The sequence below is a fragment of the Lachnoclostridium sp. An138 genome, from assembly GCF_002160765.1.
GTDB classification, from domain to species: Bacteria; Bacillota; Clostridia; order Lachnospirales; family Lachnospiraceae; genus Laedolimicola; species Laedolimicola faecalis.
In genome coordinates this window covers 1-57671 of sequence record NZ_NFLF01000019.1, presented here as the reverse complement: position 1 = coordinate 57671, position 57671 = coordinate 1, and the positions used below count along the sequence as shown (strand labels likewise).

52 protein-coding genes and 3 tRNA genes (1 of these 55 running past the window's edge) are annotated in these 57671 nt (G+C 51.6%); 7 read left to right on the top strand and 48 right to left on the bottom strand.

The window, feature by feature from the left end; all coding sequences use genetic code 11:
• The 5 genes from B5E82_RS14155 to B5E82_RS14130 form a co-directional block, all read right to left on the bottom strand.
• A protein-coding gene (locus B5E82_RS14155) for an insulinase family protein (RefSeq protein ID WP_087308196.1) crosses the window boundary here: on the bottom strand, positions 1-1819 show its 5' portion. The gene continues 1106 nt to the left of window position 1, outside the view; only the first 1819 of its 2925 coding nucleotides appear in the window; its start codon is at positions 1817-1819; the stop codon falls past the left edge of the window.
• 308 nt (positions 1820-2127) lie between these two features.
• Positions 2128-3162, bottom strand: a complete 1035-nt coding sequence (locus tag B5E82_RS14145) for an Rpn family recombination-promoting nuclease/putative transposase (RefSeq protein ID WP_087308194.1) — start codon at positions 3160-3162, stop codon at positions 2128-2130.
• A 356-nt stretch (positions 3163-3518) separates the two neighbouring features.
• Positions 3519-4901 (bottom strand): vWA domain-containing protein, encoded by a 1383-nt coding sequence (locus B5E82_RS14140; protein WP_087308193.1) that lies wholly within the window; start codon positions 4899-4901, stop codon positions 3519-3521.
• Positions 4902-5028: 127 nt separating this feature from the next.
• On the bottom strand, positions 5029-6516 hold the full coding sequence (xylB, locus tag B5E82_RS14135) for a xylulokinase (RefSeq protein ID WP_087308192.1): 1488 nt from the start codon (positions 6514-6516) through the stop codon (positions 5029-5031).
• Between the two features lie 204 nt (positions 6517-6720).
• A tRNA-Leu gene (locus tag B5E82_RS14130) sits at positions 6721-6804 on the bottom strand.
• A gap of 151 nt (positions 6805-6955) precedes the next feature.
• Here B5E82_RS14130 and B5E82_RS14125 point away from each other — a divergent pair.
• Together B5E82_RS14125 and B5E82_RS14120 are read left to right on the top strand one after the other, a co-directional pair.
• Positions 6956-7038, top strand: a tRNA-Leu gene (locus B5E82_RS14125).
• A 123-nt stretch (positions 7039-7161) separates the two neighbouring features.
• Positions 7162-7244: transfer RNA gene (locus B5E82_RS14120), tRNA-Leu, on the top strand.
• Between the two features lie 46 nt (positions 7245-7290).
• Here the strand turns inward: B5E82_RS14120 and B5E82_RS14115 are convergent.
• The 29 genes from B5E82_RS14115 to ymfI form a co-directional block, all read right to left on the bottom strand.
• A complete protein-coding gene (locus tag B5E82_RS14115; RefSeq protein ID WP_087308191.1) occupies positions 7291-7632 on the bottom strand; it encodes a helix-turn-helix domain-containing protein in 342 nt (113 codons plus the stop codon).
• Positions 7633-7834: 202 nt separating this feature from the next.
• Complete coding sequence (locus B5E82_RS14110; RefSeq protein ID WP_087308190.1) at positions 7835-11668, bottom strand: vWA domain-containing protein; 3834 nt, start codon at positions 11666-11668, stop codon at positions 7835-7837.
• An 80-nt stretch (positions 11669-11748) separates the two neighbouring features.
• Complete coding sequence (locus tag B5E82_RS14105) at positions 11749-12705, bottom strand: site-specific integrase (protein ID WP_162610788.1); 957 nt, start codon at positions 12703-12705, stop codon at positions 11749-11751.
• Positions 12706-13003: 298 nt separating this feature from the next.
• Positions 13004-14053 carry an L-threonylcarbamoyladenylate synthase gene (locus tag B5E82_RS14100; RefSeq protein WP_087308188.1) on the bottom strand — a complete coding sequence of 350 codons (1050 nt, stop codon included), beginning with the start codon at positions 14051-14053 and terminating at the stop codon, positions 13004-13006.
• 154 nt (positions 14054-14207) lie between these two features.
• The gene (gene nrdG, locus B5E82_RS14095) at positions 14208-14840 is read right to left on the bottom strand and encodes an anaerobic ribonucleoside-triphosphate reductase activating protein (protein WP_087308187.1); all 633 of its coding nucleotides are present in this window, start codon (positions 14838-14840) and stop codon (positions 14208-14210) included.
• A complete protein-coding gene (gene nrdD, locus B5E82_RS14090; RefSeq protein ID WP_087308210.1) occupies positions 14830-14985 on the bottom strand; it encodes an anaerobic ribonucleoside-triphosphate reductase in 156 nt (51 codons plus the stop codon). The genes nrdG and nrdD overlap by 11 nt, the downstream gene beginning before the upstream one ends.
• A 171-nt stretch (positions 14986-15156) precedes the next feature.
• A complete protein-coding gene (locus tag B5E82_RS14085; RefSeq protein ID WP_087308186.1) occupies positions 15157-17475 on the bottom strand; it encodes an anaerobic ribonucleoside triphosphate reductase in 2319 nt (772 codons plus the stop codon).
• Between the two features lie 102 nt (positions 17476-17577).
• Positions 17578-18756 (bottom strand): iron-containing alcohol dehydrogenase, encoded by a 1179-nt coding sequence (locus B5E82_RS14080; protein WP_087308185.1) that lies wholly within the window; start codon positions 18754-18756, stop codon positions 17578-17580.
• A 104-nt stretch (positions 18757-18860) separates the two neighbouring features.
• On the bottom strand, positions 18861-20147 hold the full coding sequence (locus B5E82_RS14075; RefSeq protein ID WP_087308184.1) for an ABC transporter permease: 1287 nt from the start codon (positions 20145-20147) through the stop codon (positions 18861-18863).
• A complete protein-coding gene (locus tag B5E82_RS14070) occupies positions 20141-20869 on the bottom strand; it encodes an ABC transporter ATP-binding protein (protein ID WP_087308183.1) in 729 nt (242 codons plus the stop codon). The genes B5E82_RS14075 and B5E82_RS14070 overlap by 7 nt, the downstream gene beginning before the upstream one ends.
• Positions 20781-22718: an efflux RND transporter periplasmic adaptor subunit gene (locus tag B5E82_RS14065; RefSeq protein WP_087308182.1), complete on the bottom strand. Its 1938-nt coding sequence runs from the start codon at positions 22716-22718 to the stop codon at positions 20781-20783. The genes B5E82_RS14070 and B5E82_RS14065 overlap by 89 nt, the downstream gene beginning before the upstream one ends.
• A 178-nt stretch (positions 22719-22896) precedes the next feature.
• The gene (gene aguA / locus B5E82_RS14060; RefSeq protein WP_087308209.1) at positions 22897-24042 is read right to left on the bottom strand and encodes an agmatine deiminase; all 1146 of its coding nucleotides are present in this window, start codon (positions 24040-24042) and stop codon (positions 22897-22899) included.
• 84 nt (positions 24043-24126) lie between these two features.
• The gene (gene aguB / locus B5E82_RS14055) at positions 24127-24990 is read right to left on the bottom strand and encodes an N-carbamoylputrescine amidase (protein WP_087308181.1); all 864 of its coding nucleotides are present in this window, start codon (positions 24988-24990) and stop codon (positions 24127-24129) included.
• A gap of 76 nt (positions 24991-25066) precedes the next feature.
• Positions 25067-26230, bottom strand: coding sequence for an iron-containing alcohol dehydrogenase (locus B5E82_RS14050; RefSeq protein ID WP_087308180.1), 1164 nt, complete (start codon positions 26228-26230; stop codon positions 25067-25069).
• Between the two features lie 50 nt (positions 26231-26280).
• Complete coding sequence (locus B5E82_RS14045) at positions 26281-27417, bottom strand: NAD(P)/FAD-dependent oxidoreductase (protein ID WP_330398381.1); 1137 nt, start codon at positions 27415-27417, stop codon at positions 26281-26283.
• Positions 27401-27739: a (2Fe-2S)-binding protein gene (locus tag B5E82_RS14040; protein ID WP_087308179.1), complete on the bottom strand. Its 339-nt coding sequence runs from the start codon at positions 27737-27739 to the stop codon at positions 27401-27403. Before B5E82_RS14040 ends, B5E82_RS14045 begins: the two co-directional genes overlap by 17 nt.
• The gene (locus tag B5E82_RS14035; RefSeq protein WP_087308178.1) at positions 27736-29331 is read right to left on the bottom strand and encodes an FAD-dependent oxidoreductase; all 1596 of its coding nucleotides are present in this window, start codon (positions 29329-29331) and stop codon (positions 27736-27738) included. The genes B5E82_RS14040 and B5E82_RS14035 overlap by 4 nt, the downstream gene beginning before the upstream one ends.
• Positions 29328-29681 (bottom strand): (2Fe-2S)-binding protein, encoded by a 354-nt coding sequence (locus B5E82_RS14030; RefSeq protein ID WP_087308177.1) that lies wholly within the window; start codon positions 29679-29681, stop codon positions 29328-29330. Before B5E82_RS14030 ends, B5E82_RS14035 begins: the two co-directional genes overlap by 4 nt.
• 42 nt (positions 29682-29723) lie before the next feature.
• Complete coding sequence (locus tag B5E82_RS14025) at positions 29724-30860, bottom strand: tyramine oxidase subunit B (RefSeq protein ID WP_087308176.1); 1137 nt, start codon at positions 30858-30860, stop codon at positions 29724-29726.
• A gap of 35 nt (positions 30861-30895) precedes the next feature.
• Complete coding sequence (locus B5E82_RS14020) at positions 30896-32044, bottom strand: tyramine oxidase subunit B (RefSeq protein ID WP_087308175.1); 1149 nt, start codon at positions 32042-32044, stop codon at positions 30896-30898.
• Between the two features lie 35 nt (positions 32045-32079).
• Positions 32080-33141, bottom strand: coding sequence for an ABC transporter substrate-binding protein (locus B5E82_RS14015; protein WP_087308174.1), 1062 nt, complete (start codon positions 33139-33141; stop codon positions 32080-32082).
• A complete protein-coding gene (locus tag B5E82_RS14010; protein ID WP_087308173.1) occupies positions 33138-33968 on the bottom strand; it encodes an ABC transporter permease in 831 nt (276 codons plus the stop codon). Before B5E82_RS14010 ends, B5E82_RS14015 begins: the two co-directional genes overlap by 4 nt.
• Positions 33969-33987: 19 nt before the next feature.
• Complete coding sequence (locus tag B5E82_RS14005) at positions 33988-34872, bottom strand: ABC transporter permease (protein WP_330398380.1); 885 nt, start codon at positions 34870-34872, stop codon at positions 33988-33990.
• A gap of 15 nt (positions 34873-34887) precedes the next feature.
• Positions 34888-35994: an ABC transporter ATP-binding protein gene (locus B5E82_RS14000; protein ID WP_087165535.1), complete on the bottom strand. Its 1107-nt coding sequence runs from the start codon at positions 35992-35994 to the stop codon at positions 34888-34890.
• Positions 35995-36053: 59 nt separating this feature from the next.
• Entirely contained in the window at positions 36054-36407 is a 354-nt protein-coding gene (locus tag B5E82_RS13995) for a P-II family nitrogen regulator (RefSeq protein ID WP_087308172.1), read from the bottom strand.
• Between the two features lie 220 nt (positions 36408-36627).
• Positions 36628-37374 carry a helix-turn-helix transcriptional regulator gene (locus B5E82_RS13990; RefSeq protein WP_087165533.1) on the bottom strand — a complete coding sequence of 249 codons (747 nt, stop codon included), beginning with the start codon at positions 37372-37374 and terminating at the stop codon, positions 36628-36630.
• A 190-nt stretch (positions 37375-37564) separates the two neighbouring features.
• Complete coding sequence (locus B5E82_RS13985; protein WP_087308171.1) at positions 37565-38245, bottom strand: LrgB family protein; 681 nt, start codon at positions 38243-38245, stop codon at positions 37565-37567.
• A complete protein-coding gene (locus B5E82_RS13980; RefSeq protein ID WP_087308170.1) occupies positions 38242-38610 on the bottom strand; it encodes a CidA/LrgA family protein in 369 nt (122 codons plus the stop codon). Before B5E82_RS13980 ends, B5E82_RS13985 begins: the two co-directional genes overlap by 4 nt.
• Positions 38611-38662: 52 nt before the next feature.
• Positions 38663-39397, bottom strand: coding sequence for an elongation factor P 5-aminopentanone reductase (gene ymfI, locus B5E82_RS13975; RefSeq protein ID WP_087165528.1), 735 nt, complete (start codon positions 39395-39397; stop codon positions 38663-38665).
• A gap of 196 nt (positions 39398-39593) precedes the next feature.
• On the opposite strand from ymfI, the gene B5E82_RS13970 reads away from it, so the two are divergent.
• On the top strand, positions 39594-40466 hold the full coding sequence (locus B5E82_RS13970) for an N-acetylmuramoyl-L-alanine amidase (RefSeq protein WP_087308169.1): 873 nt from the start codon (positions 39594-39596) through the stop codon (positions 40464-40466).
• Between the two features lie 88 nt (positions 40467-40554).
• On the opposite strand, the gene B5E82_RS13965 is transcribed toward B5E82_RS13970, so the two are convergent.
• From B5E82_RS13965 to B5E82_RS13940, 6 genes are all read right to left on the bottom strand, one after another.
• On the bottom strand, positions 40555-40863 hold the full coding sequence (locus tag B5E82_RS13965) for an MGMT family protein (RefSeq protein ID WP_087308168.1): 309 nt from the start codon (positions 40861-40863) through the stop codon (positions 40555-40557).
• The gene (locus B5E82_RS13960) at positions 40860-41720 is read right to left on the bottom strand and encodes a DNA adenine methylase (protein ID WP_330398379.1); all 861 of its coding nucleotides are present in this window, start codon (positions 41718-41720) and stop codon (positions 40860-40862) included. The genes B5E82_RS13965 and B5E82_RS13960 overlap by 4 nt, the downstream gene beginning before the upstream one ends.
• A 169-nt stretch (positions 41721-41889) precedes the next feature.
• Entirely contained in the window at positions 41890-42387 is a 498-nt protein-coding gene (gene greA / locus B5E82_RS13955) for a transcription elongation factor GreA (RefSeq protein ID WP_087165524.1), read from the bottom strand.
• Complete coding sequence (locus B5E82_RS13950; protein WP_087165523.1) at positions 42387-43541, bottom strand: DUF4317 domain-containing protein; 1155 nt, start codon at positions 43539-43541, stop codon at positions 42387-42389. The genes greA and B5E82_RS13950 overlap by 1 nt, the downstream gene beginning before the upstream one ends.
• An 83-nt stretch (positions 43542-43624) precedes the next feature.
• Positions 43625-46396, bottom strand: a complete 2772-nt coding sequence (locus B5E82_RS13945; protein WP_087308166.1) for a translation factor GTPase family protein — start codon at positions 46394-46396, stop codon at positions 43625-43627.
• A gap of 211 nt (positions 46397-46607) precedes the next feature.
• The gene (locus tag B5E82_RS13940) at positions 46608-47213 is read right to left on the bottom strand and encodes a GTP pyrophosphokinase (RefSeq protein WP_242966329.1); all 606 of its coding nucleotides are present in this window, start codon (positions 47211-47213) and stop codon (positions 46608-46610) included.
• A 291-nt stretch (positions 47214-47504) separates the two neighbouring features.
• Here B5E82_RS13940 and B5E82_RS13935 point away from each other — a divergent pair, with 291 nt between their 5' ends.
• Genes B5E82_RS13935 through B5E82_RS13925 form a run of 3 tightly spaced genes read left to right on the top strand, consistent with a single transcriptional unit; the run spans position 47505 to position 49274 of the window.
• Positions 47505-48200 (top strand): TlpA disulfide reductase family protein, encoded by a 696-nt coding sequence (locus tag B5E82_RS13935; protein ID WP_087308165.1) that lies wholly within the window; start codon positions 47505-47507, stop codon positions 48198-48200.
• Complete coding sequence (locus tag B5E82_RS13930) at positions 48197-48349, top strand: CD1871A family CXXC motif-containing protein (protein ID WP_087165504.1); 153 nt, start codon at positions 48197-48199, stop codon at positions 48347-48349. The genes B5E82_RS13935 and B5E82_RS13930 overlap by 4 nt, the downstream gene beginning before the upstream one ends.
• A complete protein-coding gene (locus tag B5E82_RS13925) occupies positions 48342-49274 on the top strand; it encodes a 4Fe-4S binding protein (RefSeq protein WP_206415716.1) in 933 nt (310 codons plus the stop codon). Before B5E82_RS13930 ends, B5E82_RS13925 begins: the two co-directional genes overlap by 8 nt.
• Before the next feature lie 18 nt (positions 49275-49292).
• Here the strand turns inward: B5E82_RS13925 and B5E82_RS13920 are convergent, their stop codons facing one another.
• From B5E82_RS13920 to B5E82_RS13905, 4 genes are all read right to left on the bottom strand, one after another.
• Entirely contained in the window at positions 49293-50312 is a 1020-nt protein-coding gene (locus B5E82_RS13920; protein ID WP_087308164.1) for a DUF7309 domain-containing protein, read from the bottom strand.
• Between the two features lie 22 nt (positions 50313-50334).
• Complete coding sequence (locus B5E82_RS13915; protein ID WP_087308163.1) at positions 50335-50595, bottom strand: hypothetical protein; 261 nt, start codon at positions 50593-50595, stop codon at positions 50335-50337.
• A 170-nt stretch (positions 50596-50765) separates the two neighbouring features.
• Positions 50766-51557, bottom strand: a complete 792-nt coding sequence (locus tag B5E82_RS13910; RefSeq protein WP_087308162.1) for a DUF3169 family protein — start codon at positions 51555-51557, stop codon at positions 50766-50768.
• Positions 51554-51766 (bottom strand): helix-turn-helix transcriptional regulator, encoded by a 213-nt coding sequence (locus tag B5E82_RS13905; RefSeq protein WP_087165499.1) that lies wholly within the window; start codon positions 51764-51766, stop codon positions 51554-51556. The genes B5E82_RS13910 and B5E82_RS13905 overlap by 4 nt, the downstream gene beginning before the upstream one ends.
• A 471-nt stretch (positions 51767-52237) precedes the next feature.
• On the opposite strand from B5E82_RS13905, the gene mscL reads away from it, so the two are divergent.
• Positions 52238-52654, top strand: a complete 417-nt coding sequence (gene mscL, locus B5E82_RS13900; protein WP_087308161.1) for a large conductance mechanosensitive channel protein MscL — start codon at positions 52238-52240, stop codon at positions 52652-52654.
• Positions 52655-52898: 244 nt separating this feature from the next.
• Here the strand turns inward: mscL and B5E82_RS13895 are convergent, their stop codons facing one another.
• The 4 genes from B5E82_RS13895 to B5E82_RS13880 form a co-directional block, all read right to left on the bottom strand.
• Positions 52899-53777: a methylenetetrahydrofolate reductase gene (locus tag B5E82_RS13895; protein WP_087308160.1), complete on the bottom strand. Its 879-nt coding sequence runs from the start codon at positions 53775-53777 to the stop codon at positions 52899-52901.
• 43 nt (positions 53778-53820) lie between these two features.
• Positions 53821-54444, bottom strand: coding sequence for a methylenetetrahydrofolate reductase C-terminal domain-containing protein (locus B5E82_RS13890; protein ID WP_087308159.1), 624 nt, complete (start codon positions 54442-54444; stop codon positions 53821-53823).
• Between the two features lies 1 nt (position 54445).
• Positions 54446-56407: an electron transport complex subunit RsxC gene (gene rsxC, locus B5E82_RS13885; RefSeq protein WP_087308158.1), complete on the bottom strand. Its 1962-nt coding sequence runs from the start codon at positions 56405-56407 to the stop codon at positions 54446-54448.
• A 354-nt stretch (positions 56408-56761) separates the two neighbouring features.
• Positions 56762-57373, bottom strand: a complete 612-nt coding sequence (locus B5E82_RS13880; RefSeq protein WP_087308157.1) for a hypothetical protein — start codon at positions 57371-57373, stop codon at positions 56762-56764.
• Positions 57374-57671 lie beyond the last annotated feature (298 nt).

Sequence of the window (57671 nt, the reverse complement as noted above, 5' to 3'; positions counted from 1 at the left end):
AGATTCCGCCTGTATGCAGATTCAGCTCTTTGGCAAACTCTCCGTAAGTGTAGTTTTCCGTATCTACTTTTCCAAGCACAGCCTTCAGAAGGCCCAGATAGGGAATCATCTCCTGTGGGATGCTGTCTGCCCGGAAAATCAGATTCACATAACCGATTCCGTTTGTAAACAGATCGTGGTACACGACCTTCACGCCGCCTGCCTCATGTTCCTCATTCTGGAACGGCAGGGCCTTCTTATCAATATCCTCCCGCTCAAGAAGCGGAATTTTTTCCAGATCCTCCTGGGGAGAGAGCTCGCTCTGGTATTCTTTCAGATGCTTTGTAAAATCCACGATCCGCTTCCGCTCTTCCGCCGTAAGCCCCTCTTTATAAGCCGCCAGTTTCTTTTTCAGCTTTTCATCCTGAAGCGCGGTCAGACCTCTCTTCGGACGGATAATCACCAGAGAGCCATGGGGATTCTCCAGCAGATATTTCACAATCAGTCCCTCAAAATATCCCTCCGCCACCTGCTCCTTCAGGAACGCAAAGGTATCCAGGGCCTCCAGATGGAGAAACGCAGAATCATCCTTATAAAGCCAGCTGTCAAAGGCCTGCAGCCCATACATCAGGCCGGCAGGATAATTTCCGAAATCAGCCTCCCGGTAACGGAATTCAAAATAGTTGATGCCTGCCCGCAGAGCTTTCTCATCCAGCCCTTCGGCCGCCAGGCGGGCCAGCGTGGTCTCGATGGTTTCCACAAAAGCTTCTTTCTGGTCCTCATTTGCATTTTTTGCAATGATGGAAAAAATCGGCTGCTTTACTCCATTGTCATAAGAGCTCATGATATCGTGGCCGATTCCGGCGTCCAGAAGCGCCTGCTTCAGCGGCGCTCCCGGCATGGAAAGAAGCACATACTCCAGTACCTGCATTCCCAGATACAGCTTCTCATCCAGAGTATCTCCCACCGATTTATTGTAGGACAGATAGGTATTGTCTTCCTCGCTCTCCTCCGCGGAAATGGAGTAATCCTTCACCACCTCTGCCATCTTCTCAAAAGGCGCCTGGGTGCGCACTTCCGAATCAATGGGCAGATAATCGTATTTGGAAAGATAGTTCTCATCCAGCCAGGTCAGCTTCTCCGCCATGTCGCAGTCTCCGTACAGGTAGATGTAGCTGTTGGACGGATGATAATAACGGCTGTGGAAATCCAGAAACTCGCTGTAAGAAAGCTCCGGGATAGCCTCCGGATCTCCTCCGGACTCATTTGCGTAAGTGGTATCCGGGTAAAGAGAGCTTAAAATCTCCCGCTCCAGCACTCCCTCCGGGGAGGAGAATGCTCCCTTCATCTCATTGTAAACCACGCCGTTCAGCGTCAGCTCGTCGTCCTCGGACTCCATCTCATAATGCCAGCCCTCCTGACGGAAGATCTCTTCCTTTTCATAAATATTCGGATAGAATACCGCGTCCATATACACATGAATCAGATTCTGAAAATCTTTGTCATTGCAGCTGGCTACCGGATATACCGTCTTATCCGGGTAGGTCATGGCGTTCAGGAAGGTATTCAGGGAACCCTTCGCCAGTTCCACAAAGGGGTCCTTCACCGGGAACTCCCTGGAACCGCAGAGCACCGAATGCTCCATAATATGCGGCACGCCTGTATCATCAGGCGCAGGCGTCCGGAAACCGATATAGAACACCTTATTATTGTCTTCATTGGAAAGCAGGCAGATCTTTGCGCCTGTTTTCTTATGCTTCAGGTAATAACCTGTGGAATTCAATTCCGCGATTTCACGCTTTTCTATCAGTTCATATGCCTGTAATTCTTCTACTGTCATAGCTCTCTCCTGTCTTTTTTATTTGCCTCCATAGGTTCTGTTCCGGAAACGCAGAACTTCCGGCTCCGGGAAGCCTTCTGTTCCGAAACCGCAGAACTTCTGACTCCGGAAATAATTCTGCTTTAAAAACCCGGAGATACAGCCAGGGGCAAAAAAACGCCGCTGCGCCCTGCCCCTGGAAGTCTGTGGCATCTGCCACATAGTATATCACTTTTTTCCTCTGTTTAAAAGCAGAAAACAGAAGTTACTGCCTGCTTGAAAATCAGAAAGTTTATGGTTCCCTGCGTTTACCGTTATCCGAAATGTACTTATGTCTGCAGATTCGCCTGAACGCAGAACTGCTCCAGACTTTCTGCCTTCGCCGCCAGCTTCGCCCATGTTTTCAGTACCTCCAAGTCCTGCTCGGCTATAATTCTGGACTTCAGCTTATCTGATACCGTTCCCAGCTCCCCGAGAAACTCCAGTATGAGTTCCCTGGCTCCTTCTGCTTTTCCTTCCGCTTTTCCTTCTGCCCTGCTTATCCGCCGGGTTTCCTGCACGTCATATGCCTCAAAACTATCAAACAGCATCTGAAATTCGCCTCCTTTGATCTGATCCGTGAACTGCTCCACTTCTTTGCGGGGCACATTCAGGCGGTACAGAAAGACAGCTATGATTTTGCTGATCAGCTCCAGCAGATACTCCGGCGTCTTGTCGGACAGCTCATCAAAATATTCTGCCGGGATTCCCTGAAGACTCTTAAAATCTTCTGATTTTCTCAGCTTGTTAATCAGCATAATCAATGACAGCTCGTCTTTCTTTTCTATCAGTTCCTCATTCGTATAAGAAGCCACCGGCACCACAAGATATTCGAAATCCGGTATGTACTGCCCCAGTATCTCATTCAGATAGACCCGTTCTTTAAAATTCCGCGCCGCAGTCCAGCGGTTCGTTCCTTCATAATATACAATCGGCAGAATCGGCGGATACCGGAACTCCTTCGTCCGGGTGATACCCGGCCTCTTCTTTTCCTCTTCTCTTTCGTAATCCGTCAGCACCATGACCATGTAGCGCAGCAGCTTAAACGCCATGTCATAATGCACTTTTGACTGATGTTCCACAATAGCAATCAGAAATAAATCACAGTCTTTGAGGCGTACTCTCTTGACCGAATCGGAATCCCGCCCTTCCTGCCACATAGGCAGAAACCGTTCTGAGATATCTTCGATGTCCTCCGGCTGCACGTCTTTCAGAAGCTCAATATTTGTGTAGCCGCGCAGAAACTGTGCACACAGAATAGGATCATCAAAAATGAGCTTCGCACCATTGTCATGAATTTTCGTGTTGTTCCGTCCTGTTTTCATAGCCTTTCCTCCTTTTTGAGGAAATATGAAAAGCGGACCTCTGCTGCTGATTTTATTATAGCAAGCATGCCAGAGAATGACAACGAAAATCCCTTTTCATATCTCCGCATTATTTTGTTTTGTTTCTGGGGAATTTTGATTTCAGATCGAAATCAGGAAATTTTATCCTGTGTGAAAATACCACCAGCGGAAAGCGAATTTTCTCCGCTGATGGTATGATCTTATACATCATTTTGCTTTTCGTCAAGCATTTTCTGTTGCCGGTACTATTTATAAGGCACACGACAGGACTCGATAGAGTCTGAGGGCAGACATGGCCTGCCCTCAACTCTCTTCTTTTCTGCTTTTTGATATTTTTATACGACAATCACCGAATCACAGCACCGAAAATCTGTGTCAATCGTATGCGCGATCACCCGGGCCTTTAAGTTTCTGTCCGAACACATCATGCCGGGAATTCCGCATGATACATTCAGATCTTCCGGCAGTACAAATTTGATACATTTCACCTGCACATCCCGGCAGCCGGGATACTGATGGGCCGGAATCGTGATTGTCTTGAGACCTCTCTGGTGCTCTGTCCCATTGCAGTCTACCTCGGTCAGGATGACCGCCAGCGCCACCCGCCTGTTCGGACAGACATTTTTCACTGTCACATCCAGCTGGACGATCCGTCCCTGAGATTCCAGACAGGCGTCTCCCAGATCAATCACAAGAGAATCCTGACATCCTCTCACTGTCAGTTCCACCGGCACAGGGCACGGTTCAGGTGTGACTGTAATCCCACAGTCTACTCTCACAGACGGCTCCGGGAAGGTAACCGCGTTTCCTTCCGTATCCGAATAGGCGATCGACTGGTTGACCAGTTTCGTTCCCCCATTCTGGCCAATATGCCTAATGAAAAATTCCAGCGACGCTCCCTCGTTTCCGGAAACACCCAGCTCGGAGATTTTCCACTGCAGCGTATTGGAATCAAGCATCATGGCCGTTCCTCTGTTAGGCGGAATCACACTGATAATGTTGAAATCCGGATTTACGATTTCATCAATCACAATATTGGTTGCGCCCGGTTTCGAGATATTTGCCGCAAGATCCGCAAACAAATCCTCCAGTTCCGCGTCGTCCGGCGTGACCGCCACATGAAAAGCGTCCGGATCTGTCGCCCAGTCATTGAGCACATTTACGTCGATACCGTCCGCCCCAATCAGCCCGATACAGTAAATAATGATTCCCGAAGCTCTCGCTGCTGCCGCCACCGGAGCCGGAGGAATCCCCGCTGTGGTTTTTCCGTCCGTAAACATCACGATTACCTTTGCATTCGAAGAAGCCGGGTCGAAAAGCTGTACAGCCTTTGCGAAAGCATCCGCATGGTTCGTGGAACCGCCCGCTGCAAGAGCGTCCACAGCAGTTTTCAGAACCGCCACGGATGTAATGAGCTGAGTATCTGCCACAGCTGTATCGGCAAAACTCACAATGCCGATACGGCTGCCTGAGCCGATTGTCCCATCCTGGGAGCTGTCCGTCGCCTCGTCAATAATGTCGATAAAGGTTTTCGCTCCTGTCTTCATATTGGCCAGCGGACTTCCCGCCATACTGCCCGAGCGGTCCAGCACAAGCACGATATCCGTCGGATTTGACGAAATGTCCGGCGCAGCCGCGAGAGCCAGCGTCACCTTTAAGGTTCCCTCACAGTCTATCTGTGTCACATCTATCTGTTTGTTTGAGTTTGTAATACTCATAACGATACCTCCATATAAATAGAATGAGGATTCTCTCCTCATTCTATCATATGTCCAATATCAGAAAATGGTACTTGCCGGATTGTCTTTTTAAAGCTATGAATCCTCTGTCCTGTGTCCGCCGGATTTAAAGCTTTGACAGCTGCTCATAAAGCGGCAGCATACAGGTATAAGCCTCATCAAATACGGGTTTCAGTTTCTCATAAACCTGCTGATTTTCCTTATTGGGTTCCACCTGCTTTTCAAACTTCAGGAAACGTCTGATCTCCTCAAAACCGTCGAACACGCCGACTCCGACTCCCGCGATCACAGCGGCTCCGATGGCAGTGGCTGCTTCCACGCAGTCCGGCATCTGGAAACGGACTCCCAGTACGTCCGCAAGAATCTGCGCTACAATCTGGCCCTTTGCTCCTCCTCCGGTCAGATTCATCGTCTCTATTTTGGCCTGTTTCCTGTATGCCTTCAGAATCAGCTCCATGTTCATGGCGATGCCTTCTATCACCGCCCGCACATAATCCTTTTTTTCATGCTCAGGCTTGATCCCCAGAAAGGCCGCGCTCGTATTCGGATTCCACCTGGGGCTTCTCTCCCCCAGCAGGTACGGCAGGAAAATCAGATTCTCAGCCCCCGCCGGCGATTTTTCAATCAGTGCGTTCAGCTTTTCATAAGGCATATCATCGCAGAGGGCATGACGAATATATGAGTAAGAGCTGCCCGCCGCCTGCATAGTTCCGCAGGGCATATATTTTCCCGGAATCACATGAGCAAAGCAGAAAACAGTCTTATCTTCATCGATAAACGGTTCTGTGGTCGTACCGCCGATCCAGGCTGACGTCCCGAAGGTCAGATAGAATTCTCCATCACGGATACATGCAGCTCCCACCGCGGAAACCGGACCGTCGCCGCCGCCGCAGACTACCGGCGTTCCGGCCGGAAGTCCGATCTCTCCCGCCACACGTTCCTGAATATATCCCGCAACGTCTGTGGATTTCTTAAGCTCTGGCAGCTTATCTTTATCAATATCCGCCGCCTTCAGGATCTCGTCAGACCATTCCAGTTTTCTCAGGTTCAGGGCCTGAGTCCCGGAAGCGTCCGAATAGTCCGTCACAAAATTTCCGGTTGCTCTCTGAATAATATAATCCTTGGCCTGAAGCATCTTATAGGTCTTCTTATACACCTCCGGCTCATGCTTCTTCAGCCACATCAGCTTCTCGATGCTGTAGCTTGCGCTGACTCTGTGTCCCGTAATCCGGTAAATGCGATCCGCCCCCAGCTCTTTTTCCAGATGCTTCGCTTCCTTAACCGCCCTCTGGTCGGCCCAGATCATGGAATTGCGCAGCGGTCTTCCGTGCTTATCCACCGGCAGACAGCCCTGCATCTGCGCGCTGAAGGACATGGCCGCCACCTTGTTTTCGTCCTCTCCTTCCAGAACAGCTCTGGTAGCCTCACAGACAGCATCCCACCAGTTCTCCGGGTCCTGCTCCGCATAATTTCCGTTAAAAAAATGCACATCATATGACGCTGTATAACTCCTTATCAGTCTGCCGTCCGTCGTAAACAATGTGGCCTTATCCCCCGATGTACCCAAATCATGTGATATCAGAAACTGCTCCATTTGCTCTCCTCCTTGTCACTCTTCTCCTGCGCCGCCGCAGCGTTTCTTTTTCTGTTTTTAATTATACTGCGCGTTTTTTAAGCGCGCAAGATTAGATGGAAAATCCCTCTGAGTTCCGTGGGAAAGCTCCCGGGATTCAAAGCACAAAAAAATCGCTGTACTTATTCAGAAATCTGATAAATACAACGATTCTCGAATGTTCAATGCGGAAGATGGGACTTGAACCCACACGGCACGAATGCCACAAGATCCTTAGTCTTGCTCGTCTGCCAGTTCCGACACTTCCGCATCTGTTTTATCTGCGCCGTTCTCAGCGCGCTCATATATAGTATCATCTTCACTCTGAAAAGTCAAGCTGTTTTTTCAAAAAAAAAGTTTTCGCAAATGTTAAAAAAAGTGTTGACATTTTACCTGAAGTTCGATAGAATACTATTTGTTCGCAGGAGTGGCGGAATGGCAGACGCGCAGGCTTCAGGTGCCTGTAGTCGCAAGGCTGTGTGGGTTCAAGTCCCATCTCCTGCACTGGAAAAACTCTTCCGGAAATGCCGAAGAGTTTTTCTATGTCACGAGTATCTCGAAGAATCGGATAAACCGTTTTTCAGGTATTTCTGACAGAACATTTTAATATTTATATCTACTGTTTACGCAGGAGTGGCGGAATGGCAGACGCGCAGGCTTCAGGTGCCTGTAGTCGCAAGGCTGTGTGGGTTCAAGTCCCATCTCCTGCATGACAAAACAAAAGGAGTTGTGCTTACAGCTCCTTTTTGTTTTTCATTATTCTGACAGATAAATCCGCAGAAGCTCTATGGCTTTCTTTCGTTTCTTTTCTCCGCAGTTCCCCAGATAAAACAGAATGCTGCTCGAATCCTCAGTCAGTTCCTCTCTGTCATTTCTCCCAAAAACAAGATAATCCAGCGTGATCCCAAGGCAGCCGGCTATATCAATCATGGTATCCAGTGACATTCCGCAGTAACCGCGCTCTATATCTGCATAATATTTTTCTGTTTTTCCTATCTGAGAAGCCAGCTCCTGCCTGGAGATACCCAGTTCTTTTCTGCGGCCCCGGATTCTCCTGCCGACCGCCAGTTTGTCATAAATCTGTTTTGCCTGATACATTGCTTTCGTTCCTTTATCTCCTGTTTCCTGTTATCTGTGCCATATATCCGTAAATTGAACGCAAAGAAGGAACCGCCGCGGGGAAAGATATCTTTTCCCCCGCAGCAGCTCCGTTTTCAGACTACTGTCTGACAAACATCTTCCTATTTAATATGCTCTTTTAATATGCTCTTTTAATATGCTCTGTTTCACTTCATCAGCTTCAGCTTCTTTTTCTTCTGTAAACAACAAGGCATACTGTCAGTGCTGCTGCCGCAATGACAACCACTGCTATCGGAAGCAGAAGATTGGTGTTATCTCCGGTCTGCGCGCTTGTCACAGTCTGGCTGCTGGATGAGCCGCTTCCAGAAGAGCTTCCTCCGCCGGTGCTGCCGCCTCCATTACTGCCGTCTCCCTGATTTCCAGAAGCAACCTGCTTATTTGTAATCGTAACGCTGCCGGTCGGCGCGCTTTCAGATACCGTTACCATGCTTCCCTCGATACCGATCTGATAGCCGAAGCTCTCGCCTCCGGTGATGACATTTCCATTCTTATCGGTCTCGGTCACATAGTAGCTGCGGCTGCTTCCGTCTGCAGGAGCCTCTACTGTCACAGATACGGTTACCTGGCTGGTACCATTCAGCTTCAGTTCTACCACGTCGCCGAATCTGTTCGTGAACTGCGGATCTGTGAAGACTGCCGCATAGAAGGTTGCGTTTACATTTGTGGCTGCTCCGCTACTGTTCTGCACCTTCTTGGTGATGTTGATGGTAGCGGGATGATCCACTACGGTGTAGCTGACGGTAGGTTTGTTAAATTCTTCTGACGCACCTTCATTTCCTTTACTGTCAACCGGAAACAGCGTTGCGCTGTTATTGGTATACAGTCCTTCATATCCTTGCGAGCCATCTTTATCATATTTTCCATATGAACCAGTCTCTGTCTTTGGATTATTCAGACGTACAGTATAAGTTAATTGTACCGCGCTATCAATCGTCACCGGCACATTAATATTCCATACGAAATGCTCTTCTTCTGCGCCATTTCCTTTCACATATGTAACAACAAACGGATATGTTTTTCCATCTGAGCTTCCGTTTGACGCACCAAATCCATAAGTATTGGAATCAATCTGCACTGCAGGCAGTTCTGCTCCTCCGACTGTCAGTTTTATCTTATCCAACTCATTTACAAAATCAAAGTTGTAGTCGTTCTCTACATAACCCATGTAGTCTTCTACACGACTGCCAGCATCCAAAAGATGAATAACCTCATTCGCTATGGATTCAAATACATTGGACAGTTCTCCTTCTTCACCGCCAAAACCGGGTTTGGAAATCTTATAGTAAGAAACTCCTTCCTGCTCTCCTACCCAGTCGCAGAAGTTTTCGCCATATTGATATACTATATTGCCTTCATACTTGTCTGTACCAAAAGCAACCATTTTGACATTATACTGTCCAAGAATATTATCCTGCAAATATTTTGCCGTCATATACGACGCTTTTTGGATATTAGTATAACGGCATTCATCTTGGTTAATATTTTCACCTGTATCGCTGATCTGTTTCCACTCATTAGAATCAGTTGCCCAATCTGTTGCTGATAAAATCTCCTCCATAGACATTACAGTCATTGCATTATTAGAGCCTTCCGGTTCTGTTCCAGCTGGCATTCGTCCCAGTTCTGTTACACCATCTTTGGCATAACTAATTAATGTTTTGCTGGTAGCTTCTCCATTTTCCATCCAGTAAATCGGAATACCGTCACTCATTACTACCAGATGTTTCTCCGTAGCTGTTCCTGCATCCAGCATTTCCTTACCAGCCATCAATCCAGCCACCATATTCGTATCTTCTGACGCTGTAATACTATTAATAGCTTCTCTTGCAGCATCAACAGAGACCAGTCCATCAGTCAACTTATGAGCTGTCTTATCAAAGGTTACAATTCCAATGTTTGTTTCTACATTTGTCTTTTCAGCAAGCTGATCACAAAGTACATTCGCAGCATTCTTTACTTCTTGAATATCAACGTCCTTCATACTGCTGGAAACATCGATAACCATAACAATATCTACTGCAGGCTTTACATCTGCGGCAGGAAGCGACAACGTTACCTGTGATTCATAATTGCTGTCCAGATTTGTGGCTGTTTTGGATTTGGAAGTATCCCATTCTATGGGATCTGTATCTGGTTCGTCTCCCGAATTCTCAACTCCATGTGCAGCCTTTAATGCCGCCTGCCCAGTGATTGTATAATTCTGTTCCTGCAATTTTTCAGCATGATACGGCTCTATATGAGCCTCCCAACGTTGTCCCTCACTGTCATCATACCAGCCATCGATAGCATCTGTGCAGTCAGGATCTCCATCCAACATCCACCCAGTACCAATGCTACTCATCATAATAGTTCCAGTACTGTCATTATATACATCATCGCCTGCAATCGATGCGTGATTATTATATAATACAGTATTATTCGGGATATTGATTTGTCCTAAATTCCAGATTCCTCCACCAGTTGTTGTCAATCTTGCCCCACTGGATGCTGAATCTGTTGGATATCCATGATCTCCATCTGTAAGTTTTCCGTTTCCTGTAATCGTCAAAGCGGCTCCTTCTTTGACATTTAAACTAGCATTCGTTGAATTTAAGTAAATACCAATACAATAATTATCAGTGATATTCACTGAAGCTGAAGCTTCTATTTCTGTTTTTCCGCTCAGGCGAAGTGCTCCCTGACCAGAAAGATTGTTCCATCCATTTCCAGTTATCTCTGCTTCTGATGTACCATCCATTTTCATGTCACCAGAAACAGCAATTCCACAATATCCATTATTACGAATATATAATTTGGAATTTTGTACATCTAAAGTAGTACTGGACAAACCGTGCCCTGCATTGTTTTCATATATAATAGTCGAATTGATAAATGTATCTTTTCCACCATTTGAAGCATTAGCTGTACAGTTTTTTACTGATAATGTCGAGTCTTGAACCAAGATTTCCGGGCTATTAGCATATCCTCTATTAGCGCCATCAATACTTAACATGGAACCTTCTGTCACACTAATATGAACATTTCCGCTTTTGCCACACTGAATTCCATCACCTGTTACTCCTTTAGTATTTTTCCCCGCAATATTAAGCTGAGAGTTGTTGCTTATATTAATTTCGCATTCTCCACTTTCATTGCCGTAAAATGCACAATGTACTTTCTGGCTACTGTCAAAGGAAATATTAAAAACTGTATTATTAATCAAGTTTAAACTAGAACCACTTCCCAAGCAAAAAATCAGCCATCCCCAAGTGTTTCCACTATTCATTGTGTCTGCGCTAATATCTACTATACAATTATCAAAGGTAAGTTCACTATCACTTATTAAATTAAAATCATAATTATTTGAAGATAAAGTATGTCCATTGCCCTTGATTGTAAAACTTTTTGCTATGTATTTGTGAGATCCAACTTCTACATCCGCCAATAATTCAATAGTTTCACCATCTTTGACTGCACTAAATGCTTTATCAAAAGAGTCATATTCGATTTCGCCAATTCTACAGATTGCTTCTGTTTCTGTTACCGGCAAGATATCTGCCTCGGCCTTCTCTTCCTCAGTCGGTTCTCCAACCTCAGTTCCTTCACCATCTCCTGCTGCGTTAGACGGCTGCTGCTGATCCTGGTTCTGGCCCTGATCTTGGTTCTGATCCTGATTCTGGTCCTGATCAACCGGCGGTGCCTGTCCGTCTTCCTCTGTTCCTGTTCCCTCTGACGGGTTTCCCGGCTGCTCGCCATCTACTTCACCCACAGCGGCGTCTTCTCCATCCTGTCCCGTCTCTGTTGTCTCCCCTGTTGTCTCGTCCTTGGAATCTTCCGGCTGCTGTTCTTCCTGCTTTTCTGCATTCGTCTCATCCTGCAGTTCAGTTCCTGTCGGTGTTTCAGACTGAACCGAAGGAGCTGACAACGCGCTCTCCTGCGCAGAGGCAGCAAAGCCTGTCTGCGCAATGAGAACGACTGCCAAAAACAGCGCCATGAACTTTTTCATCCTGTTCATTTTTTCCTCCTTATATACACCTTTTTTCTGGAGGAATTCATAGAATTTTGGTATACTTTTAAAACAATTTCATAGAATACCTAATTCTGTGATAACGGGACGATCTTATTCATCTGCAGCTGCTTATATTCAAACGAAGAATGGAAATAATATTCCATAGTGATTTTGATATCAAAATGTCCCAGAATTTCGCTCAGCGTCTTCATATCCCACCCGAGGGTCACGCATCTGGTGGCGAAGGTATGGCGCAGGCAGTGAAAATTCAGGTAGGGCACGCCAATCTGTTCCAGCATCTTTTTGTAATGATACTGAAGAGTTCTGGGCTCCATCGGGCGCTCCGTATCGTTGGTCAGCAGATAGGCTCCTTTTTCTCCTCGCGGAAAATGCTTCAGATATTCCAGAAGGAAGGCCGGGATCGGGAGCAGACGCTGCGACGCGGCGCTTTTGGGATGCGACACCAGAAGCTGCGTGTGCCTTTCTCCGTTTTCTCCGGAGATTTTCAGCCGCTGGACTGTCTTATTCACATACAGAGAGGCTGTCTCAAAGCTGATATCGCTCCACTGCAGCGCGCAGATTTCTCCGATTCTCAGACCGAGGAACAGGGCCAGCATAACAGCCAGGGAATAGGCGTCCGGATGCTTCAGAATGTAATCTTCTATCTTCTTCTGGTGCTCCTGGGAAAAGACCTTAACCACGCGCCGGGACCTGGTGAGACCGGGCTTGATATAATACTTCTGATCCAGGGCGCGGGAAGTGTAGGCGTAATCCAGCGTATTATTTAAAATCATAAAAATCGTTCTCCGGTTTCCATCTGACAGAAGTCTTCTGGCGGTATTTTCTTTCTGGCTGATAGTCGTGTAAAAGCGTTCCAGACTGCTGTGATCCAGTTCCCGACATGCCATGGATTGAAAGAATGGCAGAATATAATTTCTGGCCAGCTGCTCATACTTTACATAAGTGGATCGGGCAACCCGGTATTCTACTGTGCCAAGCCATTCGTCTACAAGTCCATATACCTCTTTTTCCATGTTCATCATTTTTTCCTCCTGTCTGGTTTTCAACAGTTCCGCCATACCGCCTTTCTACGGATCGGCAGTATACGTTCTGACAGAATATGAACAGTATAGCTGAACTGTTATGATTTTCTAAATTTTTTCTTAATTTCTCATTGATTTTTCCTACCGTGTATTGTAGAATTTAAGAGGGTTTTCATAGTATTAGGTATTCTTCGAACAAATCCAAATACTGTAATTTTTCATATTTTAAGCACAAAAAAAAGCTGCTGCTTCCGCAGATTGTCAAAATCCGCATAAGCAACAGCTGTTTTTTTATACTTTATACGTGAATCATTTTATGCCCTGCCGCCTTCAGAAGCCGGTTCATAATCGCCGGTCCGATGGACGCTTCCTCAAAAGATTCCGAATAAATGCAGTCAACATCCGTTTCATCAAACTGGCGGAGCGCGTCAAACAGATGCATGGCGATCTCTTCCTCGTGTTTTCTCTGGCCCAGACTCAGCACCAGCCCTTCCGGATAACGTCCGGCAGTCTCGTCGGTGGCGAGAATCCCTGCCTTCTTTCCCTCTTTCCGGTCTGCTTCCACCCGGCGGCTGATCTCGGCGATCACTGCCTCTGTAGGTCCTTCCACGATCATCAGATCCGCCCGGGGCGCGTAATGACGGTATTTCATGCCGGGAGCCTTAGGCTTCACTCCCGAATCGGGAGCAATGATGGCTTTGTCTACCTCCAGCGGTCCGATCTGCTCTTCCATCTTCTCTTTTGTAACGTAACCCGGACGCAGAATCACCGGAGGCTCCACAGTCATATCTACAATCGTGGATTCCAGGCCTATGACGGCCTGTCCGCCGTCCAGGATCATCTCGATGCGTCCGGACAGATCCTCCTCTACATGGGCTGCCGTGGTCGTGCTGGGCCTGCCGGACACGTTGGCGCTGGGCGCCGCCACAAAGCCGCCTGCCGCCCGGATAAAGGCTGCCGCAATACTGTCGCTTGGCATCCTTACAGCCACTGTATCCAGGCCGCCTGTGGTGGCCTCCGGAACCAGTTCCTTCTTATAAAAAATCATGGTGAGCGGTCCCGGCCAGAAAGCTTCCATCAGTTTTTCTGCTTTTTCCGGTACTTCTCTGGCTATCCGGTACAAGTCCTGCTTTTCTGCGATATGAACGATCAGCGGATTGTCCGAAGGTCTTCCCTTGGCCGCATATATCTTTTTTGAGGACTCCGGATTCAGAGCGTCGCCGCCCAGCCCGTAAACTGTCTCCGTGGGGAAAGCCACAAGACCTCCTTTTTGAATGATAGTCCCTGCTTCTTCTATGATTTGCTCGTCTATCTGGTCATAATCCAGCCTTCTGATCTGTGTCTCCATCTTTTTCACTCCGTCTTTTCTATGTCCCGTTTTTTCACGTCCCGCTTTTTCATGTCCTGTTTCGTGTCATGTCCTGTCTCTCATCATGCTCTGTCTCTTGTCATGCTCTGTCTCTTGCCATGCTCTTCCGGGTAAATCACGCAAAATCAGGGACTCACCAGAGTCCCTGACAGTAGTCGTCCTGATACAGTACCACTGTACCATGTTCTCTTGTCTTTTTCAAGTCTATCACCCGCTGATTTGCGCTCCCCCGGTAAAGAAGCGTCAGATCCCGCTGTTCTTCCACAAAAGGCCCATCCACCAGAAGGTCTGAAAGCTCCAGCAGTTCCAGCACCGCCGGACGCCTTTTCCCCATTTCCAGAAGCTGTTCATAGGTATAACCGGAATAAACCATCAGCTCTTTCCCCATGGCCCGTATCCTCCGGCCAAGCTCACACAGAGCTTCCGGCTGGCAGAAGGGCTCTCCTCCTGAAAAGGTCACTCCGGACAGCAGCGGATTGGAACGGATCTCTTCCAGAATCTTTTCTGTATCCGCCCTGCTGCCGCCGGCAAAATCATGAGTCTGAGGATTGTGGCAACCGGGGCAGTGATGGGGGCATCCCTGCACAAATACCGTATAGCGGATACCCGGACCGTCTACGATAGAATCCTCCACAGTTCCGGCAAGCCAGAGTACGGCTTTCGAGGCTGCCGCTTCTGCCCTGCCGGTTTCCGACCCGCCGGCTTCCGCCCTGTCCGTTTCCGCCCCATATACTTCCGCCGTGTCTTCTTTTAAATCAAAGTCCATGCTTTACCCGGTCACGCTCCTCTGCCCTCTTCGCGTCGTTGAAACGGTCGGTGGTTCCCACCAGATATCCGGTGATTCTGCGGATACGGTCAAATTTCACATTTTCTCCTACCATTCCGTTGTTCGGCAATACTCTTCCAATCATGTCATATCCTCCTTCATTCCTGCTGCTTTTCTGCTTTTTGTTTATCTGTATGCGCGCCGCCGGAAACCGGCCGGAGCCGCGCCTGCATTCTGTCATTTCATGCCGGAAATCCTGCTCCTCTGCCGCTTTTGAACGGCAGCTTCCAGACCTTCGGCAGTTCATCCCCGGCCCTCAGTGAGTCGGGTCCGCATATACCGGCGTATCCGGGTATTTTCTGCGGAGCTCCCGCAGTTTTTCCACCGGGACCGCCTCTCCTTCTCTTCGTCCGCACCGTGGGCATACCTCATCGATCACCCCTGTGTAACCGCAGACCGGGTCGCGGTCAACCGGGTGGTTGACAGAACCGTAGCCCACGCCCGCTTCCTTCATGCAGCGGATCACCGCCTCAAAGGCCGCCGGATTCTTTGAAGTGTCGCCGTCCAGCTCCACATAGCTGATATGTCCTGCGTTGGTCAGCGCGTGATAGGGCGCTTCCAGCCGGATCTTGTCAAAGGCCCGGATGGGATAATACACCGGAATATGGAAGGAATTCGTATAATATTCCCTGTCGGTGATTCCGGGAAGCTCGCCGAACCGCTTCTTATCGATGCGCACGAACCTGCCGGAAAGTCCCTCCGCCGGGGTGGCCAGCAGGGTGAAATTAAGACCTGTCTCCTCAGATTTTTCATCCATCCGCTTCCGCATATGGCCGATGATCTCCAGACCCAGCTTCTGGCTCTCCGGGCTTTCTCCGTGATGCTTCCCAGTCAACGCCACCAGCGTCTCCGCAAGCCCGATAAAGCCTACGCTCAAAGTCCCGTGCTTCAGCACCTCCGCCACCGAATCGTCCACGTCCAGCTTATCCGAATCCAGCCAGATGCCCTGTCCCATCAGGAAGGGATAATTGCGCACCTTCTTTCTGCACTGAATGGAGAACCGGTGCAGAAGCTGGCGGCAGGCCAGATCTATCATCTTATCCAGACTCTCATAAAACGCCTGGATATCTCCATGGGCTTTGATGCCAAGGCGGGGCAGATTGATGGACACGAAACTTAAATTTCCCCGGCCGCAGGTCACTTCTCTGGAAGGATCGTAGTGATTGCCCATGACGCGGGTCCGGCAGCCCATGTAAGCCACCTCCGTGTTGTAATCTCCTTCCTTATAATACTGAAGATTAAAAGGCGCGTCCAGGAAGCTGAAATTGGGGAACAGCCTCTTTGCCGAGGTCCGCACTGCCAGCCGGAACAGGTCGTAGTTCGGATCTCCGGGATTGTAGTTGACACCTTCCTTCACCTTGAATATCTGCACCGGGAAAATGGGCGTCTCGCCATTTCCAAGGCCGGCGTCCGTGGCCAGCAGCAGATTTTTGATGACCATGCGGCCCTCCGGCGAGCAGTCTGTACCGTAGTTTACAGAACTGAAGGGCACCTGGGCTCCCGCCCTGGAATTCATGGTGTTCAGGTTGTGGATCAGGGCCTCCATGGACTGATAGGTCTCCCCTTCCGTCTCTTTCAGGGCCATATCCACCACCGTCCCATGAGCTTTCCGCATATCCTCCGCCAAAAGGACTCTCTCGCCGCAGAGAATATCTCCTCCATTTACCCAGTCTTCCAGTTTCTTTCCGTACTCGTCGGCCGTTCCCATGCGTACGCCGGTTCCCAGGGCATTTTTCATCGTATGTATGAATTCGGAAGCGGTCTCCGCGTCCACATCGAACTTGACCCGTGCATATTTTTCCATGGCCTTAAAATATTCCTTGCGGAACGTCCGGACCACACCTTCTGCCATAGCGTAATCAAAATTGGGGACCGACTGGCCTCCGTGCATTTCATTCTGGTTGGCCTGGATGGCAATGCAGGCCAGAGCCGCATAGCTTTTGATGGAATTGGGCTCCCGGATATAGCCGTGGCCGGTGCAGAACCCGTCCTTGAAAAGCTTGATCAGATCAATCTGACAGCAGGTCTCCGTCAGCATGTAGAAATCTTTATCATGAATATGGATGTCGCCGTTGATATGCGCCGCCGCAATGTCTTTCGGAAGAATGTAGTTGTCCACGAAATAATTGGCGCCTTCAGAACCGTATTTCAGCATGGTTCCCATGGCAGTGTCCGCGTCAATATTGGCGTTCTCCCGCTTCATGTCGGCGTCCGCCGCGCTGCTGAAGGTAAGTTCCTGGTAAATCTTTACCAGATCTGCTTCCGACTTGCGCACCTTCGTATGCTCTGCCCGGTACAGGATGTATGCCTTCGCCGTCTTCGCAAAGCCTCCTGCGATCAGCTTCTCCTCCACAATATCCTGAACCTGCTCCACTTCCGGTATGCTGTCCCTGGGAATCGCTGCGATGATCTCCTCGATCAGATCATGAAACTGCATGGGGGAGATTGCCTCCACCTGCGCCGCCTCGTTCGCCTTGCGGACCGCGTCCCGGATCTTCTGCGCGTCAAAGGGCACCTGCGTGCCGTTGCGTTTTTTGATAGTTTCCGGGTAATCTGTACCTTCTTTGCCGCCCATAAAAATATCCTCCCCTGTATACCAGATATAGTATCGTTCTTTTATCGCTATACTATATAAAGTATCACAGAGGAGGGTAAAATGCAATACTCTCTTTTGTTTTTATCTCGCCATCCGGTAGATTTCAGCCATATCCTTTCTGTCCAGCTTCTGTACGCCGCCGATGGTGCGCTTGTCCATATGGCTGCACTTGTAGGCCAGTTCTTCAATCTGCCCGTCGGTCAGTTCCACGCCCAGCTCGGAAATGCTCACCGGCATATGAATGGAACGGAAGAAATCCTCCATGGCTTCGATGCCTTCCAGAACCGTCCGCTCCGGATCTGCGTAGTCATAGGGAATACCCAGCACATCCACCGCCAGTTTGGCGAAACGGTCCACGTCGGATTTGTATACATAGCGGGCCCAGCTTCCCCACACAGCCGCAAGGCCTGCTCCGTGAGTCACGTCAAACATGCCTCCCAGCTCATGCTCCAGCTGATGGCAGGCCCAGTCGCCCGCGCGGCCGCAGCCGGTCAGTCCGTTGTGAGACAGGCTTCCCGCCCAGAACACCTCGGAACGCGCCTCATAGTTCTCCGGATCAGTCAGAAGCACTTTCGCCTGATGCATCACCGTCTTCAGCACGCCTTCCGCCAGATAGTCCGTCAGTTCCGTATCCTTTTCATGGGAAAACCATCTCTCCAGCGTGTGCATCATGATATCCACGCAGCCGCTCATGGTCTGATATTCCGGCAGCGTATAGGTAAGTTCCGGATTCATAATGGCAAAACGGGGACGGGAAAGATCACAGTTGCAGCCTCTCTTCAGCCAGCCGTCCTCGTTGGTAATCACAGAGGAATTGCTCATCTCGCTGCCCGTAGCTGCCAGAGTCAGCACCACTCCCACCGGAAGAGCATCTTGCGGGACACGGATTTTCGCGTAGAAATCCCATACGTCTCCTTCATCCTTCACTCCATAGGCAATGGCCTTCGCGGAATCGATGGCGCTTCCGCCGCCTACAGCCAGAATGAAATCCACGCCCTCCTTCCGGCAGAGCTCAATTCCTTCATATACCAGAGAAAGACGCGGATTCGGCACAGCGCCCCCAAGCTCCACGTGAGGTATCCCCGCCTGATCCAGTGAGGCAAGCACCCGGTCCAGCAGACCGCTGCGCTTCACACTGCCTGTCCCGTAATGGACAAGCACCTTCGTTCCCTTAAACTCCTTTACCAGGGCTCCTGCCTGATTTTCTGTTTCCTTTCCAAATACCACCTTTGTCGGTGTGTAATACTCAAATCCCTGCATAGAAATTCCGCTCCTTTTCGTTTTTTTCTATTTTTTTATTATAGCGGAAAGGAGTTCCACATACAAGCGGAACTCCTCTATTTTTCTTATAGCATACGCCATCTTTACTCATACCTCAGCGCTTCAATGGGATTCATTTTCGCCGCCTTGTTGGCCGGATAATACCCGAAAAATACGCCGATCAGGATTGAGAAGGTCACAGAAAAGATAATGCCTCCCACCGAGGGGCTGGCTACATAACCCAGCAGGTTCGTAGCTGCCGCCGCCAGAATCAGTCCCAGGATGATTCCGATAAACCCTCCGGTCAGGCAGATTACAATAGACTCCATGATAAACTGCAGGCGGATAGAACCGTTGGTAGCTCCCAGAGCCTTCCGCGTTCCAATCTCACGGGTCCGCTCGGTAATGGATACCAGCATGATATTCATGACGCCGATTCCTCCCACCAGAAGAGAGATTCCCGCGATCACTGAGATTGCGATGGATATGGTGGACAGCATATCTGTCATGGAAGATACCATGCTTTCCATACTGCTGGCTGTCACCTCAAAGCTGTCGTTGGACCGGTAATAATTGTTATTGAACCAGGTCTCCAGCTCGTCGCACAGCGCCGTGGAATCCACGCCGGCAGCCGTCACAATCGTAAGCTGGGAATAACCTGTACTGGAATGATTCTGCTCCCTGGCCGCCTCCAGAGGAAGATACACGGTCGTAGTCACATCTTCTTCCGATTCTGTGGAAAAACCGGAATCGTCATATTCATAAACGCCGACGACCGCATAGGTATAATAGCGGTTGCTGACATAGATATTGATTTCACTGCCAATCGCCGCGTTATAATCACCGCCAAACAGATTATCCGCCACCCTGTCGGACACCAGCACTACCTTTTTCGCGTTTTCCTGATCCCGGTCTGTCAGCGTTCTTCCTGCCAGCAGCGTCAGCTCCTCGTACTCCAGATAATCAGAATTTACGCCGGTAATGCTTACATTCGCCGTGAGATCGCCGTCCTCTGCCGTTCCGCTTCCGGCAGACTCGCTCAGCAGAATGCTGGCAGTGGAATCCGAGAACTCTTCCTTCATGGCATCCAGCATTTCGTCTGTAATGTAATCCTCATCCGACATCTCACTGCCTCTGGATACGCCTGCGAATACGCGCCCGTCGGAGGTCACCGTATCTTCTGTGCTCTTCTGGGAAACTCCCAGCGTAATGTTGTTGACGCCCATGTCCTCCATGGAACTGGTCACAGAAGTGCTGATGGAATTGCCGACGCTCATAATCGCAATGACGGACGCGATGCCGATGATGATTCCCAGCATGGTCAGAAGAGCCCGCATCTTATTCGCCAGAAGGCCGCTTAAAGCCAGAAGAATATTTTCACCAATCAGCATACGGCGCTGCCCTTCCTTTCTCCGATGATTTCTCCATCCTTCAGCGTGACGATACGCTGTGTCTCCTCCGCCAGCTCGTTGGAATGGGTAATCAGGACTATCGTCTTGCCCTCCTCCTGATTGAGCCTGTGAAAGATATCCATGATCCTCCGTCCTGTTTTGGAATCCAGCGCTCCTGTGGGCTCATCTGCCAGGATAATAGACGGATTGTTGGTCATGGCGCGGGCGATGGAGACTCTCTGCTTCTGTCCTCCGGAGAGCTCGTCGGGCTTGTGGGTCATACGGTCCTGCATGCCTACCATTTCCAGATAATGCTTTGCCCGCTCCTGCCGCTCCTTCTTTCCCACTCCCGCGTACATCATCGGAAGTTCCACGTTCCGCAGGGCGCTGGTCCGGCTGATCAGGTTGTAGGTCTGAAACACGAAGCCGATTTTCTGATTGCGGATGCCGGAGAGCTCCCTGTCTTTTGCTTTCGCCACATCCACACCATCCAGAATGTATTCTCCTTCCGTGGGTCGGTCCAGGACGCCGATGATATTCATCAGCGTCGTTTTTCCGGAGCCGGAGGCGCCTACAATCGATACAAATTCTCCTTCTTTTACGCTTAAGTCTATGCCATGGAGGATTTCCAGTTCATTGGGCTGCCCGATGTAAAAGCGTTTGATGATGCCTTTCAGTTCGATGATATTTCTGCCTGAGCTGCTTTGAACCGCCGGCTTCAAAGAGTCCCGTTCCTTCTTCCTCTGTTCCGCCTTCTGTACCCGCGCCCGTTCCGCTCTGTACAAGAGGCGTGCTCAGATAAACCATCATTCCTTCCGAAATTTCATCGCTGCTGACTTCGATGTAATAATCCGTCTCGATGCCGGTCTCCACCACGACTTCCTTCCGTTCTCCATTGTTATCCACATAGATGACGCTCTCTCCCGCTTCATTGGTCTGCACGCAGTCATAGGGCACTGCCAGCGTATCCCTGCTTTCCTCCAGCGCTATGCTGACAGAAGCCGTCATGCCGGAGCGCAGCTTTTCCTGAGGCTCGTTTATGGTGATCTGGATCTCGTAAGAGGCTGTGCCGCTGGCAGAACCCATCGTCTGCCCGCTTGTTCCCACCGGAGACACATAGGTGACTTCACCTTCCAGCTCTTCATCTCCCAGGGAATCTGTCACAATGTAAGCTGTCTGCCCTTCCTCAATATCCACCACATCATATTCGTCTACCGTAGCTTCCACAATAAAGTTGTGGACGTCCTGAATCTCATAAATGGTGCCGCCGGTAAAGACGCCGCCTTCCTCCACATTCAGCGCTGTAATGGTGCCAGTCATGGACGCGTATACCGTACAGTCTTCCAGCTGCTCCTCATAGCTCTCTATCTGATTCAGCCCGTCATCTTCTGTGATAAGCTGCTCTTCCAGCTGAGCCCGCTCATAAGTCTCCTGGGCCTGCTCTACCGTCGTATCATACTGCTCCTGCACGCTCTCTTTCTGAGACTGCGCCTGTTCATAAGCGCTGTAAGCGGATAAAGAATTCGCCTGGGCCTGCTCATAGGCCGTCTGGGCGTCGCTTATGGCTTTCTCCGCTGTCTCATAGGCAGATTTCGCGGAATCATAAGCCTCCTTCTCATCCGAGCAGCTTTCCGGAATCGTGGTAAGGGAATTCAGATAGCCTTCCAGATCAATGATCTGACTTCCTTCTGAGGAAGCTGAATTTCCTGACTCTCCCTGTTCTTCAGAGCCAGTAGAGCTGTCTGCCCCTGTATCTGAGGATTCTGCGGCCATAGCCTCTTCCAGAGCGTCCGTCAACGCGGCCGCCGCGTTATCATACGCGCTTTTCAATGCTTCCGTGTCGTACTGGCTCTGTACCTCGTTCAGCGCGCTCAGGGCGGCTTCCTCCGCTTCTACCGCGTCTTCATAAGCGTTTCTGTAGGCATCTCTCGTATCTCTGGCATCCTGCAGAGACTCCTCCGCTTCTTCCACGGTTTCCGTATACTGTGTCTCATAATTATCGAGCGCATCTATCTGCTGGTTGACCGCGTAATTATTCTGCGCGTCTGCAAGGGCGCTCTCGATATCCGAGGAATCAAAGGTGCAGATGATATCGCCTTCCTGTACCTCGTCTCCCACCTCTACATAAACTGCCGTCACTTCAATATTTTCCAGTGTCGTAGTTCCTGACTTTCCTTCTGCCGTGGCAAGCGTGCCCGTCACACCGATGGAATTTGTCAAATCCATCCTCTCGACAGTGGCTGTCTCCACTGTCATGGTCTGCTGCATCTGAGGCCTGCGGCTCTTGCTCTGCCAGACAGCCAGCGCCACGATGGCAGCTGTCAGAATCAGGACAATCAGCACGGTCAGAATTTTGTGTTTTTTCGCAAAACGCCCGATGCGTCTTCCCGCACCCTTTATCCCTCTTCCTACAGCTTTCAGAAACCGGAGAACGGGATTTTCTTTTTTGGACGTACCGTTGTCTGAAAACGGTTCCTCCGAACTCTCTTCTTCCTGCAGCGTTTCTTTCTGAAACAGTTCTTTCAGTTCCTCACCTTCCTGGTTCTTTTTTCTGGATTCCCACAGCTTCACAAACAGCTCCTCATCATTTCCTTATTTTTACAGATTTTAGCCTGTTCCATGCCGGGCTGCGGCTTGGACCAGGCTTTGTCCTTCCATTTATTGTTAAAATTAATTATAAAAAAATATTGTGTTCGTTTTTTGTTGAAGCTGTGATTTTTCTGTGTCCGGATTATGAGGTTTCTGTGTTTTATATACTATTTTCCGGACTGGCTGCAGCTTCCTCGGCTGTTCCGTCTGCGCGCCTGGGCTGTTGCTGGGTGATGCAGTGGATATTGCCGCCTCCATAGACGATTTCCCGGGTATCCACGCCCACAACTTTCCGCTCCGGGAAGATGGCCTGAAGCTGGGAGAGTGCCAGCGCGTCATTTTCATCTCCATACTGGGGTACGATCACCCCTCCGTTTACCAGAAGGAAATTGGCGTAGGAGGCGATGCAGAGTTCTCCGGTCTTCCGGGGTTTTGCGGTTCCGGATACCTGGAGCTGAAAATTCTCTCCGATGCGTACCGGCCGCTTCGGACAGCAGAGCTTATGCACCTTCAGCCTGCGTCCCCTGGCGTCTGTCATGGTTTCCAGAGCCCGGTACGCCTTATGCGCCGCTTCATAAAAGGGATGATAAGGATTCTCCGTCCAGATGCAGACCACCTCGCCGGGCCGCGCGAAGCAGGCCACGTCATCCACATGGCCGTTCGTCTCCTCCGGATCAATCCCGTCCGGCAGCCAGAGCACTTTTTCCAGATTCAGATATTCCTTCAGCTTCTCTTCGATCTCCGTTTTCGTCAGGGACGGATTTCGTCCGGGGCTTAAAAGGCACATCTCCGTCGTCAGCGCCGTTCCCTCCCCGTCCACATGAAAGGAGCCGCCCTCCAGCACAAAGCCTTCCGTCCGGTAGGAGTCTGCCCCTGCCAGTTCACAGATCTTCTCTGCCGTCCGGTCGTCCTTATCCCAGGGGAAATAGAGACCGTCCACCAGGCCTCCCCAGGCATTGAAGGTCCAGTCGCAGGCCCTGAGGCCGCCTTTTCCGTCAACTAAAAAAGACGGGCCGACATCTCTGGCCCATGCGTCGTCTGAGGAAAGCTCCAGCACTGTGACCTCCGGCGGGCACATGGCCCGGCAGTTCTCATACTGCCCGTCCGAAGCCAGCATGGTGACCGGTTCAAAGCGGGAAATGGCCTCTGCCACCTCCGCAAAGGCTCTCTGGGCAGGCAGGGCTCCGTTTCTCCAGACGTCCCCTCTCTCCGGCCAGATCATCCAGATTCGTTCCTGAGCCTCGTATTCTCCCGGCATCCGGTAGCCATCCTTTTTCGGTGTGGAATTCCAGATTCTTTTTGCCATTTTTTCTCCCTCTCTTTCTCTGACGCAGACGTCCCGGAACACAGTTCCTGTGCCCGGGACGCCCCTGTCATCTGGATTTTTTGCTCAGCCTTCTCCGTGGGTCATGAGAATTCCGTACATTTCCGGCCTTCTGTCCCGGAATACGCCCCATTCTCTGCGCCGCAGGGCAGTCTGGTCCAGGTCAAAGGCATGAACGAGCACCGTCTCCGTGGTTCTGTCCGCCTCTTCCACAATCCCGCCAGTCTCATCTGTAATAAAAGAAGAGCCGTAAAAATTCATAGAGCTTTCCCCTTCTGTCTCCGTGCCGATCCGGTTGGACGCAAGCACGGGAACCAGATTGGCTGCCGCCTGTCCCTGCATGCAGCGCTGCCAGTGAGCCTTTGAGTCAATTCCCAGTGTTGGCTCCGAGCCGATGGCCGTGGGATAGCAGAGCAGTTCCGCTCCCAGAAGAGCCATGCTCCGGGCCGCCTCCGGAAACCACTGGTCCCAGCAGATTCCCACGCCTATCTTTCCGTATCTGGTATTCCAGACACGAAAGCCCGTATCTCCGGGCGTAAAATAAAATTTCTCCGCATAGGGCAGGCCGTCCGGTATATGGGTCTTTCGGTAAACGCCCAGGACGCTTCCGTCGGCGTCCAGGACAGCCACACTGTTGAACGCTGTATTTCCGTACTGTTCAAAAAAGCTGACCGGAATCACAGTCTCCGTCTCCTTCGCGAGGACGGAAAGCCGCTTCACGGCCGGGTTCTCGGAGAGCGGCCGGGCCAGATCCATATATGCAAAGTTCTGCGTCTGACAGAAATACTGCGTCTCAAACAGTTCCTGCAGAAGAATGATCTGAGCCCCCTGCTCCGCCGCCTGCCGGACCAGGCCTTCCGCTTTCTGCAGATTCTCTTCCCGGTCCCGGGAACAGCCCATCTGGGTCACTGCCGCCGTCACCTTTCTCATACTGTTTCCTCCTGGTCTTTGTCCCTGTCCGGGCATTCCGGGAACCGCTCGGATACTCCGGGAGCTGCACGGCTTTTCAGCCCAGGCAGCTCTCAAAAATTTTTACAATATCCTCCGCGCCAAGATGATAATAAGAACGTGTGGCGATCCCGCTGACCTCCACAGCCTTCTCTGCCATCTCCCGAAAATGCTCCCGGCCGATTCCCACTTCAGACAGGGTGGACGGAAGGCCGATCTTACGGAAAAAGCTCTCCGTGCAGCGGATTCCCTCTTCCGCCGCCTGGTAATCGTCCTCAGCCTCCACATCCCAGACCTGTCTCGCATAGAGCGCGAAACGGCCTGCGGTCCGGTCACAGAGCACGTACCGCATCCAGGCGGGCGTCAGAATCGCCAGTCCTGCTCCGTGAGTGATATCATAAAAGGCGCTGAGCTGATGCTCCATGGGATGACAGGACCAGGCCCCGCCCTTCCCTGCTGTCAGAATATGGTTAAGCCCCAGAGTGCTGGCCCACATCAGGTTCGCCCTGGCCTCGTAATTCTCCGGCTCCTCCAGCGCCACAGGACAGTAGCGGATGCAGGTCTTTAAGACCTCTTCGCTGAGCCGGTCCGTCAGCCAGGCTGTATCGCAGGGCTGGAAATACTGTTCCAGCACATGGGACATGATATCGGCAGTTCCGGCTGCCGTCTGCGCAGGCGGAAGGGTGTAAAGATATGTGGGATCGCAGATAGAAATCTTTGGATAGAGCACATCGGCTCCCATCTCCAGCTTCTCATTCGTCTCCTCATTGCTGATGACGGCGCCATTATTCATCTCAGAGCCTGTGGCACAGATCGTCAGTACCACGGCCAGCGGCAGCGCCTTCGTGATTTTGGTCCGGTCCAGCACCAGATCCCAGGGATCGCCCTCATAGAATGCCCCGCAGGCAATGTTTTTGGAGGCGTCGATGCAGCTGCCTCCGCCCACCGCCAGTATGACATCGATCTGCTCTTTTTTGCAGATCTCCACGCCCTTCCGCACAGAAGTAATCTTCGGATTCGGCTCGATGCCCGGAAGCTCAAAGATCTCAAACTCCTTCAGAAGCTCCTGCAGCCTGTCATAGAGGCCGGACCTTTTGACGCTTCCTCCTCCGTACACCATCAGAATTCTTTTTCCGTATTTCCCAAGCTCCTCCGGCAGGCAGTCTGCCTGCCCCTTTCCAAAGCGGATATCCGTGGGAGCATAAAATCTGAAATTATTCATGAAAACCGCTCCTTTTTCTCTCATTTTCGCGGCCGGAGCCCTGTATTCTTCTATATCTTCGCGTGAAACCGGTCGTACCGCAGAGGACTTAAATCCACATCTGTGCTGCCGGTCCGAATCAGCTTCGCCAGCTGATCTCCCACCGCCGGCGAGATGCCAAAGCCATGGCCGGTAAAAGCGCAGGCTGCGTAAAGGCCGGGAATCTCATCCACGGCGCCCAGCACCGGCACCCCGTCCGCGCTCCGGTCGCTCCAGCCCGCCCAGGTCCGGACGATCTTGGCGTCCGCCAGTTCAGGAAAATATTTCATAATGCCACGGCAGATGCAGGGGGCCGTCCTGCTGCTGGTGACCGGCGTCCCGTTGTCCTTATAAAAGGGCTCCAGCCCGGAGGAACCGCCGAACACAAAGGAACCGTGCTTCGTCTGGTGGCCGTAAAAGTCCGCGTCCGCCGTGCCAAGCATCTGATCGAACATGGGGGCTTCTGCCTCAGTCACAAGGGCCTCCAGAAGAGAACCGTCCATAGGCACGTCGATGCCCACCGTTCCGAGAATCTCCCGGCTGTGAAGGCCGGCAGCCACCAGCACCTGTTCTCCCTCATATACGTTATTCGGCGTGATCACCTTTCTGATTTTTCCTTTTACTGTCCGAAGCTCCGTCACAGGCTCCCCGGTGATAAACCGCGCGCCCAGCCTGCGGGCCATCTTGTAGAAGCCAAGTGTCGTAGTCAGAGGATTTGCGTGGCCGTCCGTGGGACACCAGCTTGCCACGGTTACTTCATGGGAAAGATGGGGATTGATGCGGCGCACCTCGTCGCCGTCAATCATGCGCACATCCAGGCCGCAGGCTCTGGCCCGGTCCGCAAGGCCCTCCAGTATCTCTCTGTGCTTTTCCGTCTTCCCGAGACGCAGGTTTCCGTCCTGATGGTATTCGCAGTCCGTCTCCAGCTCTTCCGACAGATGGGGCCAGAGAGTCCGGATACCGTACATGGCCAGAGGAAGCTCCCTTGGGTCCCGGCCCGACTGGCGCACGCCGCCGCCGTTCCGGCTGGACCCGCCGTTTCCGATGTGGTCACTGCCCTCCAGCACAATCACGGAGGTCCCTTCCTTTGCCAGATAATAGGCTGTGGCGCAGCCGATGACTCCGCCGCCTATAATGATCACTTCCGCGCAGTTACTCATCCGCTCCATCCCCCTTTCCTTCCTTTGCAAATACCCGCATTTCGATGGGACGCACAGGTGCCCGGGACGTGGCAGGCTCCAGCTCTGCCGGGGATATCCCCAGCTCCCGGGCCACGATTCCCTTCACCAGCTTCGCGCAGGTCTGGCCCTGGCAGAGCCCCATACCAGTCCGCAGATACCGGCGGATCTCTGTCAGCGTAAACATTCCGTCATGGACCGCCTGGCGAATCTCTCCTTTGGTAATCTCCTCGCAACGGCAGATGATCCGGTCATCATCCGGCTGGGGAACCATGGGCCCCAAATCTTTTGATCTGTCATTTACCTGGTTCATGCACCCACCCCGCTTTCCGCAGCCCGGAAGAACCGGGCCTTCATGGCATATTCCTTCGGAATCCGCATGGTCAGAAGCCGAGTCTGGTCAAAGGCTCTGGCAGTCTTGACCTCCAGCACCTCCGCCTCGCAGACCGGCTCTCCGTTTCTTCCCAGAGCCGTGCCCTTTGCGCCCTTTTCCGGCGCCGGAAGGAATTCCCAGGGCAGCGTCACTGTGGCGGAAGTCTCGTCATAATCCTCGTTCAGCAGAAAAATCGCCTGCCCGGAGCAGGAGGCCACGCACATCCCGCAGCCGATACAGGGATGCTCCCCGTCCACCACCGGAAGAGAAGTAATCTTTTTCCCCACCTGAATGCAGCCCTTCGCGCAGGCGTCCTGGCAGGGATTGCAGGGAATGTTCTGAGAACACTCAATCACCGGATGAATCCCTTTGCGGCGCGTCACACCGGGATACTTTTCCACCTCTTCATCCAGGAGATATCCCTTCCGCAGAAGATTCATGGAGATATCCACGCCCTCCTCTGTCTTTTCCAGAAGCTTTCCCCTGTTCTCCGGGGCAAACATTCCCTGGCGGAGCTGAGACAGGGAAGCCCGGTACGCGCTGCTGGCCTCTTCCAGCTCTTCCTTTGTTATAAAACCAAGACGGCAGGCCGCTGCCGCCCCGGCGATCCGGCCTTCGATCATGGCCGAGCTGGCCTCCTCAATGCCGGACACATCTCCGGCTGCGAAGATTCCCGGCACACTGGTCTCCCCATAGGAATCGCAGACAGGCACCTGGCCGCCCTTTTTCGGATTGTCCTCCATCCGGCAGCCCGCCATCTTCAGAAGCTGGGACATAGGGGAAAGGCCCACTGCCAGACAGATGGTATCCACATCAAAATGCTTCTCGGTTCCGGGAATGAACTGGAATTTCTCATCTACCTGCGCAATCGTCACTCCGGTCACATGATCCTCTCCCTCTGCCTTCACAATCGTATGAGACAGATAGAAGGGCACGCCCGTCCGGGCCACCTTGGCCGCGTGGACGCCGTAGCCGCCGATGCGGGGCGCCGCGTCCACAAGAGCAGCCACCTCACAGCCGCACTGGAGAAGCTGAAAGCTGACCACCAGGCCCACGTTTCCGCTGCCAAGCATCAGAATCCGTTTTCCGGGGCGGACGCCGTGAAGATTCATCATGGTCTGGGCTGCGCCTGCGCCGATGACGCCCGGCAGGGTCCAGCCCTCAAAGGTCACCATGTTTTCTGAAGCGCCGGTGGCCGCGATGATGGTGTCCGCCTTATAGTGGCGGATCTCATCTCCCAGACGGACCACTGCCTCTTTATCCAGGTAAAGGCCGATCACCACCGCGTTCAGCACGACTTCCACGCCTGCCGCGTCGGCTTCCGCAAGAAGCTGGCGGCCGATGGTAAAGCCCCGGAGCTTTGCCTTATGCTCCCTGGAGCCGAAGAATTTATGAATCTGCTTGAACAGCTGGCCGCCCGGCTTCCCATTTTCATCAAATACCGCCACATGAAGCCCCCTCTTTGCCGCCTCGATTGCCGCGGAGAGACCGGAGGGTCCTGCCCCGATTACAATCAAATCATACCGTTTCATAAATCTCCCTTCCTTTCCGCCGCTTCCTGCTCCGCGAAAGGCTCTGCGCCCACGCCGTACTGGGTCTGCACCTTCATCCCCTCCCGGAGAGGCGTGATGCAGGTGCGGATATTTGGTTTTCCGTCCACAATCATGACGCAGTCCGTACAGCGCCCGATGGCGCAGAAGATTCCTCTGGGCTTATGCTCCTTTTTTGTATACCGATGGACCATGACTCCCGCCGCCTTCAGGGCGGCAGCCACAGGCTCGCCCTCGTATCCGGTAAGCTCCTGCCCATTGTAGGTAAAGACCACCGGCCTTCCTTTCTCCGGTTCTCCCAGAATCGGATGCTGATCTATTCTTGCTTTCATTTCCGCTCTCTCCTCCCGGTTCCATATTCCGGCCCTGCCTTTTCAGCACATATCAGGCCGGTCCCAGAGCTTCAGCTTTGTGCCGAGCCCAAGCCTCACCGCATTGTCATAGCAGACCTTGCCCCAGGCCACATCCTCTACAGGCATGCCGCCCACGGACATGACCAGGATCTGCTCCGGGCTTTCTCTTCCCGGACGACGGCCATAGATAATATCACCCAGATCATATATCTCCTTTTTGTCCAGCTTTCCGTCGTGGGCCATGTCGGTAAATTTGGAACCGATGATATTGTTTGCTCCAAAGGAAGGGTAGGGGAATTCTTCCTCCCATGCCTCATAGAGCCGCATATTATCCACCACAAGCCTGCACTTCCGGGCCAGGAATTCATCCTCCATATCAAAGGCGCTTAAGCCCAGAATCAGCGCGCCCGGCTTCAGCCATTCTCCCTTCACAAAGGGATAGGTGGAAGGATCTGTGCCCCCTGTGTTGGTAAAGGCAATCACATCCGCGTCCTTTACCAGTTCCTCCACCGTATCCACAGCTTCGATTTCTGCGAACTGGGGATACGTCTCTCTCACATGAGCGGTAAACCGGTCCAGAGAAGCCCTGCCCCGTCCCTTCACCTTCAGTCTGCGAAGGTTCGGGCAGGCAGCTGTCAGGGCCGCAAGCGCCGTCCTTCCCATGACCCCGGGGCCGCAGATGGCGCAGACCTCTGAATCCGGATTCGCCAGATATTTTGCCCCTACCCCGGGAATGGCTCCGGTCCGCATGGCGCTTAACAGGTTCGCGCTCATCAGGCACAGAGGCGCTCCCGTATCCTTGTCATTGAGCATCACCATCAAAATGGAGCGTGGCAGACCCAGAGCTTTGTTGGCCATATTGGAGCCGTACCATTTCATTCCCATCAGATCAAAGGGTCCGCCCAGGTAGGCCGGCATCGCCATAAATCTCCGGTCGTCTCCCTCATCCTTCGGCATGTTCGGAAAAGGCGAGGTCTTCGGGAAGGAAACCTGACAGCCATGAGAGTTGTGGTTTTCCCCTCCCATACAGTAGTCTCCCGCATTCAGGCATTTGACAACCTCCTCCATGGCCTCGATACAGCCCTTCATGTCTTTTACACCGGCCCGTATCATATCTTCTTCATTTAAGTACAAAAATTCAATTCCGGGATATTCCATAAGGTTCTCCTCCTGTCCGTTCTGTCCTGTTTTTCTTATTTCATATAGGGCTCCTCCCACAGGTTCAGAACCGTTCCGAGCCCTTTTCTCCGGGCTTCCTGCCAGCACTCCCAGCCCCAGGAGAGATCCTCCAGCGGCATGCCTCCGATGCTGCACATAACCACTTCGTCGTCGGAGGTCCGGCCTTTTGCCTTTCCGTTTACCAGATCCGAAAGGCTTAGGACCTGGCTTCTCTCTGCCTGGCCGGTATTCACCAGATGGACGAAATGCATGCCCATGATGCACCATTCCCGCTTCTTTCCAAACTCATCCACCGGACCTCTGGCGATAAAATTACTCATATACTTTTCATACATGCCGTAGTTATCCACCACCATCCGCGTGCCGAGAAGCTTTTCATACTCCTTCACGAAGAAGCTGCCCATGGAAAATACCGCAGCCCCCTTGTCGAACCAGTCCGGCTTGAATTCCTCCATCTCTGCCTTGGTCACGGATACCGCCTCGCTGACCACATCCGCTTCCCTGCAGGCCTCCTCCAGGGTGGAGCAGAGGATAATCTTCCTAATCTGCGGATACTCCGCCTCAATGTATTCCTTCATGGCTCTGGCCGATCTGGATTCCGGCGTGCTGCCCTTGATCTTCACCGTGTCAATGCCGGGAAGGGCCTCCATATAGCAGCGGAACGCGCATTTGTTGATGACGCCCGGGCCAATCAGAGAGAGTACCCGGGAATCCTTTTTCGCCAGATACTCCGCAGCCAGGGCGGGCATGGCGCCGGTCCGCATGGCGCTTAAGAGATTGGCCGACATAACCGCCAGCGGCGCCCCGGTATCCACATCGGAAAGTGTTACCATAAGGATGGAGCGGGGCAGCCCCTTCTGCAGATTGTGGCTGTTGGAACCATAATATTTCTGCCCGGCCACATGATATTTCCCGCCCAGGTAGGCCGGCATGGCCATGAAACGCCGGTCCGGTCCGTCATCCAGCGGAAAGCCGGGAATATCGGATTTCGCCGGGAAATTCACCTGCAGGCCGTGCTCGTCGGCCCTCGGCCCACCCAGCAGGAAATCCTTTTTTCCAAAGAGAGACATGGTCTCCCGCATGGCTTCGATGCAGCGGGCGGCGTCCAGCACGCCCGCTTCTATCATATCCTTCTCACTCAGATACAGAAAATCAATACTCATTTATACCGCCTCGATTGCTGTAAAATATTCTGCCGTCACTCTTTCAGCCTCGTCCACATCTCGTCATAGATGGCCAGCGTGTCCGTGTCCAGATTCTGCACATACTCGCCTGCCGCGATAACATCTGCGGGGGGATTCTTCGCTTCATTTCCGGAATACTCTTCACCCATGGCTTCCACTGCCGCCGTATTCGGATTCAGGTACGGGAACTCCTCCGATACCATCTGAGACACCTCGGAATCCAGCATGAAGTTGATAAATTCCATGGCTTCGTCATAATGCTCTGTTCCTTTCATGACCGCCCAGTTATCCATAAAGAGGTAGGCTCCCTCCTCAGGATATACGATCTCAATATCCGGATTCTCCTCCATGGCCAGAGCCGCCTCCGCGCTCCACACATAGCCCACGGCGCAGTCCCCGGAAATCAGCGCGGACTTGGGACTGTCAGAATCATACAGACGGATATTATCCTTCAGCGTCAGCAGCTTCTCCTCGATCTGGGAGAGAATCTCCGGGTCTGTCTCATTCATGCTGTAACCCATGCTGCGGGCCGTCATGCCGATCACTGCCCGGTAATCGTCCAGGACTACCAGGGAATCTGCCAGCGCGGAATCAAAGAGATCCGCATAGGAGGTGATATCGATATCCACCATGGAAGTGTTGACCGCGATAGCTGCCACGCCGCCCTGGTAAGGCACGGAATAGACGTTGCCGGGATCATAGGAGGGGTCCAGATAGGCCTCCCCGATATTGGACAGGTTCGTAAGCGCGTCCTGATCCAGCTCCTCCAGCATATCCTGGTCGATCATCTGCTCAATCATATAATCGCTGGGAAGCACCACATCATAAGCCCCCTCGGACTCGGATTTTACCTTGGCCAGCATATCTTCATTGGAGGAATAGGTGGACACATTGACTGTGATCCCGGTCTCCTCCTCAAATTTCTCAATCACGGAATCCGGCACATATTCGGTCCAGACAAAAATATTCAGTTCCCCTGCCGTTCCGGCCGCGCTTCCGGAAGAGCTTCCGCAACCTGTCAGAAGACCAGCCGCCAGCGTCAGTGTCAGCGCAGAACAAATCCATCTCTTTTTCATAATACTTCCTCCTTTTTCCTCTTTTTCACTTTCCTTTTTACTTTTAAAAGATCACTCTGAGTCAGAACCACCAGTACAATCGTACCCAGCAGAATCAGAGTGGAAAGCGCATTCACATCCGGCGCCACGCCGCTCTTGATGCTCTCCATGACCTTGAGTGGAAAGGTCTTCGTCTGGCCATTTACAAAATAGCTGATAATCACATCATCGATGGAGAGCGTAAAGGCCAGAAGCGCTCCTCCCGCGATTCCCGGCGCCAGCACCGGAAGGGTAATCTCAAAAAAGGTCCGTACCCGGTTCGCGCCCAGGTCAAGGCTTGCTTCCTCGATGGAGCTGTCATAGCCCGCAAGCCTGGCTCTTACATTAAAGATTACATATGGAACGCAGAAGGTCACATGAGCCAGAATTAGCGTCAGCATGCCTCTGGGAATATCCACAAGGGCAAAGATCGTCAGAAGGGAGATTCCAAGTACGATCTCCGGAATCACCACCGGTATGTACAGAAGGCCGTCCAGAAGATTTTTTCCCTTAAACTTATACCGGTACATGCCTACCGCTCCCAGGGTCCCGATGACCGTCGCCAGCAGAGTGCTGACAAGGGCAATCACCATGGTATTCCCGAAGGATTCCAGCAGCGCGGAATTATCAAACAATTCCACATACCAGTCCAGCGTAAACCCCTTCCAGCTCAGATAAGGCTTTGAGGTGGTGGCGTTCGTGGAATTTACCACAATGACGCTGATGGGAAGAAATAAAAACAGATAAACCAGAGCGCAGAACAGGGCTTCCAGCCGTTTTCTGGCCCGTTCTCTCTTTTTTCTTTTCATTCAGACTCCTCCTTCCCCGTCAGACGCCAAGGCTCTCCATGCTGCCGCCCATCCTCTGGTACAGCTTCACAAGGATCAGCGTAATCACAATCAGCACGATGGACAGGGCCGCGCCCAGAGGCCAGTTGTTTCCGCTCTGGAACTGCCGTTCAATCAGGTTTCCGATCACATCCGAATTGCCGCCGCCCAGGATATCCGAGATGAAAAAGTATCCGAGGCAGGGAATAAATATCATAATGCTTCCGGAAAAAATGCCTCCGGAGGTCAGCGGCAGGACTACCTCCAGAAAAGTCTTTGCCCGCTTTGCTCCCAGATCCGCCGAAGCCTCCAGAAGGCTCTGATCCAGCTTTTCGATGGACGTGTACAGCGGCAGAATCATAAACGGAAGCAGGCAGTAGACCATGCCCAGAATCGTCGTTCCCCGGTTATACAGGAAATCCAGCGGCCCGTCTGTCAGATGCAGGAACTGCAGCGCCGTATTCAGCCAGCCGTTCGTTCCCAGAAAGGTTCTCCACCCATAGACGCGGATCAGCGAGTTGGTCCAGAAGGGAACGATCACCAGCATATACAGAATCTTTTTGTATTTGCTTTTCGTCCGGGCAATCAGCCAGGAAAAGGGATATCCTATCAGGATACAGATGACCGTGGTCACAAAAGCTATCAGAAGGGACTGCCCGTAGATTTTCAGATAATCCAGGCTGACCAGGCGGGCGTAATTCTCAGTGGTAAAGCGGAAAACCACATTATAATACTCGTCAATGGAACAGAAACTCATGACTCCCACATAAATCAGCGGGGCAGCCACAAGAAGAAGCAGCAGAAGCGTCATCGGGCCTGTCATCACCACTGCCGGCAGCGTATTGCTCCGAAAACTGTGCCGGGAATGTTTCTTCGTCTTTTCCAAATTTACGCCACCTCCCTATATCAAAGGCATACTGTCTATCATTTTCAGCACCTGATTCTCCGGATTGTGGAGCAGCACCGCGTCCTTTTCCTCCCACCAGGGATGAATGATGCTTCCGGGTTCCGGCAGTTCCTCTCCTGCCAGGCGGTCCATCTTGATCTCCATGCCGTTCTGCAGAACCGCGATGCATTTCACCACAGAGCCCGCGTAGACGTAATCCTTCACCTGTGCCTCCAGCTGGAAGCCCTTGACCGGAGCTGCAGAAAATTTCATCTTCTCCGGCCGCACGGAAACTGTGATGTACTCGTTTCTGGAAAAACCATATCCGCAGCCCCGGATCACGCCGTTTTCAATTCGGACTGCCACCCTGCCCATGGCAAGCTCCTTGATATTGCCCTCGAAAATGTTCGTCTCTCCGATAAAGGTCGCCACAAATTTCGTCCGGGGCTGCTCGTAAATTTCCTCCGGAGTCCCAAGCTGATCCAGAATCCCGTCGTGCATGACCGCGATCCGGTCACTCATAGTCAGCGCCTCCTCCTGGTCGTGGGTCACATAGATGAAGGTAATGTTCAGCTTCCTCTGGAGCCGCTTCAGCTCCAGCTGCATCTGCTTGCGCAGCTTCAGATCCAGGGCTCCCAGAGGCTCATCCAGAAGCAGCACGCGGGGCCGGTTTATAAGGGCCCGGGCGATGGCCACTCTCTGCTTCTGCCCGCCGGAAAGCTGGGACGGATACCGCTCCTCAAATCCTGTGAGCTGTACCAGAGCCATGATTTCTTTCACCCTCCGGGCGATCTCCGTCTTCGGCACCTTCTTCATTTTCAGTCCGTAGGCGACGTTATCGTAAATGGTTTTGTGGGGAAACAGGGCATAGCTCTGAAATACCGTATTGACGTTTCTTTCAAAAGGCTCCTTTTCCTCCACCGCCTGGCCCTCCACCAGGATGCTGCCCGAAGTCGGCTCCTCGAAACCCGCGATCATCCGCAGCGTCGTGGTCTTGCCGCAGCCTGATGAACCCAGCAGGGTCAGAAACTCTCCTTCTTCCACGGAAAGGTTCAAATTCTTTACCACATGATTTTTTCCGAAATATTTGTTTACACCTTCCAGCTGTACAATGCCGCTCATATATCCACCTCTTCCGACTGCTCTTTTTCTGAAGCGGGCAGGCCCGCGTCCGCCGTCCGCTACAGAGCTTTGAATCCCCGCTCTCCTGTACGGATACGGACGACCTCCTCAATGTTTCTCACAAAGATTTTTCCGTCTCCCGCATGGTCTGTGGCGCATTTTTCCCGGACGGCCGAGATAATCGGCTCCACATCCCGGTCGTTGACCACCACCTCAATGCGGATCTTGGGCAGCAGATTGATGGTCGTCTGAAAGCCCTTCAGCTCTCTGGTTCCCTGTTCCTCCACCATGCCTTTCTGAGTTCCGCAGCCCATGACCGTGGACAGAGTCATGCCTCCGCAGTTCACCTCGTCCAGAATGTGCTTAATGTCCTCCAGCTTTTCAGGTCTTACGATAATGATAATTTCTTTCATAAACGCTCCTCCGTTCACCGTCTGTCCATATACGGCAAAGGGAGCTGTCTTTTGAGACAGCTCCCTTGCTTTCAGGCCTTGCTATAAGATTTTCGTTTTTCTGCTAATTGATATCTGAGAATATACTCCTTTCCGTACCACGTTTCAAGTGCTCTTTCAGACCATCTTTCCGGGTATTTCGTACCATTTCTGGCCCTTTTGTGTTATATTCCGCCTACTTTTATTCCATCTCCCGCACCATTTTGAAAAGCTGTACCCTGCTTCTGGTTCCCATTTTATGGTGAATGCTGGAGATATGTTTCTTCAGGGTGTTCGGACTGATGGAGGCCTCCTCGCAGATCCCAGCGCTGTCTTTTCCTTCCAGAAGAAGCTTCAGAATCGCGGTCTCCCTCCGGGTCAGCTCATAGCGCTCCGCCGCCTGGGATACCGAAAGCTTTCCACCCGCCTGTTCGTCCCGATTCCTGCTGCGGGACAGGCGCCAGGCCAGATGCTCCTTTAAAATGTCCAGCACAAAGATATCCTCATACTGGAAATCCTGCTTCCCGATGGTCCGGTACAGGCTCACCACGCCGAGAAATCTCTTGTTTCTCGCAAGCACCATCTGCAGAGCGAAATGCCAGTTGTTCGGCCTGTAGACCTTCTGGTAATATTCCGTCTGCACCCGGGCTTCATCGGAGATAATATCCGTCTCCCTGTAAATCAGCGTCTTGCCGCTGTACATGATTCCCCTGCTGTAATCCAGCTCGTCATAGGCGGCGCTTAAGCCCGGGTCACAGTTGATGGTCACCGGATCGCAAAGACCTTCGCCCTCCTGGCTGGCCAGATAAAAATCCGCGCTGTCAAAGTCAATCACCATTTTCAGCTGCTCCAGGAACTGCTGCCGCATGGTCTCAAAATCCTCCGTGGTATAAATCCTGTAGATCATGCTGTTCAGCAGCAGCCAGTCGTTCGTCTCAAAAGCTCTCATGGTCCCACCTCCGTATACCATTATCCTGCTCTGTGGCAGGGAACCCTGTCTCCGGGGAAAAAAGGAGGCTCCCCGCTCTCGCGGGAAGCCCCCTTCGGCCTGCGCGCCTGGAAGCGCGCGTCTTTTTTGCTTTATTATAGCGGCATCAAACCAGAAATGCAAGCGGCAAATCTGACAGGATCTGCGCCTCTCACAGCAGCACCATGGATACAATCACCGTGATAATGCCGCAGACGCCGATGGCAAGACCGCTCATGGCTCCCTCCGTCTCGCCCAGCTCCAGCGCCCGGGAGGTTCCCACCGCGTGGCTGCAGGCTCCGATGGCCAGGCCGGCTGTCACGGGATTGTCCACCCGGAACAGGCGGATCAGGAAAGGCGCCAGAATGCTTCCGAGAATTCCCGTGAAAATCACCGCGATCACAGTCACCGGCACAATACCGCCGTGGGACTGGCAGACCTCCATGGCAATGGGGGTAGTGATGGATTTCGGGATCAGGGAGGCTGTCATGGCCTCATCCAGGCCGAAAAGCTGACAGAGCAGCCAGACGCTTCCCATGGACGCCAGGGAACCTACCGTACAGCCCACCACAATGGGAATACAGTTTTTCTTCAGGATCTGTATCTTTGTATAGATCGACACTGCCAGGCAGGCCGTGGCAGGGGTCAGGAACATATTGATGACGGCTCCGCCCTCGTTGTAGCTCTCATAGGGAATATCAAAAGCCAGAAGCACCACCGATGTAAGCAGGATCGCAATCAGGAGCGGATTGCACAGAACCGATTTCAGCTGCTTCTGAATCTTTACGCCGATCCAGAAGGCCAGAATACTGAGCGCGATTCCAAAGAAAGGAGAAGAAAATATATCACTCATCTGTCTGCTCCTTTCCTCCGGCCAAGCAGCCAGATGGTAAGACGGATGCTGTAGGCAGTGGCCGCAAAGGTGATAACCGTGGTAATCACACAGATCAGCAGAAGCGGCAGCCAGTTCGCTTTCAGGATATCCAGATAGTTGATCACATTCACTCCGGCCGGAATGAAAAAGAAAGCCATATTCGCCAGAAGAAAATCCGACTTCTCCCGGATATGGTCAATCTTCAGCACGCCTGTCATCAGACAGAGCAGCAGAAGCAGCATGGCAATGACACTGGCCGGAAAAGCGATGGGTAAAAGCCCCTCAATCACCGTGGCGATCCAGCACAGGGAAAAGATAATCCCGAACTGTTTGATAATTTTCATAACTTACTCCCTCCTGCCGCCTCCCCGGGCGGCAATGTTTCTCATAAAGTACTTAAATCCACCCGCCGTCCAGCCGGATGATCTGTCCGGTCAGATAGGACGGACGCTCCGCAAGGGTATAAATCAGATCCGCCGCTTCCGAAGGAAGGGCAAACCGTCCGGCAGGGATCTCCTCTGCAATCTCCTGACGCTCCTCTGGAGAAAAGCAGGCGTTCATATCCGTATCCACCGCTCCGCAGGCCACCGCGTTCACCGCGATGCCGCTGGGAGCCAGTTCCTTGGCCAGCGCCCGGGTCAGGGCATTGACCGCTCCTTTGGAGGCGGAATAGGCCGCCTCGCAGGAAGCCCCCACACAGCCCCATACGGAAGACACATTGATGATGGAACCGGACTTTCTGCGGAGCATATAGGGAATGGCCGCTCTTGCGCAGAGGAAAGCAGAGGTTACATTGGTGCGCATAACCTCCTCCCATTCTTCCAGGGACATTTCCTCCAGAAGGCCCACCCGGGAGATTCCCGCGTTATTAACCAGCACGCCGGCGCCCCCGAAGCTCTCTTCTATCCTGCCGAAAAATTCCCGGACCGCTTCCTCCCGTCCCATGTCTCCCATATAGGTCAGGCAGGTGATCCCCCATTTGGCGTGAAGTCTCCGGGCCAGCTCCTCCAATGTTTCCCGGGAACGGACACAGGAAAGAGCCAGGTTCCAGCCGCCGGCCGCGAAGCGCTCTGCCGCCGCGGCTCCTATCCCCCGGGACGCTCCCGTGATCACCGCGCATTTCTGTTTCATTCTATGCAAATCCTTTCTGTTTTCTTACAGTCATGTTCCCTTTTCCTTCGGAATCCGCCGCGTTTTTCGGATTCGGAACGGGCAGGAAACGTAAAAGCCGTATTCATGATACACCACTTTATTTATTTTCACAAGACACAGTTTACACGCATATCTTATGGGTGAAGAATGTACTTTCAGTTGATAAGGAGATTGCATGGCGACAAAAATAGTAGTGGACGCCGGACACGGCGGGAGCAACCCTGGCGCGGTATATCAGGGCCGCCGGGAAAGCGATGACGCCCTGCGCCTTGCCATGGCGGTAGGACGGATTCTGGAGGAAAACGGCTATGACGTGAGCTACACAAGAACTACGGACACCACCCAGTCCGTAGGGCAGAAGGCAGCCATCGCCAACGAAGAAGGAGCGGATCTTTTCGTCTCGATTCACCGGAATGCTGCAGAGTATCCCGGGAAATATTCGGGAGTCCAGACACTGATCTACGACGATTCCGGCATCAAAAAGGAAATGGCCCAGAACATCAACGCCAATCTGGAGCGTCTGGGGTTCCGCAACGCAGGCGTAAGCATCCGTCCCAATCTGGTGGTGCTGAACAGCACTCAGATGCCCGCCCTTCTTGTGGAAGCAGGATTCATCGACAGCACTACAGATAATCAGCTGTTTGATTCCCGCTTCCAGGCCATAGCCCAGGGGATCGCTGACGGCATCATGGAAACACTGGAAAATCAGAATGTATCAGGAGGAGGAAATATGACTGGAAATTCAATGGGAAACAATATGGGAAATAATATGATGGGAAACGGGCAGAACTGCCCTGTATGCCCCTCCATGCCTGAGGGCACGGGCCCGGAGCAGGAACTGTACCGGGTGCAGGCAGGGGCCTTCCGCGACCGGCAGAACGCCGACAATCTGTTAAGCCTTCTGGAAAACGACGGCTTCCCGGCCTACATCATTTACCAGGATGGCCTGTATAAGGTGCAGGTAGGAGCATATTCCCGTTTAAGCAACGCCATCGCCATGGAGCGGGAAGTGCGCCAGAAGGGGTACAATACTTATATTACCACGTAAATACCATACACGAAGGGAGCCGCCCACCGAAGGAACGGCTCCCTGCTTTCATTCTTTCAGCTATTTCGGCCGGATTTTCCATACATTCTCAGCAGTCCCACTGATACTTTTTCAAATCCACACAGCCGTTTCTTTTCAGCTCCACGCCTTCCCCGCGCAGCAGCTCCTCCTGCTCTCTCCAGCCCGGCGCCGGCCTTCCCGCATGGTTCACGACCCGGTGGCAGGGATACTGCCCGTAATATTCCGCCATGCTTAACACCTTTCCCACCAGCCTGGAATTTTTCTCCCGGCCAATGAGTCTGGCGATCTGTCCATAGGTGGCCACACATCCTTCCGGGATCTCTTCCACCACGGAAAGAATCTCATAAATCAGGTCTTCATCCAGAACGTGCTTCATTCCCCGTGCTCCGCGTCCTTGACCGCCTCTCCGTAATTTCGGATGATGACCTCTTTTCCGGTCCGCTTCTTCGGATCGGAATTGATGGCCCGGCGCACGTCAATCTCCTCAATCAGAAAACCGTCATACAGTTCCCGGATCAGCTCCGTATTATGGTTGGTCAGCATGCAGTATACGCCTTCGTCCGTCAGCCGGCGGAACAGGCCTGCCAGCCGGCGGTGCTCCTCCTCCGCAAAGCCTTCCTTCGTATAAGAATCAAAAGAGGTGGGATTCAAAGGGGCATAGGGGCTGTCAAAATAAACGAAATCCCCTTTCTTTATCCCTTTCAGGGATGCCTCAAAGTCCTGACAGGTGATTGTCACAGATTTCAGAAAAGCGGAAATCCGTTTAATGTTCTCCATATCCATGGAGCGTACCTGCTGCTTCTGATTCCAGGGCACATTAAACTGGCCCTGGGTATTCACCCGGTACAGGCCGTTAAAGCAGTGCTTGTTCAGATAAATGAACAGGGCTGCCATCTCTGTGTCATAATCCTGCAGCCTCAGCTTCTCATTGTAGCGGCTCCGCATCTCATAATAGTATTCCTTAGTACAGGTCACCTTGTCCATGGTATCCAGGAGCACCAGAATCGTATCCAGATGATCCCGGATCTCTGTATAGGTATGGACCAGTTCTCTGTTAATATCATTTAAGAAAGCCCGCTCCGGCTCCAGATAGAGAGCCAGGGCTCCGCCTCCCACAAAGGGTTCATAATATATTCCATATTCATCAGGCATGCGCAACGTAAGCTGCTCCAGCATCTGTCTTTTTCCGCCTGCCCACTTCACAAACGGCACCATCATTCCTGTATTCATCATTTCTCCCCGTTCTTCTTATATTCCTTCTGCCTCCGGCAGTCTTTCCCTTATCACAGGAACACAGCGGGCATGACGCCCGCTGCGCATATCTCTAGTCTACCCCAAACGCACCGTCTGGTCAATCCTTGCATGGCAAATCATGATTCCGAAGGTTCTTTCCCGGTTACTGTCAAAACTTTCTTATCTCATCCTCATCCCCGGCGTCTTTTTCAATGGAACGGATCACCACATCGTAGCCGCCGTCTCCCACCTGTACATGGACCCGGTCTCCCGCCTTATGACCCTGGATGGCCTTTCCAAGGGGCGATTCAATGCTGATGCGCCCTTCCATGGAATTTCCGCGGATGGAAGTCACGAGCTTGATCCATTCTGTCTCGTCCTCATCCTCATAATAAAGCTCCACGCGGGTATTCAGCCCTATCTCATCGGCGCCGGATTCATCCTCGATAATCTCAGCCGTGCGCAGCATCCGCTCCAGGTAGCGGATTCGGCTTTCATTCTGGTTTTTCTCGCGCTTTGCCGCGTAATACTCAAAATTTTCGCTTAAGTCTCCCTGCGCCCGGGCCTCTTTCACCGCCTCGATGGCCTCTTTGCGCACCACAAGCTTTCTGTGGTCAATCTCTTCCTGTATCTTTTCCACGTCATGCTTTGTCAGCTGCTCCCGCATCAAAAATCCCTCTTTTCCATATTTCTCTTGTCCAGTGTCCGGACAGAGATACCGTTGACCTCCACAGAATCGTCCACCGGGATCACCAGACACTGGCGGCCATCTATCATTCTGGTTTCCACCAGATCGGCCCTTTCCGGATTCACCTGAATCACCACATCCGGCGTCTTAATCTCAAATTTTCTCGTATTGATGATATTGGAGGCCAGAAATTCTGTCTGGGCGCCCGCCGTCTCCTCGTAGCGCTCCTCCAGCTCTTCAAACTTCTCCGCGTCCACACCGCTGCCTGCCAGAAGCTGTTTTACCTCAGCCTTGTCAAGCACCAGCGGCTCCGGCTCGTCTTTCCGCTCCTCCACCAGCTCCTGGAGCTTTTCGTGGATATTGCGGACCGCCTCATAATCGCATTCCTCGCCCAGAGTCTCCTCAATCATGGCGTTGAAGGTTTCCTTCTGATCTCCCGCGGACAGAGGCGTGCTGCAGCCAAACAGCTTTTCCACAAAGTCATCCCGCAGCTCCTCCGGATTCTTGGAATAATATAGCATACTGTGCAGATCTGTGCTTCTGTCCTGGAACGCCGGAAACAGGAAGCCTGCCATGGGAAGCTCCACCAGCCAGTCCCGCACCCGGGAGCCGAACCGGTTATTCTCCGCGTCGTAGCTTAAGCCTGCTTTGGACAGGTTTACAGGACAGACTGCACAGAGCAGATACTCGTACACCTCGTCGGAAGCGTCAAACATTTCCTCGTTGTCAGAAGACTTTCCCGGTATATCATATGCGCCATGGACCAGAAGAATCAGATAATTTTCTCCATAGTCAAAGCTCTCGATGATCCGGTCATAAAATTCCTCCAGAAGCTCGTCGTCTTTCAGCCGGCTTTCCTTAAGACGCATGAGAAATTCCTGGGCCCCGCCCTCCATCTCCGCGTCCAGCGGAAATTCCAGGTTGATCAGGTTCTTTCCTACGGTTCCCGACAGACTCTTCCGGAAAATCTCAAAATACTTGAAGCACTCTTCCTCCGATTGCGAGAGAAACGCTTCCTTCATCTCACTTTTTTTATTCTTTTCTCCGTCCACATAGCAGGCGCAGAGCCGCGTCAGCGCGCAGTTCTCCGGCGTCAGCTGCTTTTTGATTTCGGATATCTCTTTCTTATTCATCTATATCTCCTGCTTTCCTCATTCTCTGTCATTTTGTAACGGTTCCGTTTCTTTCCCGTAAGAATTGGGCCCGCACTGAATCGCTATCCGTTTTCTTCTTCCGTACTTCCTGCGCGGATCTCATCGATGAGCCGCCGCGTGCCCTCCGAAAGCTGCTCAAACAGGTAGTTCTTTCCACCCGGCTCCGTCTGGCTGACCGTCTCCCGCAGCTGTTCCTTTGTAAGCTGCACCAGCTCATGAAGTCCGGCCGCCGACAGCCTGGCCGCTCCCTGGCCCAGAATAATCACCTGTTCCAGACCGTCGGACGTAGCCACCGTCACCCGATGCTTTCTTCCGATCTCGTGAACCGTCTTTTCTATGTACTGATCGGCCGTCTCGGCCTCCTTTGTATACACTACATGGATATTGTGGTATTTCAGGACTTCGCCCCGGTTTCCTTCCACCCGGTAGGCGTCAAATACCAGAATCACCGTGCAGCCAAGAGCTCCCTGCAGATCGCAGAGAATGTCCATCAGCCGTCCCCTGGCCGATTCCAGGTTCAGCTCTGACAGCTCTCTGAGCTCGTCCCAGGCAAAAATAATATTGTAGCCGTCCACCAGAAGATATTCCTTTTCTCCTCTCCGGCTCTTGATCTTACGGACCGGCTCATCCTCCGGCTCGGGACGAAAGACCCTCTCCCGGCGTCCCACGCCCTGCCGGTCACGGCGGATAGGGCCATAAGTACGCTCAAAAATTTCCTCCAGCTCCTTCGGATCTACCGCGCCCAGAGAGGAACGGCTCTGCCTGGCGGCGGCAAGGCCGGTGCGCTCTGCCGTCTTTTCAGGCCGGAGCGCGCTTTCCAGGTGCATATAGGAAAAGACCTGATTCCAGGGCACATAAAAGCCTGCCCCGTGGGCGCAGAAGACAGACCCTGTGGGATTCTCCGCATCCAGTTCCGAGTCGTAGCCTGCTGCCGCGATCACCTCATCCGCGTCCGCGCAGGGACCGTAGCCCTTCAGCACGCAGGAAAATCTGCCTTCTCCTTTTGTGTAGGCAGTCACCTCAGCGCTGTACCCCTGCAGCTTCGATACCGGAGCCATGCCGGTCAGCAGCATCAGTCTGCCTTCCTGGCCCGGCTCAGAAAAGCTTCCTCCCATCTTCTGGATGTCCGTCATGGCCCGGCCTACCCGGTCCGGCGGCACCTCCAGACGGAACTCATAAAAGGGCTCCAGAAGAACAGACTCCGCCTGCTTCAGGCCCTGGCGCACTGCCCGGTAGGTAGCCTGGCGGAAATCACCGCCCTCCGTGTGCTTGGGATGAGCCCTGCCGGATATCAGCGTGATCTTCATATCCGTGATGTCCGATCCCGTCAGCACTCCCGGATGGTTCCTCTCCCGCAGATGAGTCAGAATCAGCCTCTGCCAGTTCCGGTCCAGCACATCCTCGCTGCAGCGGCTTTCAAAGACCAGTCCGCTGCCCGGCTCCCCGGGCTCCAGCAGAAGATGGACCTCCGCATAGTGGCGCAGGGGCTCAAAATGGCCCACGCCCTCCACAGTGTTCCGAATCGTCTCCTTATATACGATACTGCCCGCGCCGAATTCCACCGGCACGCCAAAGCGCTCTTCCATCAGATTTTTTAAAATCTCCAGCTGAACCTCGCCCATCACACGGACATGAATCTCTCCAAGCTCCTCTCTCCAGACCACATGGAGCTCCGGAAGCTCCTCCTCCAGGGTTCTTAAATTTCCCAGAAGCTCATGAAGATTGACGCCCTCCGGCGGAAGAAGCTGATAAGTCAGCACGGGTTCCAGCTCCGGCACAGGTCCGTTCTCCTCAAGGCCAAGCCCCTCTCCCGCATAAGTGCGGGACAGACCCGTCACTGCGCAGACCGTCCCTGCCTCCGCTTCCTGAATGGGCTGAAATCCGGCCCCGGAATAGAGCCGGAGCTGGTCTGCCTTTTCTTCCCAGACCTCTCCGTCCCGCTCTCCGGTCAGATTCTGCTTCACCTTCAGTCTGCCTCCGGTCACCTTCAGATAGCTCAGACGGTTTCCCTGGCCGTCTCTTCCTATCTTATAGACACGCGCGCCAAACTCCCCGGGATAAGACGGGCAGATCAGAAAACGCCCAAGCCCCTTCAGGAACTCTTCCACGCCCTCATCCTTCAAAGCGGAACCAAAATAACAGGGAAACACCTTTCTGTCCGCTATCTTTTCCGCGATTCGTTCATCCGGGAGCTCTCCCTTCTCCAGATATGCTTCCAGAAGCTCCTCATCACAGACGGCCAGATCCTCCCAGAGCTCCCTTGGGCCGCGGTCCTCTGAGAAGTCCACGCACCGCTCGTCAAGCTCCGCTCTCAGCTCTGCCAGCAGGGGTTCTCTGTCTGTACCCTGCTGATCCATCTTGTTGATAAAGAGAAAGACCGGAATCCGGTACTGGGACAGCAGACGCCACAGGGTTCTCACATGGCCCTGCACACCGTCCGCTCCGCTGATAACGAGAATACAGTAATCCAGGATCCACAGGGTGCGCTCCATTTCCGCCGAAAAATCCACATGCCCCGGCGTGTCCACAAGAGCTGCCTGAATCAGAGATTCCCGCTCTGCCCCGCTGTCATCCGCGCCGCTTCGAGCGGCCAGGGCCAGCTGCGCCTGGCTGGCGAAAATCGTGATTCCTCTGGACCGCTCCAGCTCATAGGTATCCATATGGCTATCCCCATGATCCACCCGTCCGGCTTTACGGATGCTGCCGCAGTGGTAGAGCATACTCTCCGCAAGGGTCGTCTTCCCGGCGTCCACATGGGCCAGAATGCCCAGGGTGAGACGGTTCGGACTGTGCTGTTTCGAGCCCGTTTTTCTATTTTCAGACGTATTTTCCATGAAAATACCCCTTTCTGTTGTTTCTGAGAATACATTGATTATCATAACACAGAAAGGGGAATTCGTCGATAAGCGAAGAGGGGATTTTTGCCGCAGCCGCTGCCGTAATCTGCCTTTATATCTGCGGTCTGCCCATATTCCGGGCATTCCTTTGCAAATGCTCTTCCACACCGGTCGCAATATTGGGAACCTCTGGAACATTCTGAATAAACTATAGCCACTGATCTGCCAGTTGCTGCATTTTACAGTCTGCCGCTGTTATCAGCTCCGCACACTGCTTCAACTGCTTCTGCAGACCTTCCATCCGGTTTCTGTTCTTCTTATACCGGAGCTGATGCTCAAGAGCCGCCCAGAACTCCATCGCGATAGTTCTAAGCTGGATTTTCTCAATGTCTTCCTGTCTCAGCAGGAAATCCGCAATATAATACACATCGGATATAAATGGACAGACCACACGAATTCCCGCAATATCCATGATATTTTTTACCATACTGCTGACAGTAAGAGGAACGCCCCTCCTTTCCATTTTGCCTTTGATGCTTTCCGGCGATTTTACTCTGGTTTCTATATTTTCGATTGGATTGCGGTTTTTGCACGCCTGAAATTCCTGCTTCAAAATTTCCAATTTTGACGTCAGCTGGCAGATCCCTGCCTCATAGAAAAAAATGATCTGATTATACTGCTCGGTTATATTTAAAGCTTCACTCGCTATAGGCAGAAACATGGTCTCTTCTTCCTCCGGATTAAGCTGCTCTACTTCTACAATTTCAGAATTACCGACCTTGCGGTTTACCATATTTTTTAAATTATTCTTCATGTAATCGTCTTACCTCCAATCCGAAAAATACGCTTTATCACACAGCCCGCTTTGCTTCCTGTGAGACTGTGCCTGTAAACCCTCAAATGAGACGTACACGCGACATAACAAACTTCAAATTCTCTGTTCTTTACCAATCGTAAGCCAAAGTTCTAAATTAGCAGGATAGATTATCTAAACAATTCCTAAACATTTTTTCTGTTTCATTTCAAATTTTGTGATTTTGTTACTGAAATTTAACCTGTGATCTGATATGATAGGCATACAAAACTTTAACGGCGAGGTGACGCTATGAATCATAAAAGAAGAAAAACTGCTGCCCTTTTTGCTTTTATCCTGCTTCTCAGCCTGTTTTTGTCTGCCTGCTCCTCCGGACAGGACGCTTCCGGAGCTGGCACGTCCTCTCTGGAGTCCAATGACGCCGGCAGTTCCGAAGCCGACGTGCAGGGCTCCGAAGACACTGCTGATGCGGAATCCACTGAAACACCGGATACTTCCGAAGAAGCAGAAACGGAAACGGTCTATAATGTAGGAAGCTTCACCATGGAAGATATCAACGGGGAAACTTATACGGAAGCCATCTTCCAGGATTACGACCTGACTATGGTAAATGTCTTCGCTACCTGGTGCTCTCCCTGTATCGCGGAGATTCCTTATCTGGAACAGCTCAGCCAGGATATGGCTGACAGAGGCGTAGGCGTGGTGGGCATCGTGCTGGATACAGCTGACGGAAAAGGCGGTGTGGACGCCGACGCTCTGGACGCGGCAAAGACACTGGCGGAAGAACTGGAAACTACCTATCCCTTCCTGATTCCGGACGCTGGACTGATGAACGGTCTTCTGACAGGTATTCAGTCTATTCCAACTACCTTTTTCGTGGACAGCGAAGGAAACCTGACCGGATATGCCTATGTTGGCAGCCGCTCTCTGGAAGACTGGACCGAGATCGTGAACAGTGAGCTGGAAATGCTGGGAGGAACCGAATGAGCGGGCGGAATTTTTTCTCCCGGCATGCGGGAATTCTTCTGGCTGCGGCAGGTCTGTGCCTGATGGTTTTTGGCATCTCCCGGGGCGAAATGAGCGTGGTCTTTGACAAGGCCGTAAGAATCTGTATGGAGTGTATCGGAATTGGCTGAAAAGAATACGGAAAAGAATTCAAAGAAAATAAAATCAATCCATGAATGGCCCAGACATGGAATCCAGTTCCTCTGGGCCCTGATCACGAACAGTTATCTGGCCGGCTTTCTCCAGGGGAAAATCTACACAGGAAAACTGAAAAACTTATGTGTCCCCGGCCTGAACTGTTATTCCTGCCCGGGCGCTTTAGGCTCCTGCCCCATCGGAGCCCTGCAGGCTGTCATCGGAAGCCGCAATTATCAGTGGGCCTTCTATGTGTCCGGCTTCCTGATTTTCGTGGGCGCCCTTGTGGGGCGCTTTGTCTGCGGCTTCCTGTGCCCCTTCGGGCTGATTCAGGATCTGCTTCACAAAATACCGTTTCCAAAAAAGCTGAAGACCTTCCGGGGCGACAAGCTGCTGCGGAAGCTGAAATATGTGATCCTGATCCTGTTTGTCATCCTGCTGCCCATGTTCCTGACGGACATTCTCGGACAGGGCGCGCCATACTTCTGCAAGCTGATCTGTCCCGCAGGAACTCTGGAGGGCGGCATTCCTCTGGTGCTTTTAAACCCTGTCATGCGCAACGCCATCGGCTGGCTTTACGCCTGGAAAAATGTGCTGCTGATTGTCATTGTCCTGCTGTCCATTGTGATTTACCGGCCTTTCTGCAAATATCTCTGTCCGCTGGGCGCGGTCTATTCTGTCTTCAATCCCATCTCGGTTTTTCGTTACCGGGTGGACAAGGAAAAATGCACAGGCTGCGGCGCCTGCACCCGGGCCTGCAAGATGAACTGCAACCCGGTGAAAAACGCCAACGATCCGGAGTGTATCCGCTGCGGACTCTGTAAAAAGGCCTGTCCCACAGGGGCGGTCTGTTCGGGGTGGAGAAATGAAAAGCAGAAAAACCTCACAGGAAAAACAGGACGCGATTTAACGCAGGCGTAACGCAGGAGATTCCGCCTTTCAGCGGAATCTCCTCATTTGTTCTGTGAAATCAGAAATACAGCTCAGAGCTTTCACTCTCCGCAGCTTTACTCCGGCCAGTTTACAGATATCCTCCAGTATGGCTTCCAAAATCAGATTGCTGACCCGTATCTCTTTCGGGGCGCCAAAATTTTCGATAAAGCCTATGATAAGCTCTGCCATGGTTTCGCGCGCATCCTCATCCGGTTCTGTCATTTCCGTCCTTATAATCATCTGGCTTCTGGCCTCAGCCAGAATACAGAGCTGCGGATTTGCCGGACGCTCATATTTCTTATCCGTCACTGCCGCTCCCAGAAACGGAATATCTGCTTCCAGAACCATTCCATTTTTCTGACTCTGCCGCAGCTCTTCCTCTACCTCTTCATCCTGGATGGTAAGACCGGCAAACTGAAAAGAAGTAAAAGGCAGGCGCTCTGCCTTCCAGGTATCTGTTTTCTCATCCTTACCAGCTATATACGTGAACATTTCTTCTTTCTCAAACGCTACGGAATCTCTGTCCTGCAGATACGCCGGAAGAGCCCTGTTCAGAAGCTCCAGATAACGTGTCATGCGCCTTACCTCAGCCTGATTCATATGAAAAGGAATATATCCGGGCTGGTAAGACATAAAATAAAGCCACTGATTCTTTCCCCGGAACTTATAACCCAGTTCCTTGATAATATCCCTCTGTTTCTTCGAAAGCTCCTCCCTGTTCCCCCAGTAGCAGGTCAGGCAGTGCTGGCTGTACATCACATACTCCGATGGAAGGTTCATCCTGTCCTGAAAGGCCAGCATCCAGAAATCATTCAACCCTTCATATCCTTCGTAAATACTGAGCCCATAGCAGGTTCCTCCCCTGCCAAGCACGCTGACAAATACTGACTCTTTTTCCGGTTTTCCTTCCTCTTTCAGACAAATCAGATCCATATCCCAGAGATATTCCCAGGGCTTTATCTCTTTTATTTTTTCTGCTGCCTCATAAAGTCTTTTCCATTCTTCTATATTCGCTTCCCGTCTCACTTCTCTTCTCCTGTACAATGTATTATGACCGTCCCAATACATATCTTGCCTTATCCAGATCTTTTCTGTATACCAGAATCTCATACTGGTACATCTGATCAGAAGGAGTTCCGAAGCTTCCCATATTTCCCCGGGTCGTTCCCACTCCCCTGCTCTGACCCAGCTGGTTTTTGACCTTATACTTATATGGAACTCCCCCGGCAGCCAGTTTATCGCGTATGGTGTTGAATTGCTTCAAATCCGTACCTATCCAGAGACTTTCTGAATTAAAAATGGTAAACATTTTAGTTCCTCCCTCCGCGCCCGTATAAAACTTTGTATTACAGCCTTTCTTTTTTTCATCATATCATGCCTTCCTGTACTTTAAAAGGAAAGATTGATAAAGAGGCGGGAAAAAATCACAGACCGCGTGTGGTTTTCTCCCGCCTCTTTGATTGGAACGAAGACAGAACTCTACTTCATCAGTGCCTTCTCTTCTTTCAGTGTCACGCAGGAGCAGGTGTAGGTCATCGTCACTGCCAGCCAGATCACTGCAACCATGACCACTGCCAGCATTCCTGTGTTAAAAAACAGGTTGGCGAGCATAGTCACCACCAGCAGTACCGGAACCAGCTTTCCCATCATTGCGTAGGCCTTATAGGCGCTTTGGTAAATCACTTCCCTCTCTGCCTCATCACAGCTTTCCAGCCATTTCTTCTGAAAATTTCTGGAGGAGGGATCTGCCGTCTTTTCCGGATGGCCCAGCTGTATCAGTTTCACATAACGAATCTGCCAGAAGCTGTCGTACACCATACAGATAACAAAGACAGCACAGGCATACAGGAAGCCATTTCTGGCTGCTTCCGAGCTGTCCAGATAATTGGATGAGTACCCTGCTGACAATATAATGATACAAAGTACCTGTGAGATAATATTCAGGTTCAGGGAAAGAGCGCCCCACTTTTCTTCTTCGTATTCCAGTCTGTCCGATTCCTCATCCTCCGCCTCCGGAAGCTGAACTGTGATTTCTTTCATCTTTCTGCAGGTGATCTCGCCGGCCAGCACGGACAGGACAAGCAGTACTGCCAGAACCGGCAGAATGGAGGCCTGCAGCCCGCTGTAAAGCTGCGCCGCCGTACCCTCGAATCCCTGCCCCCAGCTGCTCAGAATCATATAGGCTCCCGCTCCCAGTACACCGCCTGCCAGAGCGCCTATGAGCAGATACATTCCTGTTTTCATATAACTGTTTGACTTTCTGGTCTTCATTCTTCCTCATCCTCCTCATATACAAAAATATCTTCCACAGTAACCTGGCATAGCTTTGCCAGCTTCAGGGCCAGGGTAACGGACGGAGAATAATCCCCCCGCTCAATCAGGCTGATAGTCTGCCTGGACACCCCCGCCAGCTTTCCCAGTTCCGTCTGGTTGATGCCCAGTCTGGAACGGTACTCCTTTAAATGATTGAATAATGGCAATGTTCATTCCCCCTGAAATATCCTGATATGTTTTGAATGACCGGGCTGCTGCATTCTGCCGCCGCCCTTTTTCTTCTGTTCTTCCCGCATGCGTGGGCCCAAAAGGCCCTCTGGCGGCATCAAAGGTTCCGGAATTCTCTGTGCCCCATCTTCCGACAAGTAGATTGACAACTTTTCTTGTCAATATCACTATAGCATTGACAACTTTATTTGTCAACAGTTTTGACAACTATTTTTGTCAATTCTTTCAGAAATCTCTGAAACCATACTTCCTGCAGACTACATTTCATCTGTATCAGCCGCTTATGCCGCTTATGCCACTAAGCTTCTGCCACTGAAAAGCTCAGAAAATAAACAGCCAAAACGCCGCAGCGGGTATCCTGGAAAGCTTTTTTGTGTTATAGTGGCAACAGAGAGCAGCTTCGCGGCATGCTCCAAATCTATATTTCAACTGACAAAGGAGAATAAAAAATGAAGAAATTTATCCAGGAATTCAAAACTTTCGCTCTGCGCGGCAACATGATGGATATGGCTGTAGGCGTCATTATCGGCGGCGCTTTCTCCAGCATCGTCACTTCCCTTACAGACAATTTTATCAATCCGATACTGAACTTCGTGACAGGGGCGCAGGCCTACGGGCTGAGCGATATTGCAGGCTTTGCCTCCAATTTCATTTCTGCCCTGTTCAACTTCCTGATTATGGCTTTTGTGCTTTTCTGCCTGCTCAAGGCCGTGAACAAGCTGGCTTCCCTGGGGCACAAAAAAGAAGCGGCGGCTGCGCCGGCCACAAAAAAATGTCCTTACTGCATGAGCGAAATTCCCATTGCGGCTGTGAGATGCCCCCACTGCACTTCCCATCTGATGGAAGAACAGAATAAAAACTCATAAATGCCAAAACCTCCGAAAGACAGCATCTACGCCATGTTCATTTCCACGTAGTTCTTCCAGAGAGAGGCAGCAGTGTTTCTTTTCACGCTAATCACGCCAGGCCTCTTCCTGACAAAAATAAGACACCAGACTCAGGCTCTCTGCCTGAATCCGGTGCCTCTTCTGCAGCTGCTCACAGCTGTCTGTTATTCTTTTATTCTTTTACCTTATATCTTTTATCTGTCTGAAACCAGGTCTTCGAAACTTACAGCCCGGCTGCCTCCAGCAGAGCCGGTACCTTGGACTCCCAGCCAAGCGCCATGATATGTACGCCCTGGCAGTACGGCTTACACTCTTTGATGATGCGTGCCGCAATCTCCACTCCGGTGATTCCTGCTTTGGCCTTCTCGGGATCTGCTTTCAGCTCCTCGATCATCTCATCCGGCACATGGATACCGGCTACATTGTTGTTCATGAACTTCACCATGCCTGCAGACTTGGGAATGATGATTCCCAGCTGTACGGGCTTGCCGAACTGTTTTGCCTTCTCCATGAATTTGATGAATTTCTCCGGCTCAAAGACAGCCTGAGTCTGGAAATACTCGGCGCCTGCTGCTACCTTTCTCTCCATCTTTGCAAGCTGCGCGTCCACAGAATCGCTGCAGGGAGATACAACGGCTCCCTTCGCGAACTTGGGCGGCTCGCCTACCAGCTTGTTTCCGCCCAGATCCTCGCCTTCTTCCAGCTTCGTCACTGCATGAAGCAGAGAAACGGAATCCAGATCGAATACCGGCTTTGCCTGGGGATGATCACCCAGCTTGGTGTGGTCGCCTGTCAGGCAGAGAATGTTGTCAATGCCGAACATGGCTGCGCTTAAGAGATCAGACTCCAGCGCGATCCGGTTGCGGTCACGACAGGCCAGCTGGAAGATAGGATTCAGCCCCTCATCCTTCAGAGCCTTGCACATGGCCAGAGAACCAAGACGCATAACGGAGGACTGGTTATCTGTCACATTCACGGCGTGTACGCCTTTCAGATAAGTCTTTGCTTCCTCCAGCAGATGCTCCACATGAAATCCTTTAGGCGGTCCAACTTCTGCAGAAACAACAAATTCACCGCGTTCAAATAACTCTGTAATCTTCATTATACATTGCTCCTAATCATTTTAATTTTAACGGTTTCTTTTCTTATTTGGAAACCTCTTCATCCGTTGCAAAATTCCGCACATTCGTCGGGCATTTTAACAGGTCCAGACGTCCAATCTGCTCCAGACGTCTCTGGATACGCTCCCAGCCGCATTCCATGCTGCTGTCTACCTCGCACATGCCGTTCTTGGAACCGCCGCACTGGCCGTTCACCAGGCTCTTGGAACAGGCTGTGATAGGACAGATACCGCCGGTCAGGTTCAGCCAGCACTCGCCGCACTGATCACACTTGTACTCCAGAGGGGTCACTCCCTGAAATCCCGGAAGGGGATAGGTGTCGCAGGCTGCGCATACCTTTTTCTCTTCCAGATAATTGGCAATGGTCTGCACGCCCACGCCGCAGGAGAATACGAGCACCACATCGGCAGCCTCGATCTCGCTCATGTGCTTCTGAAGACGCAACTTCATGTTGTCCGGATTGCATATGTAATCGGTCGTAATCGTGCCGGTCACGCATCCCGCACTGATAAGCTCCTTCTGGAACTCAGCCGCTTCCTTTCCAGGAAAATGAACTTCCTTACAGCCTTCGCAGTTGATGATGAAGACCTTTTTCCCCTCCACCAGCGGCGCGAGGGCTTCTCTGGATTTTAATTCGGTAATTAACATCTTACTTCATCCCCCTTACTGCATTTTTTCCGGCCTTAATCTTGGTGACTAACGGAATCTTGGAGGAACAGATATACTCACAGCACCTGCACTCGATACAATCCATTACGTTCTTGTCCTTCATACCCTGCCAGTTCTCCTCATCCGCAAATTTTGCGAAATACAGAGGCGAGAGCTCCATGGGACATACATCCATACAGCGGCCGCACTTGATACAGGGCTGCTCCTTCGTATGGTCTGTCTCTACGGCGATAATGCCGTTAGAACCCTTCATAATCGGTACGTTCGTATCGGAAAGCACAAAGCCCATCATGGGGCCGCCTGCCTTGATGGTGATATCGTCGCCAACCAGGCCGCCGCAGTAGTCAATCAGATCCTGGGTATTGGTACCAATCTTTACAATAAAGTTGCCCGGATTTTTCAGTCTCTCACCGGTCACGGTCACGACACGCTCTACCAGAGGCATACCCTTCTGGATCGCGTCGGAAATGGCCTTTGTGGTGCTGATGTTGCTCACAACGCAGCCCACATCTGCCGGCAGGCCGCCGCTGGGCACCTTTCTTCCTGTCACGCGCTTGATCAGCATCTTCTCAGCGCCCTGGGGATATTTGGTCTTTGCTTCTACTACTTCAATATTGTCAATAGCGGCAGTCTTCTCTTTCATCAACTCGATGGCATCCGGCTTGTTGTCCTCAATGACAATCACGCCCTTCTCGGCGCCCACTGCCTTGATGATAGCCTTCAGGCCATAGATGACATCATCCACATACTCCAGAAGCACTCGGTGGTCCGCAGTCAGAAGCGGCTCGCATTCGCAGCCGTTCAGCAGAATCGTATCCACCGGCTTGGCAGGCTTTAACTTCACGGATGTGGGGAAGCCCGCGCCGCCCATACCAACGATTCCTGCTTCCTTTACAATCTCCACAATCTCATCCGGAGTCAGTTCCTCCAGAGACTTATTGGGCTTTACAGACTCGTCCAGCGTGTCTTTTCCGTCGGACTTGATCACCACAGACAGGCAGGTGCCTCTCGTAGCATGGCCATGATCTTCGATGGCAACGACTGTTCCGCTCACGCTGGAATGTACGGGAGCGCTGATAAAACCGGCTGCCTCGCCGATCTTCTGGCCCACTTTTACGGTATCTCCCACCTGAACCACAGGATTAGCAGGAGCGCCCGCATGCATGGACAGCGGAATCACAACTTCTTCCGGTTCCGGGAATCTCTTCAGCGCCAGATGCTCTGTGAACTCCTTGCGCTCTGAGGGATGCACGCCGCCGTAATAACCGTCCAAACGGTTCTCGCGAATAGATTTTACATAATCATTTACAAATTTGAAATTTACTTTGGAGTAATCCCGCAGCTGAACCGGCTGGTTCAGGAACTCTTCCAGACGTCCCTGCTTCTCCAGTCTCCGGTAGATCTTCTCCCACGCGCAGTCCTTGCTGCTGTCTACTTCACATTTTCCGTCTTTCGCGCCGCCGCACTGTCCGTTCACCAGACTCTTGGAGCAGTCAACGATAGGACAGATGCCGCCCGTCACATTCAGGTAACACTGGGCGCACGCGTCACATTTGCGCTCTGTGAGCGCCATTCCATGGTATCCCGTATAATTCAGTGAATTGGTGGCCGCATATACGGGCTTTCCTGCCAGATCCGCGACAGTCTGGATTCCCAGTCCGCAGGAAATCACAAAGATATTCTCCGTGCCTTCCGGGATCATATCCTGCAGCTTGTTCTCTGTCTGGGTCTTATTACACAGGAAGTCCACTCTTGCGCTGCCTGTAACGGTCTTTCCGTTCTCCGCAGCAAGTTTTTCGAACTCAGAGCACTCTGGTTCATCAATCGTTTCAAATTCCTTGAAGCATTTGTTACAGGCGATAATGAACAGGTTGTCCTTACCGGCCAATACTGACACCAGTTCGTCTTTATCCTTCAGCCTGTACTTGGTATAGTTCTCCAATTGCTCACCTTCCTTATATATTGATCCGTACGCCTTATTTCTATCTGCCATTTTTATTGCCCGGTCCCCCCTGTTCGAAGAAAAAGGACAACGTGCGGCGCCGCAATCATTATCTCTCTAAGCATAGCACAAATCGACTAAGTTATCTAGTCCCCAACAAATTTTTTATTGCTTTTTATTTCCATACTGGGAGCTGTCTGTATCTTTTAAAAAAATTACAACGATAGATAAATGTTCAGAATAAAAAGTACCACTCAATTATTCGTTCCGAACAATACTGTGGTACTTTCTTTCATACGCTTTAATGCACTTATTTAAATATGTTAGTAGAATGTCGTTTTAAATTTCCTTTATTTATAAAATATTTTCGTACTTCTTATATAAATATGCTTTATAAAAATTCCCCACTCCAAAAATAAATATCGCCCCCATAAGCAAACTGCCTATGGCAATTACTCCCCCTAATTGATTCTCACTAAAACCCGAAAAAATAAGGGGACACAGCAATACCGATAATCCTGAACCAATAAAAATTGTTCCTGCAGATACTGAATGCTCTTTCTGATTATACGCATCTTTTTTTACCAACCTAATGATAAAGTACAGCTCAGCTACACTGCATAGCAAAAATACAATAATATATGCTCCTATGACAAATTGTTCCACATGATGTCCCATCGCGACTCCGCCATAAGATATTCTGAATGATAATATACTGCAACCAATCATAACCACGCCTCTGTATAAGTATATCTCTTTTTTCAGATTTCTGCGCTTAACAAAAAAACCAACACATATAAGTAAAATAAGATATATAATTTCCCATACTGAAGGCAGTAACTGTCTATTCACTATTACCGTTCCCAGCCACATAAATAAAGCTGTAACAAAAACGTTCGAACCAATTTCACTTCCAGTCATCTCCTTATCACCATATTTCAGAAAATTTTCTACTCTTTTGTCCATACATACCCTCCCCATGGAATCCATTAAAAAAAGTTTTTGATATCAGCTGCCACTTTCCCAAAGAAACCCTTTATATCAATATTCTACTATATTATTCCTGCTCTTTTCAAGTACAGACTTCCAAGCCTGCCATCTCCCGCCAGTTTCCGTTTCCGATCAATAAAAGCAGGAAACCATTCAATGATATGCTCCCTTTATGAGAGACAGTGAAAAAAATAAACTGTAATCATAAAGGGAGCAATTCTATGTCGCAAAAAAGTAAATTAAATGCAGAAGAAAAAGTCGAAATTATCAGGAA

Coding starts and splice junctions, on each gene's coding strand:
- B5E82_RS13915 (WP_087308163.1), bottom strand. CDS start 50,595: ATGTTTACCATTTTTAATTCAGAAAGTCTCTGGATAGGTACGGATTTG.
- nrdG (WP_087308187.1), bottom strand. CDS start 14,840: ATGGACTTTGATTTAAAAGAAGACACGGCGGAAGTATATGGGGCGGAA.
- B5E82_RS14030 (WP_087308177.1), bottom strand. CDS start 29,681: ATGAAAGCAAGAATAGATCAGCATCCGATTCTGGGAGAACCGGAGAAA.
- B5E82_RS14100 (WP_087308188.1), bottom strand. CDS start 14,053: ATGGAGACACAGATCAGAAGGCTGGATTATGACCAGATAGACGAGCAA.
- B5E82_RS13970 (WP_087308169.1), top strand. CDS start 39,594: ATGGCGACAAAAATAGTAGTGGACGCCGGACACGGCGGGAGCAACCCT.
- B5E82_RS13950 (WP_087165523.1), bottom strand. CDS start 43,541: ATGAATAAGAAAGAGATATCCGAAATCAAAAAGCAGCTGACGCCGGAG.
- mscL (WP_087308161.1), top strand. CDS start 52,238: ATGAAGAAATTTATCCAGGAATTCAAAACTTTCGCTCTGCGCGGCAAC.
- B5E82_RS13930 (WP_087165504.1), top strand. CDS start 48,197: ATGAGCGGGCGGAATTTTTTCTCCCGGCATGCGGGAATTCTTCTGGCT.
- B5E82_RS13960 (WP_330398379.1), bottom strand. CDS start 41,720: ATGATGAATACAGGAATGATGGTGCCGTTTGTGAAGTGGGCAGGCGGA.
- B5E82_RS14000 (WP_087165535.1), bottom strand. CDS start 35,994: ATGAGCGGCATTGTACAGCTGGAAGGTGTAAACAAATATTTCGGAAAA.
- B5E82_RS14140 (WP_087308193.1), bottom strand. CDS start 4,901: ATGAGTATTACAAACTCAAACAAACAGATAGATGTGACACAGATAGAC.
- B5E82_RS14020 (WP_087308175.1), bottom strand. CDS start 32,044: ATGAGTATTGATTTTCTGTATCTGAGTGAGAAGGATATGATAGAAGCG.
- B5E82_RS13985 (WP_087308171.1), bottom strand. CDS start 38,245: ATGAGTGATATATTTTCTTCTCCTTTCTTTGGAATCGCGCTCAGTATT.
- B5E82_RS14115 (WP_087308191.1), bottom strand. CDS start 7,632: ATGTATCAGGCAAAACAGATTTATGACAAACTGGCGGTCGGCAGGAGA.
- B5E82_RS13890 (WP_087308159.1), bottom strand. CDS start 54,444: ATGTTAATTACCGAATTAAAATCCAGAGAAGCCCTCGCGCCGCTGGTG.
- B5E82_RS14050 (WP_087308180.1), bottom strand. CDS start 26,230: ATGAATAATTTCAGATTTTATGCTCCCACGGATATCCGCTTTGGAAAG.
- B5E82_RS14045 (WP_330398381.1), bottom strand. CDS start 27,417: ATGGAGCGGATGAGTAACTGCGCGGAAGTGATCATTATAGGCGGCGGA.
- xylB (WP_087308192.1), bottom strand. CDS start 6,516: ATGGAGCAGTTTCTGATATCACATGATTTGGGTACATCGGGGGATAAG.
- B5E82_RS14085 (WP_087308186.1), bottom strand. CDS start 17,475: ATGGGCGGCAAAGAAGGTACAGATTACCCGGAAACTATCAAAAAACGC.
- ymfI (WP_087165528.1), bottom strand. CDS start 39,397: ATGAAACAGAAATGCGCGGTGATCACGGGAGCGTCCCGGGGGATAGGA.
- B5E82_RS14080 (WP_087308185.1), bottom strand. CDS start 18,756: ATGCAGGGATTTGAGTATTACACACCGACAAAGGTGGTATTTGGAAAG.
- B5E82_RS13945 (WP_087308166.1), bottom strand. CDS start 46,396: ATGGAAAATACGTCTGAAAATAGAAAAACGGGCTCGAAACAGCACAGT.
- B5E82_RS14040 (WP_087308179.1), bottom strand. CDS start 27,739: ATGAACCAGGTAAATGACAGATCAAAAGATTTGGGGCCCATGGTTCCC.
- aguB (WP_087308181.1), bottom strand. CDS start 24,990: ATGAGAAAGGTGACGGCGGCAGTGACCCAGATGGGCTGTTCCCGGGAC.
- B5E82_RS13990 (WP_087165533.1), bottom strand. CDS start 37,374: ATGAGAGCTTTTGAGACGAACGACTGGCTGCTGCTGAACAGCATGATC.
- B5E82_RS13965 (WP_087308168.1), bottom strand. CDS start 40,863: ATGAAGCACGTTCTGGATGAAGACCTGATTTATGAGATTCTTTCCGTG.
- B5E82_RS13940 (WP_242966329.1), bottom strand. CDS start 47,213: ATGAAGAATAATTTAAAAAATATGGTAAACCGCAAGGTCGGTAATTCT.
- B5E82_RS14075 (WP_087308184.1), bottom strand. CDS start 20,147: ATGCTGATTGGTGAAAATATTCTTCTGGCTTTAAGCGGCCTTCTGGCG.
- B5E82_RS14010 (WP_087308173.1), bottom strand. CDS start 33,968: ATGAAAAGAAAAAAGAGAGAACGGGCCAGAAAACGGCTGGAAGCCCTG.
- greA (WP_087165524.1), bottom strand. CDS start 42,387: ATGCGGGAGCAGCTGACAAAGCATGACGTGGAAAAGATACAGGAAGAG.
- B5E82_RS14015 (WP_087308174.1), bottom strand. CDS start 33,141: ATGAAAAAGAGATGGATTTGTTCTGCGCTGACACTGACGCTGGCGGCT.
- B5E82_RS14145 (WP_087308194.1), bottom strand. CDS start 3,162: ATGAAAACAGGACGGAACAACACGAAAATTCATGACAATGGTGCGAAG.
- B5E82_RS14105 (WP_162610788.1), bottom strand. CDS start 12,705: ATGATGAACATGGAAAAAGAGGTATATGGACTTGTAGACGAATGGCTT.
- B5E82_RS14025 (WP_087308176.1), bottom strand. CDS start 30,860: ATGGAATATCCCGGAATTGAATTTTTGTACTTAAATGAAGAAGATATG.
- B5E82_RS13910 (WP_087308162.1), bottom strand. CDS start 51,557: ATGAAGACCAGAAAGTCAAACAGTTATATGAAAACAGGAATGTATCTG.
- B5E82_RS14035 (WP_087308178.1), bottom strand. CDS start 29,331: ATGAAACGGTATGATTTGATTGTAATCGGGGCAGGACCCTCCGGTCTC.
- aguA (WP_087308209.1), bottom strand. CDS start 24,042: ATGGCAAAAAGAATCTGGAATTCCACACCGAAAAAGGATGGCTACCGG.
- B5E82_RS13880 (WP_087308157.1), bottom strand. CDS start 57,373: ATGGACAAAAGAGTAGAAAATTTTCTGAAATATGGTGATAAGGAGATG.
- B5E82_RS13995 (WP_087308172.1), bottom strand. CDS start 36,407: ATGAAAGAAATTATCATTATCGTAAGACCTGAAAAGCTGGAGGACATT.
- nrdD (WP_087308210.1), bottom strand. CDS start 14,985: ATGATTGGAAGAGTATTGCCGAACAACGGAATGGTAGGAGAAAATGTG.
- B5E82_RS13895 (WP_087308160.1), bottom strand. CDS start 53,777: ATGAAGATTACAGAGTTATTTGAACGCGGTGAATTTGTTGTTTCTGCA.
- B5E82_RS14110 (WP_087308190.1), bottom strand. CDS start 11,668: ATGAACAGGATGAAAAAGTTCATGGCGCTGTTTTTGGCAGTCGTTCTC.
- B5E82_RS13980 (WP_087308170.1), bottom strand. CDS start 38,610: ATGAAAATTATCAAACAGTTCGGGATTATCTTTTCCCTGTGCTGGATC.
- B5E82_RS13935 (WP_087308165.1), top strand. CDS start 47,505: ATGAATCATAAAAGAAGAAAAACTGCTGCCCTTTTTGCTTTTATCCTG.